34 protein-coding genes and 1 pseudogene are annotated in these 41,813 nt (G+C 63.9%); 14 read left to right on the top strand and 21 right to left on the bottom strand.

Features of this window, described 5'->3' with window-relative positions; translation table 11 throughout:
* The first annotated feature begins 162 nt into the window (after nucleotides 1-162).
* A complete protein-coding gene (locus tag NQ034_RS13835) occupies nucleotides 163-2,079 on the top strand; it encodes an IlvD/Edd family dehydratase (RefSeq protein ID WP_306428323.1) in 1,917 nt (638 codons plus the stop codon).
* Nucleotides 2,080-2,151: 72 nt separating this feature from the next.
* Nucleotides 2,152-3,333, top strand: a complete 1,182-nt coding sequence (locus tag NQ034_RS13840; protein ID WP_257049547.1) for an aminotransferase class V-fold PLP-dependent enzyme — start codon at nucleotides 2,152-2,154, stop codon at nucleotides 3,331-3,333.
* A gap of 91 nt (nucleotides 3,334-3,424) precedes the next feature.
* Here the strand turns inward: NQ034_RS13840 and nhaC are convergent, their stop codons facing one another.
* Nucleotides 3,425-4,969, bottom strand: a complete 1,545-nt coding sequence (gene nhaC / locus NQ034_RS13845) for a Na+/H+ antiporter NhaC (protein ID WP_257049548.1) — start codon at nucleotides 4,967-4,969, stop codon at nucleotides 3,425-3,427.
* The gene (locus tag NQ034_RS13850; protein ID WP_257049549.1) at nucleotides 4,966-6,429 is read right to left on the bottom strand and encodes an alpha-L-fucosidase; all 1,464 of its coding nucleotides are present in this window, start codon (nucleotides 6,427-6,429) and stop codon (nucleotides 4,966-4,968) included. Before NQ034_RS13850 ends, nhaC begins: the two co-directional genes overlap by 4 nt.
* 169 nt (nucleotides 6,430-6,598) lie before the next feature.
* Between NQ034_RS13850 and NQ034_RS13855 the strand changes: the two genes are divergently transcribed.
* The 3 genes from NQ034_RS13855 (at nucleotide 6,599) to NQ034_RS13865 (ending at nucleotide 8,545) form a co-directional block, all read left to right on the top strand.
* Nucleotides 6,599-7,279 carry a FadR/GntR family transcriptional regulator gene (locus NQ034_RS13855; protein ID WP_257049550.1) on the top strand — a complete coding sequence of 227 codons (681 nt, stop codon included), beginning with the start codon at nucleotides 6,599-6,601 and terminating at the stop codon, nucleotides 7,277-7,279.
* 87 nt (nucleotides 7,280-7,366) lie between these two features.
* Complete coding sequence (locus NQ034_RS13860) at nucleotides 7,367-8,044, top strand: cyclase family protein (protein ID WP_257049586.1); 678 nt, start codon at nucleotides 7,367-7,369, stop codon at nucleotides 8,042-8,044.
* A 93-nt stretch (nucleotides 8,045-8,137) separates the two neighbouring features.
* Nucleotides 8,138-8,545: a carboxymuconolactone decarboxylase family protein gene (locus NQ034_RS13865; protein ID WP_257049551.1), complete on the top strand. Its 408-nt coding sequence runs from the start codon at nucleotides 8,138-8,140 to the stop codon at nucleotides 8,543-8,545.
* A gap of 34 nt (nucleotides 8,546-8,579) precedes the next feature.
* Here the strand turns inward: NQ034_RS13865 and NQ034_RS13870 are convergent, their stop codons facing one another.
* From NQ034_RS13870 to NQ034_RS13940, 15 genes are all read right to left on the bottom strand, one after another.
* Nucleotides 8,580-9,269: a GntR family transcriptional regulator gene (locus NQ034_RS13870; RefSeq protein WP_257049552.1), complete on the bottom strand. Its 690-nt coding sequence runs from the start codon at nucleotides 9,267-9,269 to the stop codon at nucleotides 8,580-8,582.
* A complete protein-coding gene (locus NQ034_RS13875) occupies nucleotides 9,262-10,905 on the bottom strand; it encodes a dipeptide ABC transporter ATP-binding protein (RefSeq protein ID WP_306428324.1) in 1,644 nt (547 codons plus the stop codon). The genes NQ034_RS13870 and NQ034_RS13875 overlap by 8 nt, the downstream gene beginning before the upstream one ends.
* A gap of 5 nt (nucleotides 10,906-10,910) precedes the next feature.
* A complete protein-coding gene (locus tag NQ034_RS13880) occupies nucleotides 10,911-12,782 on the bottom strand; it encodes a gamma-glutamyltransferase family protein (protein WP_257049555.1) in 1,872 nt (623 codons plus the stop codon).
* Nucleotides 12,779-13,636 (bottom strand): ABC transporter permease, encoded by an 858-nt coding sequence (locus NQ034_RS13885; RefSeq protein ID WP_257049556.1) that lies wholly within the window; start codon nucleotides 13,634-13,636, stop codon nucleotides 12,779-12,781. The genes NQ034_RS13880 and NQ034_RS13885 overlap by 4 nt, the downstream gene beginning before the upstream one ends.
* Complete coding sequence (locus NQ034_RS13890; protein ID WP_257049557.1) at nucleotides 13,636-14,589, bottom strand: ABC transporter permease; 954 nt, start codon at nucleotides 14,587-14,589, stop codon at nucleotides 13,636-13,638. The genes NQ034_RS13885 and NQ034_RS13890 overlap by 1 nt, the downstream gene beginning before the upstream one ends.
* The gene (locus NQ034_RS13895; protein WP_257049558.1) at nucleotides 14,586-16,211 is read right to left on the bottom strand and encodes an ABC transporter substrate-binding protein; all 1,626 of its coding nucleotides are present in this window, start codon (nucleotides 16,209-16,211) and stop codon (nucleotides 14,586-14,588) included. Before NQ034_RS13895 ends, NQ034_RS13890 begins: the two co-directional genes overlap by 4 nt.
* Nucleotides 16,212-16,308: 97 nt before the next feature.
* Nucleotides 16,309-17,067, bottom strand: a complete 759-nt coding sequence (locus tag NQ034_RS13900; RefSeq protein ID WP_257049559.1) for a YoaK family protein — start codon at nucleotides 17,065-17,067, stop codon at nucleotides 16,309-16,311.
* A 124-nt stretch (nucleotides 17,068-17,191) separates the two neighbouring features.
* A complete protein-coding gene (locus tag NQ034_RS13905; RefSeq protein ID WP_257049560.1) occupies nucleotides 17,192-18,871 on the bottom strand; it encodes an N-acyl-D-amino-acid deacylase family protein in 1,680 nt (559 codons plus the stop codon).
* Between the two features lie 5 nt (nucleotides 18,872-18,876).
* The gene (locus NQ034_RS13910) at nucleotides 18,877-20,475 is read right to left on the bottom strand and encodes a Na+/H+ antiporter NhaC family protein (RefSeq protein WP_257049561.1); all 1,599 of its coding nucleotides are present in this window, start codon (nucleotides 20,473-20,475) and stop codon (nucleotides 18,877-18,879) included.
* Nucleotides 20,476-20,568: 93 nt separating this feature from the next.
* Nucleotides 20,569-22,116 carry an ABC transporter substrate-binding protein gene (locus NQ034_RS13915; RefSeq protein WP_257049562.1) on the bottom strand — a complete coding sequence of 516 codons (1,548 nt, stop codon included), beginning with the start codon at nucleotides 22,114-22,116 and terminating at the stop codon, nucleotides 20,569-20,571.
* A 12-nt stretch (nucleotides 22,117-22,128) separates the two neighbouring features.
* Nucleotides 22,129-23,607, bottom strand: a complete 1,479-nt coding sequence (locus NQ034_RS13920) for an amidase (protein WP_257049563.1) — start codon at nucleotides 23,605-23,607, stop codon at nucleotides 22,129-22,131.
* A 2-nt stretch (nucleotides 23,608-23,609) separates the two neighbouring features.
* The gene (locus NQ034_RS13925) at nucleotides 23,610-24,464 is read right to left on the bottom strand and encodes an ATP-binding cassette domain-containing protein (protein WP_257049564.1); all 855 of its coding nucleotides are present in this window, start codon (nucleotides 24,462-24,464) and stop codon (nucleotides 23,610-23,612) included.
* A complete protein-coding gene (locus tag NQ034_RS13930) occupies nucleotides 24,461-25,474 on the bottom strand; it encodes an ABC transporter ATP-binding protein (RefSeq protein ID WP_257049565.1) in 1,014 nt (337 codons plus the stop codon). Before NQ034_RS13930 ends, NQ034_RS13925 begins: the two co-directional genes overlap by 4 nt.
* 3 nt (nucleotides 25,475-25,477) lie before the next feature.
* Complete coding sequence (locus NQ034_RS13935) at nucleotides 25,478-26,368, bottom strand: ABC transporter permease (RefSeq protein ID WP_257049566.1); 891 nt, start codon at nucleotides 26,366-26,368, stop codon at nucleotides 25,478-25,480.
* 9 nt (nucleotides 26,369-26,377) lie between these two features.
* The gene (locus NQ034_RS13940) at nucleotides 26,378-27,322 is read right to left on the bottom strand and encodes an ABC transporter permease (RefSeq protein ID WP_257049569.1); all 945 of its coding nucleotides are present in this window, start codon (nucleotides 27,320-27,322) and stop codon (nucleotides 26,378-26,380) included.
* Between the two features lie 219 nt (nucleotides 27,323-27,541).
* On the opposite strand from NQ034_RS13940, the gene NQ034_RS16475 reads away from it, so the two are divergent.
* Entirely contained in the window at nucleotides 27,542-28,495 is a 954-nt protein-coding gene (locus NQ034_RS16475; protein WP_257049571.1) for an Lrp/AsnC family transcriptional regulator, read from the top strand.
* Nucleotides 28,496-28,522: 27 nt separating this feature from the next.
* Here NQ034_RS16475 and NQ034_RS13950 read toward each other — a convergent pair whose 3' ends face one another.
* Nucleotides 28,523-29,557, bottom strand: coding sequence for an Lrp/AsnC family transcriptional regulator (locus NQ034_RS13950; RefSeq protein ID WP_257049574.1), 1,035 nt, complete (start codon nucleotides 29,555-29,557; stop codon nucleotides 28,523-28,525).
* Nucleotides 29,558-29,697: 140 nt separating this feature from the next.
* Between NQ034_RS13950 and NQ034_RS13955 the strand changes: the two genes are divergently transcribed.
* The 8 genes and pseudogenes from NQ034_RS13955 (at nucleotide 29,698) to NQ034_RS13985 (ending at nucleotide 38,511) form a co-directional block, all read left to right on the top strand.
* A complete protein-coding gene (locus NQ034_RS13955) occupies nucleotides 29,698-31,008 on the top strand; it encodes an MFS transporter (protein WP_257049575.1) in 1,311 nt (436 codons plus the stop codon).
* Between the two features lie 81 nt (nucleotides 31,009-31,089).
* Nucleotides 31,090-32,676, top strand: coding sequence for an N-acyl-D-amino-acid deacylase family protein (locus tag NQ034_RS13960; protein ID WP_257049576.1), 1,587 nt, complete (start codon nucleotides 31,090-31,092; stop codon nucleotides 32,674-32,676).
* A gap of 547 nt (nucleotides 32,677-33,223) precedes the next feature.
* Nucleotides 33,224-33,400, top strand: a pseudogene (locus NQ034_RS16480) (AsnC family transcriptional regulator); the annotation flags it as partial.
* A 63-nt stretch (nucleotides 33,401-33,463) separates the two neighbouring features.
* Nucleotides 33,464-34,273 carry an Lrp/AsnC family transcriptional regulator gene (locus NQ034_RS13965; protein WP_257049577.1) on the top strand — a complete coding sequence of 270 codons (810 nt, stop codon included), beginning with the start codon at nucleotides 33,464-33,466 and terminating at the stop codon, nucleotides 34,271-34,273.
* Nucleotides 34,274-34,314: 41 nt separating this feature from the next.
* A complete protein-coding gene (locus NQ034_RS13970) occupies nucleotides 34,315-35,250 on the top strand; it encodes a polysaccharide deacetylase family protein (RefSeq protein WP_257049578.1) in 936 nt (311 codons plus the stop codon).
* Between the two features lie 41 nt (nucleotides 35,251-35,291).
* Nucleotides 35,292-36,608 carry an MFS transporter gene (locus NQ034_RS13975; protein ID WP_257049579.1) on the top strand — a complete coding sequence of 439 codons (1,317 nt, stop codon included), beginning with the start codon at nucleotides 35,292-35,294 and terminating at the stop codon, nucleotides 36,606-36,608.
* On the top strand, nucleotides 36,605-37,501 hold the full coding sequence (locus NQ034_RS13980; protein ID WP_257049580.1) for an SDR family NAD(P)-dependent oxidoreductase: 897 nt from the start codon (nucleotides 36,605-36,607) through the stop codon (nucleotides 37,499-37,501). The genes NQ034_RS13975 and NQ034_RS13980 overlap by 4 nt, the downstream gene beginning before the upstream one ends.
* Nucleotides 37,498-38,511, top strand: a complete 1,014-nt coding sequence (locus tag NQ034_RS13985; RefSeq protein ID WP_257049581.1) for a ketopantoate reductase family protein — start codon at nucleotides 37,498-37,500, stop codon at nucleotides 38,509-38,511. Before NQ034_RS13980 ends, NQ034_RS13985 begins: the two co-directional genes overlap by 4 nt.
* Before the next feature lie 73 nt (nucleotides 38,512-38,584).
* Here NQ034_RS13985 and NQ034_RS13990 read toward each other — a convergent pair whose 3' ends face one another.
* The 3 genes from NQ034_RS13990 to NQ034_RS14000 are packed head-to-tail and all read right to left on the bottom strand — an operon-like array spanning nucleotide 38,585 to nucleotide 41,809.
* Nucleotides 38,585-40,069, bottom strand: a complete 1,485-nt coding sequence (locus NQ034_RS13990) for a serine hydrolase domain-containing protein (protein WP_257049583.1) — start codon at nucleotides 40,067-40,069, stop codon at nucleotides 38,585-38,587.
* Nucleotides 40,066-40,941 (bottom strand): ATP-binding cassette domain-containing protein, encoded by an 876-nt coding sequence (locus tag NQ034_RS13995; protein WP_257049584.1) that lies wholly within the window; start codon nucleotides 40,939-40,941, stop codon nucleotides 40,066-40,068. Before NQ034_RS13995 ends, NQ034_RS13990 begins: the two co-directional genes overlap by 4 nt.
* Nucleotides 40,928-41,809 (bottom strand): ABC transporter ATP-binding protein, encoded by an 882-nt coding sequence (locus tag NQ034_RS14000; RefSeq protein ID WP_257049587.1) that lies wholly within the window; start codon nucleotides 41,807-41,809, stop codon nucleotides 40,928-40,930. The genes NQ034_RS13995 and NQ034_RS14000 overlap by 14 nt, the downstream gene beginning before the upstream one ends.
* Nucleotides 41,810-41,813 lie beyond the last annotated feature (4 nt).

Genomic DNA, 41,813 nt, shown 5'->3' on the forward strand with positions numbered 1-41,813 from the left:
CGTCCGGTCGGGACACTCGATGATTCCCTGGTGGGTGGACAGATCACGGCAAAGGCACACACTGTGGTGGCCAGTCAGTGCCTGGGTCACACCCTGGATGGAAACCATCCCTACAAGTATCAACGTCCGTGCTATCTGTTAGCGTGATTCTCATTACTCACGATGACCAGCCTGTCATGGAAGGGCGATGATTTCAGCATGGACACCGGCGACGCGCAAAGACGCGCAGACGCACCAACCGGCACGGATGAGCGCACGGGGATCACGGAGGCGGACCTGCACAGGCGCAATCCGAAGCTGCGGCTGCGCAGTCAGGAATGGTTCGACAATCCGGACGATCCGAACTCGACCATCACCTCGCTGGAGCGCTATCTGAACTACGGGCTGTCGGCCGACGAACTGCAAAGCGGCAAGCCGATCATCGGCATCGCGCAGTCCGGCAGCGATCTCAGCCCCTGCAACCGCCACCACCTGGACCTGGCCAAGCGCGTGCGGGAGGGCATCAGGGAGGCCGGCGGCATCTGCTTCGAGTTCCCCGTCCACCCGATCCAGGAAACGGGCCGGCGCCCCACCGCGGCGCTCGACCGGAATCTGGCCTATCTGGGCCTGGTGGAGACCCTGCACGGCTATCCGATCGACGGCGTGGTGCTGACCACCGGCTGCGATAAGACCACGCCCTCGCAGCTGATGGCGGCCGCGACCATGAACATCCCGGCGATCGTGCTCTCCGGCGGGCCCATGCTCAACGGCTGGCACAAGGGCCGGCGGATGGGCTCTGGCACGATCCTGTGGGAGGCCAGGGCGCAGTACGCCGCCGGCCAGATCTCCAAGGCGGAATACCAGACGATGGTGACGTCCTCGGCGCCCTCGATCGGGCACTGCAATACGATGGGCACCGCCTCGACGATGAACGCGGTGGCCGAGGCCCTTGGCATGAGCCTGCCGGGGTGTTCGGCGATTCCCGCGCCCTACCAGCAGCGGCCCACGATCGCCTATGAGACGGGCAAGCGGATCGTGGAGATGGTGCTGGCGGACCGGAAGCCATCGGACATCATGACGCGCGAGGCCTTCATCAACGCCATCCGCGTGACCAGTGCGATCGGCGGGTCGACGAACGCCCCCTGGCATCTGATCGCGATCGCCAAGCACGTGGGCGTGGATCTGACGCTCGAGGACTGGCAGCACTACGGGCGCGACATCCCCTGCATCGTCGACATGCAGCCGGCGGGGCGCTTCCTGGGCGAGGAGTTCTTCCGCGCCGGCGGCGTGCCGGCCGTGGTCAATGAACTCATGGCCGCGGGCCTGATCCACGAGGACGCACCCACGGTCAACGGCCAGAGCATCGGCCAGAATTGCCGGGATGCGCAGGTGATCGACCGCGAGGTCATCCGCACGGTGGCCGACCCGCTGGTGCCCGCGGCCGGTTTCCAGGTGATGACGGGCAATATGTTCGACAATGCGGTGATGAAACTGTCCGTCGCCTCGGAGGAATTCACCCAGCGCTATCTGCGCAATCCGGACGATCCCGATGCCTTCGAGGGCAGTGCCGTGGTCTTCGACGGGCCAGAGGACTACGAGGCCCGGATCGACGATGAGGACCTTGACATCGACGAGCACTCGATCCTCATCATGCGCGGCACGGGCGCGATCGGCTATCCGGGCGCGGCCGAGGTCGTCAACATGCATCCGCCGGCCCGGCTCATCAACGCCGGTATCAATGTACTGCCGTGCATCGGCGACGGCCGGCAGTCGGGGACTTCGGCCTCGCCGTCGATCCTGAACTGTTCGCCCGAGGCCGCGGCCCCCGGGGCGACTCTGGCCGTGGTCCGCACGGGCGACCGGCTGCGCGTGGATGTGGGCGCCGGCCGGGTCGACCTGCTGGTCGACGCCGCCGAACTACGCGAGCGCAAGGTCCTACTCGATGCCGCCGGCGGATACTCCTATCCGGCCAGCCAGACCCCATGGCAGGAGATCCAGCGTTCCATGGTGTCCCAGTTGGGTGATGGAATGGTCTTGGAGCCGGCGGTGAAGTACCAGCGGCTGGCTCAGACAGGGCCGGTCCCACGGCAGAACCACTGAGTCCGAAACGGCCCCGGGCACACCGGTCCGAGTACGCGCACGTCCTTAGAGCAGTCCACGAAGGTAGAGGAAATGACAGACAACGCACCAGCACAGCCCACCCGCCTGCCGCACGATGATGTGGATCCGGGCGGTCTACTGGAGTATTCGGTGGTGTTCACCGATCGCTCGCTCAACCACATGTCCAAGCGCTTCACCGGCGTCATGCAGGACATCATCCGGATCCTGAAGTCCGCCTATGACGCGGATGCCGCGGCGATCGTACCCGGTGGCGGCAGCTATGCGATGGAGGCCGTTGCCCGACAGCTGATGACGGACAAGAAGGTGCTGATCCAGCGCAATGGGTTGTTCTCCTTCCGCTGGAGCCAGATCCTGGAAGCCGGGAAGATCGCCGCTGCGACCGAGGTCCTCAAGGCCGCCCCGGTGTCCGATGACCCACACGCAGGCTGGGCGCCCACCCCGGTCGACCAGGTCGTCGCCGCGATCGAGGCCGGCCGCCCCGACGTCGTGATCGCCACGCATGTGGAAACCGCTGCGGGCATCATCCTGCCCGATGACTACATCCGCGCATTGGCCCAGGCGGCCCACGCGGCGGGTGGCCTGTTCGTGCTGGACTGTGTGGCATCGGGTGCCACGTGGGCCTCGATGCGCGAACTGGGCGTGGACGTGCTCATCAGCGCGCCGCAGAAGGGCTGGTCCGGTTCGCCCTGCGCCGGCTACGTCATGCTCAGTGAGGCAGGGCGCGCTGCCGTGGAATCAAGCGAGTCGAGCAGCTTCGCCATCGATCTGAAGAAGTGGCTGTCGATCGCCGACTCCTATGTCTCCGGTGGCACGCCGTACCATGCGACGATGCCCACGGATTCTCTGGCGCACAATGCCGAACTCATGCTGGAGGCCGAGCGCTTCGGCCTGGACAAGCTCGCCGCGGCGCAGGCGGAGCTGGGCGAACGGGTGCGCGGCGTGTGCAAGGCGCGCGGGATCGATTCCGTCGCGGCCGATGACTTCGCGGCTCCCAGCGTGGTCGTCGCCTATGCTTCGGGCCTGCCGGTGGACGCTGCCGAGGTCCAGTCCGGTGCGGCGTTCAAGAAGGTGGGTCTGCAGATCGCCTCGGGCGTGCCGCTGCAGTGCGATGAGGGGCCCGACTTCGCCAGCTTCCGGCTGGGCCTGTTCGGCCTGGACAAGCTGGGCGACGTCGACGGCACCGTCCGCCGCCTGGAGGACGCGCTGGACGGCCTGGGACTGACTGCTTCCTGACCCCACTCCCAAACACGTCGTTCCCCCGGAAACACACTGCTATAGAAGCGTGTCTCCGGGGGAACGACGTGTTTTCATGGCTGCAGCAGGCTTAGCTGCGCGCCAGCACCTTCTGGTACTCCTCCCAGTCATCGCTCTTCTCAGTGATCTTGGAGACGAACCAGCCGGTGAAGCCCCAGAGCAGGGCGAAGAACACGCCGGAATAACACAGGATCGCCCACGGCGCGTACTGCAGGGTCGGCACACCCAGGGCGGACGCCATGTACACACCGGCCAGGGTCCACGGGATGATCGGCTCGACCACCGTGACCGAATCCTCCATGGTCCGTCCCAGGTTCCTGGCCTCCAGACCCCGCTTGATGTACTCCTGGCGCAGCATCCCGCCCAGGATCAGGAAGGACACGGTGGAGGTCCCGGTCGCCGCGATCAGCACGATCCCGCCGATCACCGTGACCAGGATGAGCTGGCCGTTGGTGTGCACGATCTTCATGAGCGCCGCCATCACCACGTCCAGGGCCCCGGAAACGGTCAGGGCCGCGACGAACCCGAAGGCACAGACGACGACCATGAAGATATTCGTCATCGACTCCATTCCGCCGCGCTCCAACAGGGTGGGGATCGCCTCGACCAGCTTCGAGGTGTCCACCGAGGTGTTGCCCGATGAGGCGAACATGTCCAGCGTGAATCCGGACATCAGGGCCTCGATCGTGTCCTGCAGCTTGAAGCCCTGCACCGTCACCGCCAGCACTGCGGCGGATGCGGCCGAGACCAGCATGACCGGCACCGTTGGCAGGCGCATGACGGAGCCGACCACGATGATCGCCACGGGCACCAGCAGCAACAGCGCCACCGGCATGCTCATATGGAACAGGCCCTGCAGCTGACCCAGGAATTCGCCCATGTCCCCGGCGTTCGCCGGTGCGTTGCCGGCCGACCAGAAGCCCGCGATCGTGTAGACGATGATGCACACGATGGCGCCGGGGCCGGTGGTCAGCATCAGGTGCTGGATGTGCTTGTACAGGTTGACCCCCGCGGCGACCGCGGACAGGTTGGTGCTGTCGGACAGCGGCGACATCTTATCGCCGAAGTACGCGCCGGATACCAGGGCTCCGGCCACGGCCGGCAGCGGCGCGCCCATCGCCACGGCCACGCCCATGAAGGCGGCGCCCACCGTGCCGACGGAACCCCAGGAGGTGCCGGTTGCCACCGACAGGATGAGCGTGACCAGGAAGGCGGTGACGATGATGAACTTGGGGCTGATGACGGTGATACCGAAGTAGACCAGCAGCGGGATCGTGCCGCTGACCACCCAGGACCCGATTACCACGCCCACGCACAGGACGATGAGGATCGCGGGGAAGGCCTTGGAGAACTTCACCACCCATTCGTCCTGGATCTCCTGCCATTTGTGCCCCAGGCACAGGGCCAGGACCGTGGCGTAGGCCGCCGCTATCAGCAGCAGCACCTCGACCCGCAGGTCCAACCAGACCACGCCGCCGACGATCACCGCGAACATGACGAGCAGCGGGGACAGCGCGAGCAGCAGCCCCGGCGTCTTGACTGTGCGTGCGGCGTCCTGCCCCGGTTCCGGCTGAGGGCCCGGCGCGGCGTCCACTTGGTTAGGCTTCCCCGTCATGCTTCATCCACCTCCAGTTCGATTACCAGCGGCATCGGCTCGCTGGCCGAGGCCGTCCACCGGGCGGCGGGGCTCAGCCGGATGGTCACGCTGCCCTTCTCCCCCGTCGCCTGGTCGACCCGCACGTCGAGCAGTTGCTGCGCGGCATCCGGTTCGGCTCCCAGCAGTTTCCAGCCGGTGACCGAGGTCCCCGGCTCCACCGTCAGCGCGACCTCGGCCGGCCGGCCGGGCACAATTGCATAGCGGTTGCCGGCCGCTGCGGTGACGAAGACCTCTCCCCGGGCCGAGGCCTCGGCCCCGGCACCCTCGACACCCGTCCCGGGTGCCGCGTGAACGTCTGGGCTCGGCTGCGAATCGTAGATCGCGGCCCCGGCCGTCTCCAACCAGGCGCCCAGCTGGAGCAGCCGTTCCTGCTGGACGTTGTCGATCCGGCCGTCGGCTGTGGGGCCCACATTGAGCAGGAAATTGCCGCCGCCGGCCACAGTGCGCGCCAGCATCGTCGCCAGCTCCGCGGCACAGGCGTAGTCTTCGATGTTCTCCGCGCGGTTGAAGCCGTAGGAGCCGCCGATCCCGCGGGACTCCTCCCAGGGGTGGGTCTGCCCGAAGCCCTCGACATCCTGGTACTCGGTGGAGTAGATGTCGCCGTGGATACCGGGCATGCCCACGTGGATACGGTCGTTGACGACGACCTCGTCCTTATTGGGCGCCTGCGTGTAGAGCCAGGTGAGCATCCTGCGGGTGTCGGTGTATTCCTCCGGGAAGTCCCATTCTCCGCCGTCGGTGTAGATGACAGAGGGTGCGTAGCGCTCATTGAACTCGACCCACTGCTGGTGCAGGATCTCACGCGGGTAGTCGGCCTCGGGAATACCGTAGCGCTCGGCGTCGGCCTTGGGGATGAAGTGCTCGCCATTCATCCGGTGCGAGGTGTTCGTCTCCCATTCGGGGATCGAATAGTACAGCCCCATCTTCAGGCCCGCCTCGCGCACCGCCTCACTCAGATCACCCACCAGATCCCGCTTGGGGCCGATGGCGCCGGCGTTCCATTCGGTCTTGTGCCGGTTAGCGGTGGGCCACAGGCAGAAGCCGTCGTGGTGCTTCGAGGTCAGCACCACATAACGGGCGCCGGCCCGGCGGAAGAGCTCCGCCCAGGAATGTGGGTCGAACAGTTCGGCGCCGAAGCCCTCGGCCAGATCGTGATAGTCCCGGCCGGGGAACATGGCGTCGTGGAAGCCCGTGTCCGCATTTCGGTACTTGCCGTAGACGCTGGCGTAGTACCACTCGGCGTAGGACCCGAACTGTTCATTCTTCAGCGTCCGCCAGGCCGGCACGGAGAATACGCCCCAGTGGATGAAGATGCCGAACTTCGCCCCTGGATACCAGCCGGGCAGCGGGCGGGCATCGATGTCGGCCCAGCTCTGCGGCAGTACCGCGTCGAAACCGGCCAAGTTGTCGTCGGTCATTAACTCCCCAATACATCCTATGTCTCTGTTAGGTACACCACGGAAAACTACGCCAGTGTGAGGGTTATCGCAAATTGATCGTTCGAATTCATCTGATGACTCACCGGAATATGCTGGTTCAGTCCCCCATTCCGGCGAGCACAGAGCCGATCAAAGGTAACCTTGAAGTATGACCCAGTCATCCCCCGTCATCGACTACTTCCGCTCGGAGATCTCCCTGGGCAGACTGTCTCCCGGGCAGAAGCTGCCGGCCGAACCGCGCCTGTGCGAACAGCTGAGTGTGTCCCGTGGCGTGCTACGCGAGGCCCTGCGCGAACTCCAGGGGTACGGGCTGATCGAGGTCAAACACGGTTCCGGTACCTATGTGTCGAGCCTGCAGCCCAGTGAGCTGCTCAAGGGCCTGGCCTTCACCGTCGACGTCGTGCCGCTGGACGGGCTGATCGAGTTGTTGGAGATCCGCAAGGCGCTCGAGGCGCAGGCCGCAGCCCAGGCGGCCACACTGGCCGATGAGGAGCTCGTGTTCCGGCTGCGCGGCCTGTTGGCCGAAATGGAGGTCCCCGCGAGCGCGGACAGGGAACACAAGCAGGATCTGGACGAGGAGTTCCACGCGCTCATCTGCGATGCCGCGGGAAACAAATCGGCCGCGACGATCGCCCAGGTGATCCGGTCGCGCAGCCGCCACTACAACATGATCGCGAATGCCGATGCCGCATTGGAGAGCCTGATCGGGCACCGCGCGATCGTGCGCGCGATCGTCGAGCACGATGCGCTGGGCGCGATGTCGGCCATGCACAGTCATGTCGATTCGACATCGCTGTGGCTGCGCACGATCAAGCCCGAACCGAACTGATCGGAACCACTCCGGACGAACGCCAACGGCCGCGCGGCCCGCGACGCCGCCTTCGCGAACTTCACCCACGGTTTCCACCTAGTCGACCTGACCGAGGCCCTTGGTCCGGATTCCGTCATCTGGCCCGGCGCGCCGGCCGTGGAATTCACCGACGCCGTCCACCATGACACCGACGGCTACCATGCCCGCCTGGTGACCACGTTCGAACATGCGGGCACCCACTTCGATGCACCGGAGCACTTCGTCCCAGGCGGGGCGGACACCTCGACCATCGGCATCGACGAACTGGTCCTGGCCGCTGCAGTCATCGACATCCGCGACAAGGCCGAGGAGAACCCGAACGCCATCGTCGAACCCGCCGACATCGCCGCCTTCGAGGAAGCCAACGGCCCGATCCAGCCCGGCACCGCCGTCCTGATCGAATCCGGGTGGGCCAGGCACAATGCGGACAAACTCAAGTACGCGGGATCGGAGACCACCGATGATCTGAAGTTCCCCGGCTTCGGCATCGAGGCCTCCCGGATCCTGGTGGAGCGGGGCGTCGTGGGCCTGGGCGTCGACACACTGGGGATCGACCCCGGCGATATGCCGCACTTCCCCGTGCACCGCGAGGTCACCCACCCGGCCGGGCTGTGGCATCTGGAGAACCTGATCAACGTCGACCAGCTGCCGGCCACCGGTGCCGTCATCGCGGTGGGAGTGCCGCGAATCGTCGGCGGCACCGACTTCCCGACCCGTGTCTTCGCCTTCGTGCCCAACAGCTGAAGCGCCCGGCCCCAGCCGCCGGACTGCAGTACCGTTGGACTGGGCCGCACTTTGGACCCGACTACCCATTCCCGTGTGACGAAGGAGCCCTCGATGGAACAGTATTCACCCATTCTCCCGCTGCTCGACGATGCCGACCTTGACCCGCGCGCCAGGGCCGTCTTCGACGATATCCGTGCTACCCGCAACACCGACTTCATCAACAACTTCTGGCGCGTCTTGGCCAACGACCCGGCGAACCTGGAGCGCACCTGGGGCGAACTCAAGGAGCTCATGGGCCCCGGCACCAGCCTCGACCCCCTGGTCAAGGAACTGATCTACGTCGCGGTCTCCAGCACGAACAACTGCACCTACTGCGTCCGGTCCCATACCGCCGCCGCCCAGTCCAAGGGCGCGACGAACGAACAGCTCGCAGAACTCCAGGCGATCGTCGCGGCCGCGAACAAGACGAACCGTTTGGCGATCGGCCTGCAGGTGCCCGTCGACGAGGCCTTCTGCTGAGGGAGTCTCGGCGGAGGGAGTCGCTCCGTCCCGGTCATTCGTGGTCCATTGCGCTCCCCTGGGCCACCAGTGTCAGATAGGAATCGCGCGAGCGCTGCACATGTTCGCCCAGTGCTGCACCCGCCTCTCCAGCCTGGCCGGCATCGATCATCGCCAGAATCGGCCGATGCTCCTCCCAAGAGGAGATCCCGCGATGTTCAACCGTCAGGGCGTAAAGCCATTCCAATTTGCCCGATATCTGTCGCAGCAGAGCCGTCAGGGTCTCCCTGCCGCTGAGTTCGGCGATCAGGAGGTGGAAGCGCATATTCAGCTCGGCCAACCTCCGATAGTCGTGTTCCGCAATGGCCGTGTCACCTGCTTGCAGCACCTCGGCCAACTGTTTTCGGATGTCGAACCAGCCGACTTCCGGCGCGCCGTTCGCCGACTGCCGCGCGGCGCGTTCGGCTGCGCGCCGCGCGGTCGTCGATTCCAGCACGATCCTCACTGCGAACAGATCCTCCGCTTCATCGGCCGGCGGGCGGCTCACGGTGGATCCGGCATAAGCCCGCGATTCCACGAACCCGTCCGCAGTCAGCGTGCGCAGACTCTCCCGGATCGGCACCCGGGAAACGCCGAAGCGTTCCCCCAGGGCCTTCTCCGTCAGACGGGTTCCCGGCTGCAGTTCACCCGATATGATGGCACGCCGCAACTGTTCGGTCAGTTGTTCGGCAAGAGAATCACGCATGGGTGAATTCTTCACCGGGCACGGCTTCGATCAAACGCCGGGTGTATTCCTCGGCCGGATGCGCGATCACCTGCGCGGTTTCGCCCGTTTCGATCAGTTTTCCGTGCTGCAATACGACGACGTGCTGAGCGAAGTTCGCGACGACTGCCAGGTCATGTGTGATGAACAGGCAGGACAGCCCGAGTTCCGCCTGCAGGTTCTGCAGCAGGTCCAGAATCTGTTCCTGTACCAGGACGTCCAGCGCCGACACCGCCTCATCGCAGATCAACAGTTCCGGCTGCGAGGAGATCGCACGGGCGATCGCGACACGTTGCCGCTGACCTCCGGACAATTCGGAGGGGTGCCGTTCGATGGTGTCTGCCGGCAGGGCCACCTGGTCCAAGAGCTCGGCGACTCGCCGTTTCCTCTCCGCTTTGGTTCCGATGCCGAACACGTTCAGCGGCTCGGCCACGATCGCCCCGATCGACCATGCTGGATTGAGCGAGGAATACGGGTCCTGGAATACCGGCTGGGCGAAGCGTTTGAGCACGCGCCGTTCGCTGCGGCTCTTAGTCCGGACCGGGTGCCCGCCCAGGAAAACCTCACCCGAAGTCGCTTCTTCCAGACCCAACAGGATCTTCGCAATAGTCGACTTTCCGGACCCGGATTCGCCGATGATCGCCGTGGTCTGGCCACGGTCGGCGGTAAAGGACACGTGGTCCACCGCGGTCACCGAGCCGGCGGCTCCCCGCAGCCGATAGATCTTCGTCAGATCTTCGACCGCGACGACTGGTTCCACAGCAGCGGCCGAGGCCGCGTCCGCTGCGGAGCCGGCGTCCGCTGCCGCGGCATCGACCCGAGTCGACTCCCCCGTCAGGGGCGTGAGTTTGGGTGCCGCTGCGACCAGCTGTTGGGTGTAGTCGTCCTCGGGCTGGAGGAGGACTTGCCGTGGAGTCCCCCGTTCCACCACTCGACCGTTGTGCATGACGAGGATCGTATCGGTCCGGTCCCCGGCCACGCCCAGATCATGGGTGATGAACAGCAAGGAGGTACCGCGTTCGCTCACCAGTTTCTGCAGATGGTCGAGGATCTGCTTCTGCACTGTCACGTCAAGGGCGGACGTCGGTTCGTCCGCCACCAGCAAGTCGGGTTCACCCGACAAGGCGATCGCGATCAGAATGCGCTGCCGCATGCCTCCGGAGAACTCGTGCGGGTACTGCTTCCGGCGCCGCTCGGCGTCTGGGATCCCCGCCTCGGTCATCAGCCGGACCACGGATCGCTCGATCTCCGCTCGATCACTCATCCCATAGGCACGCAGCGCATCGGCGATCTGTTCGCCGACGCGCATCGTCGGATTGAGATTCGACATCGGATCCTGGGGGACCAGGGCGATGCGCGTCCCGCGCAACGGCCGCATCGCCTTATCCGGCGCATTCGTAATGTCCTCGCCGGCGAAGCGGATCCGCCCCTGGGTGATCCGGCCATTACCGGCCAGCAAGCCCAGCACCGCGCTAACAGTGGTCGACTTCCCCGATCCGGACTGGCCGACGATGCCCAGACGTTCCCCTGGTGCCAGGGTGAAGCTGACGTCGTGCAGCACAGGGGTCGATCCGTAGGAGACTTCGAGGTTCTCGACCTCGAGTACGTATTCGCTCATCGCTTTCATCGCCCCGCCGCGTATCCCTGGGCGCCCCGTGGGTTCGCTCCGGCCAGATACACCCCGGTGGCCGGGTCGATGCCCACGCAGGACAGTCGGCCGAGGGCCCAGTCCCCTGCGCGATGTACCGCATGACCGCGAGCGGCGAGCCCCGCGATGACGTCCTCGCCCAGCCGGTCCTCGACCTCGGCCCCGGCCGGCGTCCAGATACGGGGATAGAACGATCCGGGCATCGCAGAGGTGTTGATCATCGGAGCATCGATCGCCTGCTGCGGTTCGTAACCGCCAACCAGCAGGCGCAGGATCAGGGACAGCTGCCACTGGTCCTGCTGATCGCCACCGGGTGAACCCAGCGCGTAGACGGGCACCCCGTCCTTGAGGATCAGAGTGGGGGTCAGCGTAGTCCGGGGACGGTCCCCCGGAACCAGCGCCGAGGGCGATTCGGGATCCAGCCAGGTCATCTGCAGCCGGGTTCCCAGGCAGAAGCCCAGCCCGGGAATCTCCGGCGAGGACTGCAGCCATCCACCGGACGGGGTCGCAGAGATCATATTGCCCCAACGATCGACGACGTCCAGATGGCAGGTGTCGCCGCGATGTTCTCCGTTCGGATCCGTCACGCCCTCAGCGGCTCCGCCGGCCGAGGTCGTGGCACGTTCGACCGTTGGCTCGCCGACTCCCGCGGTTGCCGCACGGCCGGCGTCCGAGGCCGCCCATTCCTCCGCAGTCACCAATGGCGGCATGAACACAGGAGTGCGGCCACCGGGGTTACCCGGACGGAATTCGGCACTGGCGGTGTCGGTGATGAGGTTGCGACGCTCGGCCGCGTACTCATCGGACAGCAGATCTGCCAGAAGCTGCGGATCACGTGCGGCCGCCTCGCCATAGTAGACATCGCGGTCCGCCAAGGCGAGCTTGAGGGCTTCGAGAATGGTGTGGGCACCGAGTTCGGTCGACGGATCCAACCTCTCATCGTCGAATCCCTCGAGGATCTTCAATGCTTGCAGCAGCATGGGGCCCTGGCCCCACGGACCGGTCTTGGCAATGGTGTAACCGCGGAAGGTCGCAGTGGCAGCGGGTTCGAACTCCGCGTGGCCGTCCACCAGATCCTGGTAGGTGATGACACCGGGGTGGTCCTTGCCATCTGCGTGCCGGTGCGGAACCGTGACGAATTCGGCGATCGCGTGAGCGACGCGTCCGCTCCGCCATTCGGCACGTGCCGCGGCTATCCGCTCCTCCCTGGTCGCTGCGGCCGACCCCGCCCCCACCAGGCCGCGCAACACATCCGCATACTCCTGATTGCGCATCACGGTGCCCGGCTCGGGCACTTCGCCGGCGGGTAGCCAGTGCGCGGCAGAACTCGGCCAGTGTTCGGCGAACAGTTCCTTGACCGAGGCGATCGTGCTGGACACCCGGGAGACGATCGGATGGCCGGCCTCAGCGTAGTGGATGGCGTACGACAGCACATCGGACAGTTCCCAGGTACCGTGCTCTTCCAGCAACTTCAGCCATGCGTCCACCGCTGCGGGCACTGCGGCCGCCAGAGCGCCGGCTCCCGGCACCAGGGTCACACCCATAGCGGTGTAGGATTCGATGCTCGCAGCGGCCGGTGCTGGCCCCTGCCCGTTCATGACCACTGGCTCGGACGGCGCCTCGGCGGTAACGAAGACGCCGGTCATATCCCCACCCGGACCATTGAGATGTGGTTCTACCACGTGGAGGACGAAGGCGGCTGCGACCGCGGCGTCGAAGGCGTTGCCCCCGCGCTCCAACACCGCCTGGCTGCTGGCCGTAGCCAGCCAGTGCGTCGACGCGGACATGCCGAAACTGCCCTTGAGAGTGGGGCGGGTGGTGAACTCATCGGGCATTGTGTAGGTCATTTGGCTTCCTTTCGCGCATTCGGATCCAGCGCATCGCGCAGAGCATCGCCGAAGAGGTTGAAGGCCAGGCAGATGAAGACGATTGCCAGGCCAGGGAACACCGCTGCAAACGGCGCTCGGTAGATGTACTGCTGGGCATCGGAGAGCATGATGCCCAGGCTGGGGTCGGGCGGCTGGATCCCCAACCCCAGGAACGACAGCATCGCCTCGCCGATTACCGCCGTGGGCAGGATGACGGTCGCCTGGACGATGATCGCGCTGGCGCAGTTGGGCAGGATGTGGGTGAACATGATCTTCAGCGGCGAGGCATCGGTGGCGACCGCCGCGGAAACGAAGTTCATCTGCTTGATCCGCAGGGTTTCACCACGGACCACGCGGACGATAGTCGGAATCTGCGCAATCCCCAGGGCCATAGCCGCATTCTGCAGGCTGGCGCCGGCAATGGCGGCGAAGGCGACCGCGATGATCAGGAAGGGGAAGGCCAGCGCCACATCGGTGAATCGGGCGATGACCGCATCCGCCTTGGGCCAGTATCCCGACAACAGGCCCAATGGAGTGCCGATGACCACGGCCATTGCCACAGCCAGGATGCCGACTTCCAAGGAAGCTCGCACCCCGTAGAACAGGCGCGAGGCGATGTCGCGACCCAGGTCGTCCGTGCCCAGGGGATACCCCTGGGTGAACGGAATCTGGAAGGGTACGCTGAAGTTCGTCTGCGCGAAACCATGTGGCGCCAGCAGAGGCGCGAGCACTGCCACGATCACGACGATGAGGACCATCACCGCGCCGATCGAGCCCAGCGGATTGCCCAACAGCTTGCGCAGGAAGCTCCTCTTGGTCTTCGTAGTGCTCATCAACGACCGCCTCCCACGCGGATCTGCGGATTGATAACGGAGTACAGCAGGTCGACTGCCAGGTTAATCACGATGTAGAAGATCGTGATGACCAGGACGACTGCCTGAATCACCGGATAGTCACGGCTGAATACCGCGTCAAGGGTGAGCTTGCCGATTCCCGGCAGTGCGAATATCCGTTCGGTCACCACGGCTCCGGAAATCAGCCCACCCAATTGCAGTCCGATGATCGTCACCAACACGGTCAAGGAGTTCCGCAGCCCATAACGGAAGAGGATCCGTGCCGGGTGCAGCCCCTTGGCCCGGGCCGTGCGCACATAGTCCGTGGACATCGTCTCGATCATCGACGCCCGAGTCTGACGGGTGACGACTGCGGCCAGGGTGACGCCCAGGATGACCGCCGGCAAAGTCAGGTAGTAGATGCACTTAAGCGGATTCTCCGTCATCGCGACATACCCGGATGCGGGGAACCAGTTCAAAGTGACGGCCAGGAGGAGAATGGCCAGGAGGCCCAACCAGAAATTCGGGATCGACAGGCCCAAAAGGGCTGCCACGTTGGCGACTCCCTCAGGCCAGCGGCCGCGGAACCGCTCCGCGATCATGCCCAGGGCGATGCCGACGACGACTGCGACGATCACCGCATAGGCCGCCAACCACAGAGTCACCGGCAGGGTCGTGGAGATCATATGCACGACGGTCTGCCCGGTCCTGGTCGAGGTCCCCAGGTCTCCGGTGAAGATATTGCCCATGAAGTGGAAGAACTGAATCACCATTGGCTGGTCCAGGCCCAGATCGGCCCGAATCTGGGCAAGCTGATCCGGGGTGGCGTCTTCTCCTGCCATCACCAATGCGGGATCGCCGGGTAGAGCCCTGACCCCGGCGAAGATGAGGACCGCGGAGATGATGAAGGTTATGAGTGATTGAAGAACCTTGGTGGCGATGAATCGGATCATGCTTCATCCTCCACAAAGGCCGCATTCGACAGATGGACGACGCCGTCGGAGTACACGTCGATGCCCGCGACATCATTCGTATAAGCGGTGAGGTTGCGCTGGCGGTACAGGTAGACCGTCGGGAGAACTCTGTTGAGACGCTCTACGATCTGCCCGTAGGTGGCCGAACGCTGCTTGTCTTCCCCCTGCGAGGCCGCCCGATCGAAAAGTTCATCGAGTTTCCCATCGGACACCCCGGCGTAGTTGTTTCCGCCCCCGGTCTGGAAGAACTTGGCACTGTTGTCGTTCGGGTCGATCCGGCCCGACCAGCCCAAGTAGATGAGGTCGAAATCGCCTTTGTCCTGGGCGTCCAAGAGCGCGGTGTACTCCATTGGAGTCACCTTGAGGTCGAATCCGGCATCCTTGACCTGGGCTTGCAGCGCCTGCGCATATCGGAGGGTGTCCTGCGCGTTCGAGACCTTGATCTCGATCTTCATCGGCAGGGAGACACCCGCTTCCTTCAACAGCTTCTTCGCGCCCTCGGGATCGTGCCCGACACACTGCTGTGCCTCCGGGGAGCTGAAGGGCGAGTTCGCGGGCATGAACGAACAAGCCGGCTCATACCAGCCGTTGAACACCGCGTTGGTCAACGCGGGACGATCAATGGCTTTGGCGAACGCCTGTCTGACGCGCACGTCCTTGGCCATCGGCGAGTCGATTTGCTTCGCGGGTTGGCCGACTCCGTCCTGGTTACCGATATTCACGGTCACACCCTGGTACCCCAGAGAACCGACCTGCAGAGTGCCGATACCCTCCTTCTGCAGAGCGTCGATGTCCTGCGGGGAGATCGTATCCGCCACCTGCACGTCTTTCGAACGGATATTGGCTGCTCGAATGTTCGCATCGGTCATGATCTGGTAGGTCACCGAATCCAGGTGAACGTGCCGCGCATCGTAATACAACGGATCGCGCACGACCTTGATGGAAGTCTGCGGAATCCGCTCGGCGAATTTGAAGGGGCCGACGCACACGGGGTTGTTGCTGAAGTCCTCCCCCTGATCGGCCAGCGCTTTGGGCGACATGATCATGCCGGCGCGATCCGCCAGAGCGGCGGCGAATGGCGCATAGGGCTTTTCGAAATCGATCACGACCGCGTCAGGGGAAGCGGTGATCTTGGAAATGGGCCCGAGCTCCGACTTCCGCTTCGAGCTCTTCAGATTGATACCACGTTCCAGGGTGGTCTTGACCGCCTGCCCGTTGAACGCGGTACCGTCTGCGAACTTCGCGTCGGTGCGCACCGGAATGGTCACTCGTTTACCGCCGTCCTCGGACTTCGGCAGAGCCGTGGCCAGCTGTGGAACGAGCTCACCGCGGGCGTCGATATCGTAGAGCTTCTGACACATCGTCTGCATGACATAGCGGGTGTAGAGCGATGACGAGGTCGTCGGGTCGAGCTTGTCCGGCTCGCTGGACAACGCCATCTTCAGGTCGCCGCCCTCTTTGATCTTCTTGCCGTCGAGGGTCACCGAGGTGACGTCTGGACGGTCCGGCGGGTCCTGCATGGGCTGGACGGGAACACAGCCGGTGAGCATGACCATCACCGTTCCCACTGCCACACCTGCAGTGATGAGTCGTTTTATCACAGTTTCCTCCTAGGAACATATACAATCAGAGGTTTGTTTCCTGTTTGTATACACTTCCACCATATGAGACTGCGTCTCAAAGTCCTCTGCTCTTAAACTATGCCGCGGCCCGCTTCACCAGCGCATGGCCCGTGCAGATCAGCACCAGGATGACCAGGCCCGCCACCAACAGGGCCAGGCCCACACCGGCTTTGACCAGCAGAGCTCCCAGAGCTGCGCCCACCAGGATCGCGACGACTGCCAGCAGGCGGCGGGGCCATTTGTTCCCGTCTCCGCCGGCCAGGCGCGAATCCGCTGCCAGCCCGGTGATCGTCGAGGTCACCACGACGGTAGTGACATCCGCGACGCCCAGCCGGCGGGCGGTCGCCGCCTGCACCCCCATGAACAGGGCCAGCAGACCGGTGACGATGAAGCCCCAGACCGTGTAGGCGACCGGGGCGAATGGAATGGCCGCAGCCCCCAGCAGGGTTACGCCGATCCCAGTGGTCAGGAACATGGCGGTGGTCGTACTGCTCCAGCCCTTGGCCGAACTGCGGTTGATGCGCCCGGCCATGACGGCCCCGATCATGAAGGCGAACAGGGCGATCGTCGGGCCCAGGACGGGCAGGCCGGAGCCGTCGGAGACCTCGCGCCCGCCCACCAGGCCCATGCCCAGGATGACGACGTTGCCCGTCATATTCGCGGTGAAGACCTTGTCCAGGCCCAGGTAGCCGATCGCATCGACCATCCCGGTGGTGAACGTCAGGCTCAGCATGAGCACCAGGTGGAGGTTCGTCTCCACCCGCAGGAATCGCGGTTGTGCGGGCTCCACCGCTTGGGACTGTGGGTGGGACTTCGTGGACTGGGTATCGGCCATGGGTATCCGTTCGACGTAGGGAATGACTCGGCGGCCGCCTGAAGACGGCCGCCGAGGGCATTCTATATTTCGCTGCTACCGCAGCCCGCGGTCCGCTCACCAGCGGCCGGGGCCTCGCCGCCGTTCACCCGTTCTTGCGCAGGGCCTGACCGAAGCGCTCGGGCACGACCCTGCCCGCGTCGACCGCCACGTTGCCACCCACCAGCACGGTGGACACACCGGTCGCCAACTGCCACGGCTCATCGTAGGTGGCGTTCTGCCGTACCGTATCCGGATCGAACACCGCCACATCGGCGACCCGGCCCACCTCCAACACGCCACGGTCGACAAGCCCCATCCGCGCCGCCGGCGCACTGGTCATCTTGCGCACGGCCTCTTCAAGGGTCAGCAGTCCTGTTTCACGCACATAGTGGCCCAGCACAGTCACGAAGGTACCGAAGGAACGCGGGTGGGGCTTGCCCACCCGCTCGGTGTTCATCGTCCAGCCATCACTGGCCACCGACACCAGGGGGTGGGCCAGCACGCGGGCGACATCTGCCGGGTCCATCGCGTGGTTGACGATCCCGACGGCGGCATCGTGGGCCTGCAGCACGCGCATGGCCGCTTCCTGCGGCGAGCAGCCGTCGCGCTGCCCGATCTGTTCGAGCGACAGACCGACCGTCCACTCATAGGATCCGACGCCCGACTGCGGGCCCACCGAGGCGATGACGACGCCGGCCGGGTCGATGTCCCGTCCGAAGCGCTCGGCCATGCCGGCTGCGATCCGGGCCCTGACCTCGGATTCGGCCAGGCGTTCGAGCAGCGCGTCCTTCCCACCGTCCATCGCGAAGCCCGGCAGCCGGGAAGTCAGGCGCGTCGACGAGGCCGTGTACGGGTACACATCGGCCGTCACGTCCACACCGCGTGCCCGGGCCGCCTCGATCAGCTCGAGTGCGGCGGCCGGCTTGCCGTAATTCTCCGGTCCCATCGCCTTCAGGTGCGAGATCTCCAGCCGGGCGCCACCGGCCTCGGCTGCGGCGATCGCCTCGCGCACCGAGTCGAGTAGAGAGTGCGACTCATTGCGCATATGGGTCGAGTACAGCAGGTCGTGCGATGCCGCCTCGGCGACCAGGGCTGCAACCTCCGGCGGGGTCGAGTACGACCCCGGCGCATAGATCAAACCCGAGGAGAAGCCGTGGACTCCGGCCTCGGCCGCCTTGGCGACCTCGCGGCGCATCGCGGCCAACTGGGCGTCGTCGGGCGCCACGTCGCCGGGGCCCAGGATGTAGGAGCGAATGGACGACAGGCCCACCTGCACCGCGATGTTCATCCCCGGCTGCGTCTCGTCCAAAGCTGCGAAGAACCCGGCGGCATCCGTCCACTCGCCGGTGAAGCCCGCGTCCAGGTGGGCGTTGTCGCGCCGGATGTCCTCCAGCGAGCGCGCCGGGAAGGTCGAGGATCCGCAGTTGCCCGTCAGCGCCGTCGTCACTCCCTGAACCAGCTGGGTCACGGCGGCCGGCGAGGCCTGGATGGAGAAGTCCGCGTGCGAGTGCAGGTCGATGAACCCGGGGCTGACCACGTGGCCGGCAGCGTCGATGACGCGGACTGCTTGCGGGGAGCCCGCCGGGGCACCAGCGCCGGCGGTGTCCCCTCGCCCGGCCGAGGCCTCGGCCGCCCGGGTGCCCGTGGCGGGCTGATCCGCCCCGGCCGGCCCCGTGGCCCGCAGGTACGCGATCCGGCCGTCCTTGACGCCGAGCTCGCCCGGATAGCGCCCGGACCCGGTGCCGTCGACGATCTGTGCGTTGACGATGAGGATGTCGAGCATATGTGTCACCTGGTTTCGAAGAAGAGGATGATGCCGTACATGATGCAGGCCGGGACCAACAGCATCCAGCCCGTGAGCATCATGTTCTTCAGGTTGGTGGAGCGGGCCAGGCCCATCACACCCACCATATTGCCGTTGGGGAACGGACCGTAGGTGTCGGCCTTCGAAGCGAACAGCAGCACGATGGTCCAGCTACTGGCGGTCACGCCCAGGGCCGTGCCGACGTCGCCGAAGACCTTGTCCAGCAGGACCACCTGCGCGGCGGTCGCGCCGGGCACGCCAACCCAGCCCAGCAGGGCGATGATGATGGAGAAGACGAAGGGCGAGGCCGACTGCAGCTGCGGGCCGAAGATGTCGAGGATGACCTGGAACGGGGCCAGTTCGTCGATCACCTTGAACAGGGCCGCCAGCAGCCAGAACAGGATGAAGATGCTGACCACGGCCGCGCAGCCGCGGTAAACGGCCGTGACGATCGTGGAGATGCTCATCCGGGCCGCCAGCCCTGTGGCCACGCCCAGGACGGGCAGGGCGATGAGCGGGAACTGCGTACCGGCCGAGGTCATGGTGGCGAAGACGACCGAGGCGAGCAGGATGACCAGGAAGACCGTGGTGGCGCGGCCCGATCCGGGCACGTGCGCGGTGTCCTCCGCACCGACCTCGTCCGCGGTGTAGTAGTCCTCGACGTCACCGCCGGTGCGCTTCTGCATCCAGGCGACCACGGGCAGGCCCAGGGCCAGCGACAGGATCGCCAGGGGGCCGGCGCCGTAGAGCAGGTACTGGCCGTAGTTGACGCCGGCGGCCTCCATGATCGCGACGTTGGAGCCGGCGAACGGCGCCAGGGCCAGGCCCGCACAGCCGCCGATGAACAGCATCGCCGCGGTGGCGGATTTCGTGTACTTCAGGCGGGCGGTGATCGGCAGCAGGATGGGGGCGGCGATCGCGATGGCCCCGGCGAGGGTGCCAAGGGCCGCGACCAGGATGAGGCAGGAGATCATCACGCCCATCACCACGGCCTGGCGTCCCCACTTGCCGAAGACCCGCATGACCCCGGTGACGATTCGCTGCGCGACGCCGGTGATCTTGAGGATCTCGCCCACGCCGGATCCCAGCATGATGATCAGACCGATCATGGTGATCTGGTCGGACAGAGAATCGCCCATGATCTTGCCGACGTCGATCAGGTCGATCTTGCCGATGATGAAACCGGAGACGATCGCGATGACGGTGGCCACCACGATGTCCATGCCCAGGATCGCCAGGACCGCGTACAGCACGATCGGCAGCAGGCCCCACAGGGTCGGTCCGTTGGTGAAGAACGCCGCCACGACCGAGGCGATGACGCCCAGGGCGCTGAGCGTCCAGACCGTGATCCGCCGGCCCTTGGACAGGGTCACCTCGTAGGTGTTGTGGGATTCGGCGTCCTGCGCCTGCCCGCTGATGTCGGCGGCGGTGCCGCCTGCCTTCCGCGTGGCCGTCGCGGTCGTCAGATCACCGTGGTCCGCGGCGGCCTGGGCCTCCCGGCCCCTGGCGCTGCGGTGGTGGGCGGGGTGCTTCGGGTCGTCCTGGCCCGAGGCCCCGGGTCCGGTGGGCGGCGTGTTCGCCATGAGTACGTCTCTCCCTGTTTCCTTGGTTTGTGTTCCAGATCAAACGGAGTTGAACCTATCACAGGGTCATCGGACGACTCGTGGGAACACCGGCTATTTCCGCTGCATGTTGTAGATCAGATCGCCGGAGACGGCCGAGAACCGATAACCGGTGAACTCATTGCTGAAGGCGACGATACCGGTCTTCTTCCCGAATTTGACGATCGGCAGATAGTCGTAGAAGGCCTTCTGCAATTCGTCCTTGTGGGTCAGAGCATCCTTTTCGCTGGCCGCCGTCAGGATCTTGTCCGACACGGTATCCAGAGCCTTGCTGTCCGTCCAGCCGGGCCAGGTCTTATTGAAATACACGGCGGTCAGCGGATTCGTCGGCGCATTCGAACCCGTGATGAAGATTTCGAAGGCCTTCGGATCCGTGCGGTTCTGCAGGACCGTCGCCCAGTCGGTGACGACCAGCTGCGACTTGATCCCGGCATTGATCAGCTGCTGGTTGAGCACCACTGCGTTGTTGTAGTGGTCCTCGTACTCACGCGAGGTCAGGATTCGGACGGGCTCGCCCTTGTAACCGGCTTCGTCCAACAGCTTCTTGACGTCCCCGGGGTTCTTCTCGTTGTAGCGCTCCAGGAACTTCTCGCTGTTCCAGGGCGAATAGGACGGAGCGAGCGCACCATCGGTGTCGTAGAACTTGCGGTCGGAGAACGCGGCCTTCTGAATGTCCTCGGTATTCACTGCTGCCAGCACAGCCTGGCGCATCTTCGGATTGGCCATCAGCCCGGTCTTCTTGTTGAACACCGCGGCGTTGAAGCCCAGGTCCGTGACGTTGACCGTCAGGTCCTTGTTGCCGTCCAGCATTCCGAAATTGTCCGGGGGCAGGTTGTTCGCGGCATCGTATTCGCCGGTCTGCAAACCCGACATGCGCGTGGACTGGTCTGTCACGAAGTAGTAGAAGATGTTGTCGAAGTGTGCTTCCTTCTTACCGGCGGCGTCGTCTGCCTCCCCCTCGGGAGACACATAGTCGTCGAACTTCGACAGGCGCACGAACTGGTCCGTCTGCCAGTCCTCGAACTTATAGGGGCCAGTACCCGTATAGTCGGTGACCGCTTTGTCACCGGCGGCCTCCATCACCTCTTTGGGCTGGATCACCGGACCCTGCAGCATATCGGCGAACAGAGTCGGCGCGACGGCCAGCGGTTCGGGCAGGTTCAGCCGCAGCGTGTCGGCGCCCGTCTTCTCCACTGTCGCCTTGGAGAAGAACTGTTTGCCGGTGCCGGTCTTGTCCAACCACGCCTGGACCGAGGCGACCGCGTCGTCGACGTCCATGGTGTCGCCGTTGTGGAACTTCACCCCGTGTCGCAGGGTGAAGTTCAAGGTCCGGTTGTCCTTCGACATAGAGAATTTCGAGGCCAGCACCGGTTTGACCTTGCCGCTATCGGTCGCAGCGATCAGCGGTTCCAGGAAGTTCCGGGAGATGTCGCGAGTCGCCGTGGCCGTGGACATCATCGGGTCGAGCGTGGTGGGCTGTGCGTTGAAGGCGAAGGTGAAGTCGTTGGGGCCAGACCCCTTGGAGTCCCCCAATCCACCGCCCATGCATCCGGTAAGCAGCAGCGAAGCACTCACACAGACCGCAGCAATCAGTCGTTTCATGTCGTTTGCCCCTCAGCGAATCGTCGGAAAGCGGTCGTGCACCATGGACAGATCTGCGGTCGGTCCGACGTGCCCGGAGCCCACCACCGCCTCCACCACCTGTGCCATTGCCAACAGCGTCCGGTCGTCCCGGTACCGGCCCACGACCTGCAGGCCCACCGGCAGCCCGGATTCGGTGAATCCCGCCGGGATGGAGATCGCGGGGTGCCCTGTCAACGTGATGATGCTGGGCAGGGTCATCCATTCGAGGTAGTCGTCGAGGACCCGGCCGTCGATGCTGCGCGGGTAGCGCTCGTGCACGTCGAATGGCGCGACCTGGCAGGTGGGTGTGAGCAGGATGTCCACGTCGCCGAGGAATTCCGCCATCCGCTGGAACACCCGTGACTGCGTGGCCATGGCCTCAGAGGCCTGGGCTCCCGTGACCTCCTGCCCGACCTGGGCGTTCCACAGGGCGTCCTCTTTCATCTGATCGGCATGGTCGCGGGCCAGGGGCGCCAGGTTGTTGAACATCTGCAGGCCGCGTAGGGTGCGGAAGGCCTCACGGGCCCCGCCCAGATCGGGATGGCCCGATTCCATCCGGAAGCCGGCAGCGGCCAGCCGGTCGATCGCAGGAGACAGGACGGACAGGACCTCGGCGGAGACGCTGATCTCTCCCCCGAAATCGGGAGTCCACGCTGCACGGATTCCCATGCCGCGCTCCGGCGACCAGACTGCGGCCGGACCCGCGCCCTCTGGCCCGGGCAGGGTGTCGGCGGACAGCGGATCGAGCGGGTGTCGGCCCGCTATTACGTCGAACAGCAGGCGCACATCGGCCACGCACCTTGCCATTGGCCCCTTGACCGATAGCGTTCCGAATCCGTACCCGCTCGGATGGTTGGGAACCGCACCGAGGGAAGGACGCATCCCCACCACGTTGTTGAACGATGCGGGGTTGCGCAGTGATCCTCCCGTGTCGCTGCCGTCGGCGATGGGCAGCATGCCCGAGGCCAATGCGGCGGCCGCACCGCCGGACGATCCGCCTGCCGTCTTGGCCAGGTCGTAGGGATTGCGGGTGACACCGGTGACCGAGTTGAAGGTGTGGGATCCCAGGCCGAACTCCGGGGTGTTGCTCTTGCCCACGATGACCGCGCCCGCCGCGCGCATGCGCTCGACCACCACGTGGTCGCTCGAGGCCACCCGGTCGGCGAAGATCGGGGAGCCCTGGGTGTAGCGGAAGCCACGGGCAGGGATCAGGTCCTTCACCGCGACGGGCAGACCGGCCAACGGCAGCCTGCTGCGGACCTCGGGCGGCATCGCGTCGATGGCCGCGGCCTGGGCCAGAGCCGTGTCCGGTTGAACGTCCAACAGCGCGTTGACGGCCGGATTCACCTGGGCGATCCGGTCCAGGTGCGCGGTGACCACCTCGTGAGCACTGCGTTCACCGGTACGAACCGAGGCGGCCGTATCGATGGCCCGGGCGCCGATGATGGAATCTGTCTCCTGCTGTGCCATGATCATCCTTCCTGCCGTCTGATCGGTACGCGCCTCATACTGGGGTGGGTGATGGGAACGGATTTCAGCAGTTTCTTGGTGTATTCGTGTTGCGGATCGCCGAAGATCTGCTCCGGGGTGCCCTCTTCGACCAGCTCGCCCTTGTACATGACGCCGATTCGGTGGGCCATATAGCGGACCACGCTCATATCGTGCGAGATGAAGAAGTAGGTCAGGCCGGTGTCCCGCTGCAGCCGACGCAGCAGGTTGAGGACCTGGGCCTGGATCGACACGTCCAGCGCCGACACCGGTTCGTCCAGGATCAGCAGGCGGGGGTCGACCATGAGCGCGCGGGCGATGCCGATGCGCTGGCGCTGCCCGCCGGAGAATTCGTGGGGGAACCGTCGCGCGTGCTCCTCGCCGAAGCCCACCTGTTCCAGACTCTCCAGCACCCGGGCGCGGATCACCTCCGGCGACCGCTCACCGACGATCTTGAGGGCCTCCGCCAGAATGGTCCCAATCCGCCGCCGTGGATTGAGCGAGGAGTACGGGTCCTGGAACACGGTCTGGATCTGGCGGCGTTCGGCGATCGACCTGGACTTGCCCAGGTCGATTTCCCTGCCGTCGAAGACGACCGTCCCGCCCGTGCGTTCTTCCAGCCCCTGGATCATCCGGCCCGTCGTCGACTTCCCCGAACCGGACTCCCCTACCAGCGCATAGGTCGTCCCCGTGGGAATGTCGAAGCTGATGCTGTTGACTGCGTGATTGTCCCTGCGCTTCGATGAGAACGGGTTGTGCGAGGCATAGACCTTGTCCAGGTTCTTCACCTGCAGCAGCGGGGCGGTCACAGTCGCCGGACTCACGGTGGATTCTGTCATTGCGCCGTTTCCTTCCCTGCGTCCTGGCCGTCCATCGCGGCTATCTCCTCTGCCCGGATGCAGCGCACCCGATGGTCCGGTGCGATCTCCCGCAACTCGGGAACGGCGGACCGGCAGGCATCGGTCGCAAAGGGGCAGCGCTGCGCGAACCGGCACCCGGCCGGCACATTGTTCAGGGTGGGCACCGTACCGGGGATGACCGGAAGGTCTACCTCGGGGTCCGTGTCCAGTGCAGGGGTCGAGCGCATCAGTCCCTGCGTGTAGGGATGGGCGGGCTTGTCGAACAGGGTCATCACATCGGTGTCCTCGATGACCTGGCCCAGATACATGACGATGACCCGATCACAGACTTCGGCGACGACGCCAAGGTCGTGGGTGATGAACACCGTGCCGGCCTCGTAGTCCTCGCGCAACTTCAGAATCAGGTCCAGGATCTGTTCCTGCGTGGTGACGTCCAGGGCCGTGGTCGGCTCATCGGCGATGAGCAGCTCCGGATTGCAGGCCAGAGCCATGGCGATGACGACGCGCTGCCGCTGGCCGCCGGACAACTGGTGCGGATACTGTCCCAGCCGTTCGGCCGGTTCCGGAATGCCGGTCCGCTCCAGCAGTTCCAAAGCACGGGCCATGGCCTGCTTCTTCGTGACGTCCTCATGCGCCAGGATGGTCTCCGCCAGCTGATTGCCGATGGTGAACACCGGATTGAGCGAGCTCATCGGATCCTGGAACACCATGGAGATCCGGCCACCACGGTACTTGCGCATCTGGGCCTCGGAGACCTCCAGCAGGTTCTGCCCCTTGAAGCTCACACTTCCCGAGTATTCGGTGGTATCGGGGTCCTGCAGCCGCATCAACGATTCCGCGGTCACCGACTTGCCGCAACCGGATTCTCCGACCAGCCCGACGATCTCCCCCGCGCGGACTTTGAACGAGACCCCGTCGACAGCAGTGACCTGTCCGGTCTCGGTCGTGAACCGGGTACGCAGGTCGTCTACTTCGAGTACGAATGCCATCGGTCACTTCCTCGTCTTGTTGTGTGTCGGATCCAGCAGATCTCGCAGGCTGTCACCCAGCAGGTTGACGGCCAGAATGGTGATCATGATGAAGGCTCCGGGGAACACGGTCATCCACCAGGAGTTGAAGATCAGGGTCTTCCCGTCCAGCAGCATGTTGCCCCAGGACGCTGCGGGCGGCGGCACTCCGGCGCCCAGGAAGCTCAGTGCGGCCTCGGTGATGAGGGCATCGGCGAAGATGAAGGTCATCTGGACGACCAGCGGGGACAGGACGTTCGGGGCGATGTTGATGCAGATGATGCGGAACAACGATGCGCCTTGGGCCTTCAACGCCTCGACGAAGGTCTGCTCCTTCACCACCAGCGCAGTCGAACGCACGATGCGCGCCACATAGGGTGTGAAGACGATGCTCAATGCGATGACCACGTTGGACGTCTTCGCTCCCAGGGCCGCCATGATGGCGATCGCCAGCAGGATCGCGGGGAAGGCCATGAGCCCGTCGCAGATGCGCATGATGATGGCGTCGGCAACCCTGTTGTAGGCGGCGATCAGGCCCAGCAGCCCACCGATGACACCGGTGATCAGGGCGGTGATGATGCCGACCAGCAGGGATACCCGGGCTCCGGCGATGACACGGGAGAGGACATCGCGGCCGTAGTTGTCGGTGCCGAACCAGTTCTCGAAGCTGGGCGCGGCAAGACGATTGATCGGATCGATCGCCATGGGATCCTTGGCGAACAGGGGGCCGAACAGCGCCAGCAGCACCATGAAGACGAAGATCGCGGCGCCGGCCAGGGCCATCTTGTTCTTGCCGAACTTCTTCACCAGCAGGGAGCGCCTGCTGCGGGAGCGATTGAGCCGGTGTGCGGAACCGGTGGTCATTTCGGTAGTCACTGAGTCACCTCACGCCATCCGGACCCGGGGGTCCAATATGCTGTACAGGACGTCGACGATGAAGTTGATGACCACGTAGACGACCGCGATCAGCAGCACGACTCCCTGGATGACCACGATGTCGCGGCGTTCGATCGAATTGACGATGAGCTGCCCGATTCCGGGGATGCTGAACACCGTTTCAACCACGGCGGCTCCGGCGAGCAGGGTGCCCAGGGTCTGTCCGATGGTTGTGATAATCGGCAGCGAGGCGTTCTTCAACGCGTGTTTGTACACGATCTTGTTGCCGGCCAGGCCTTTGGCCTTCGCGGTCTTCATATAGTTCTTCGACAGGGTCTCCAGCATGGATGTGCGGGTCATCCGGGCGATGAGCGCGGCCTGCATGAGTCCCAGTGCCACGGCCGGCAGCACCAGGTACCGCAGGGTGTCCATGGGCCCGTCCTCCAGTGCTCGGTAGCCGGCCACCGGGAACCACCCCAGGAGCACGGAGAAGATCAGCATGAGTAGCAGACCGGTGAGGAAGCTGGGCATGGAGATGCCGATCATCGCCCCGGTCATGAAGGACTTGTCGCGGGCCGAACCGGCATGGCGGGCCGCCATGATGCCGGCCGGCACGCCGACGATGATCGCGATGATCTCCGCCAGCAGGGCCAGATTGACCGTCGGGGCCAGCGCGGTGGCGAGGATTTCGGCCACTGGGCGGTGGATGAAGACGGACTCGCCCAGGTCGCCGGTCAGGATATTGCCCAACCAGGCGAAGAACTGCACCACCAACGGCTGGTCCAGGCCGAGGCTGGTGCGCAGCTGCGCAACCTGTTCCTCGGTTGCATTGGGGCCGAGCATGACCGCGGCGGCATCGCCGGGCATCATGTGGATGAGCGTGAAGGTGACGATGGCGACGACCAATAAAACAGGTATCAGCGCCAGCAATCGCCGTATCAGGAATCGTGCCATTGGTCCTCCGTCTGCCACGGGTGTCCGCACCGTCCACACACGGGCGTTGTGTGAGCGGCGTTCGCCCCGTGGTCGAACCACGGAGTCGCCCCACCGCACGCAATCTGTCGAATAGATCACAACCCTAGGGAAACCTGCATGGATTCTGCCAACTTTTGACAGGAGATGTAGATTAGCGACAGCGACAGGCGCTGGAATCGAGATCAGGGGAGGGTGCCAGTGGCGGAATCCGGCTCACGCACCGATCAAAAGATCATAGAATCCTTGCATATCGATGCCCGCGCTTCCTGGCAGAAGATCGCAACCGCCCTGGGCCTGCACGAACGCTCCGTCGCGCGCCGCGCCCAGGCCCTGTTGGCCTCCGGCGCACTGCGCATCCGCGCCATCACCATTCCCGCCCGCGGGGCCATCGTGCTGGGCAACTGCGGACTGGGACAGGCCCGAATGGCCAGCAAGGCCCTGTGTGCCCGACCGGAGACGATGTGGGCACACATCACCACGGGCACCTACGATCTGATCGCGGACGTCGCGATCTCACCGGAACAGGAAGTCGACTTCTACCTCGATGAGATCCCGGCGCTGGCCGGCCTGGCCCAGGCCCAGACCCTGCCAGTGCTCGAATACCTGCGCACTGCCCGCAACTGGCGCCCGGGGATCCTCAGCACTGCTGAACGCTCCCGGATGCTGGTGGGGGTGCCCGCACCGGTGGACCTGCACGTGGGCCCAGGCGTTGATCTGGACCAGCGCGATCTGGCACTGCTCGCAGCACTCCGCGAGGACGGCAGGCGCACTTTCGAGGAACTGGGGCGCATCATCGGGATCTCCGACGTCACCGCCCGGCGGCGCGTCGAGGCCCTGCGGGCCTCTGGCATCCTGCAATTGCGTGCGGTCTTCGACCCCGGCCTGATCGGCAAGGACGCCGAATACATATTGGTGTGCAGGACCCACCCCAGTCAGGTCGCGGCGCTGAGCGCAGAACTGCGAGCCGATGACTCGATCAAGTACGCCGTACGAATCGCCGGGCCCTGGCAGTTCCTCATCAAGGTCGACCTGGCGCACCGCAACAGCCTCGATGAGTTCTTAGCAGCAGCACCCTGGGCCGGCCGGATCACCGATGGCGATACCTTCATCGCGATCCACACGGACAAGCGCAACGCCGTCTTGCTCAGCTGATCCCGCCGCGCCGGGCCCGGGTGCCGGCTAGGCCATCGCCCAGGGATCGACGGGGGTACAGCGGGCGGCTCGGCCCAACCCGTCCAGATGCCAGCCGTAGACCTTCGTGTTCCCGGTGACGATCCGGGCATCCACGACTCGGGCCCCGGCATCCACCCGGGCCAGTTTGTTGAGGAACCTGTCGCTATCCGGCAGATCGCGCAGACCGGCGACCACGATGATGTTCGCCGCCGAGGTGGTAGCGGTACAGAATCGCGTCTCGATCCAGCCGCCCACAGCCTCGGCGACAGCGGCCGACCGCAGCACCGGCACCTGCAACAACACCAGGATGCCCACCTGGTAGTCGAAGTCGGGGCGGGCCACATCGCACCGGAAGATGACGCTGTCGTGCTCGGTCAGCCCGGCCAACTGCCGGCTCACAATGCCGGGCGTCGTATCCAGGCGGCGGGCCAGTTCGCGCACGGGAACGCGGGCATCCCCGGCCAGCTCCAAGAAGAGGGGACGCAGGTCGACAGTGGGGACCGCGACTTTCCGCGGTTCCCTGTCCCCGGGTGGGGTCCCTGCGACCAGGGCCTCGGCCGTGGGCACCTTGAGCAGGCCCTGCCGCCAGCTGACGCCACCCGATATTCGGTGGAACAGACTGACCCGTACCCGGTCGGCCAGATCGAGTTCCGGCAGGTTCTGGTAGACGCGGCGCAGAACTGCGGGCAGATCGATGCCCAGGATGATCACGAAGATGTTGAAGTCCCCCGTGGTCAGTCCGATCGTGATGACATCGGGGTGTTCCGCCAACGCCCCTATCAGGGTGGCGTGGTCGTCCGACCAGCAGCGGATCTCCAAGAAGGCACCCATCGACACCGCAGGGTGCAGGGCCACGCCCGACCACGCCAGGCCCGAGCTCCGCAACCGGTGCCAGCGCCGCGAGACCGTCGCCTCGGAAACACCAACGCGTTCGGCGATGACCGACCAGGGAGCCCGCGGGTGGAGCTGGATCGCATCGACGATGTCGAGGTCGACCGGGTCCGTCGCCCCTGACTCACTGTCTTGGCTTTCATGGATCATTCCTGCATCACCTCGTATTCCAGCGTGTTTTTCATGCAGTGTTTTGGCATATTATCAACCTTCTTGCACATTATGCACTGCATCACTTCCACCGTTAGAGTTAGTCCGGTTCCCCGCCCAACTTCAATCCTGGAGGCCCTATGAGCACGCCTGTGGCGAAGCAGCAAATCGCCGAGACGCCGGCGGAGAAGGCCGTCTACCGCAAGGTGACACTGCGCCTGCTGCCGTTCCTGATGATCTGTTATCTGTTCGCATACCTGGACCGGACCAACATCGGGTTCGCCAAGCTGCAGATGCAACAGGAGATGCCGTTCCTAACGGAAGCCGTGTTCGGCCTGGGTGCAGGCATCTTCTTCCTGGCATATGCGTGCCTGGAGATCCCCAGTAATATGCTCATGCACCGGATCGGCGCCAGGAAAACGATCACCCGCATCATGCTGCTGTGGGGCCTGGTGTCCGCCGCAATGCTGTTCGTGAACAATGAGGTCTCGTTCTACATCATCCGGGCACTGTTGGGCATCTTCGAGGCCGGCTTCGCCCCTGGCGTCATCCTCTTCTTCACCTATTGGTTCCCCGCCAAGCGGATGGGCCGAGTCGTGGGACTGTTCGCCATGGCGGGTCCCCTGGGCTCGATCCTCGGATCGTCGACCTCCGGCCTCATCATCGAACTGACCCACAACGCCTGGGGCCTGTCCGGCTGGCAGTGGATGTTCCTCATCCAGGGCCTGCCCGCCGTACTGCTGGGCGCCCTGTTCTGGTTCCTCATCCCGGACAACCCACTGCAGGCGAAGTGGCTGAACGCCGATGAGAAGAAACTCATCACCACCAAGCTCGAGGAGACGAAGGAGCGCCACCACGATTCCAAGTTCACCGACGCACTGAAGAACCCGGCCGTCTACGTCATGGCGCTGGCCTACTTCGGCATCATGTGCGGCATCTACGCCGTGAGCTTCTGGCTGCCGACCATCCTGCACAACGGCGGACTGACCAACAACATCACCCTGGGCTTCGCCACGGCACTGCCCTACCTCCTCGTCCTTCCGGTCCTGTGGTTCCTCACCAAGGGCTCCGACCGCACGGGCGACCGCTTCTGGCGCTCCCTCATTCCCACGGTCGTAGGGGCGCTGGCCCTGGTCGTCGCGGCCTACGCGTCCTCGATCTTCGCCCTGTCCTATATCGCGCTGTGCATTGCGGTCTGCGGCGTCTGGGCCGCGTACACGATCTTCTGGGCAGTCCCGACGACCACGCTGGGCGGAACCGCGGCAGCCGGCGGCATCGCCTTCATCAACACCTTCGGCATCCTGGGCGGCTTCGTCGCCCCCACCATCATGGGATTCGTCCAGGATGCCACGGGCTCGGCCCAGGGCGGCCTGATGACGATGGTGGTCCTGCTGGTGATCTCCGCAGTGGCCATCATCATCCTGCCCAAGGTCATGAAGAAGCCGATGTAGCCGCCCGGCCGAGGTCCCGCGCCCGACTGGCCGGGACCTCGGCCGCGGACGGAAATCCCACTGCGTAAAGGAGAGCATCACGTGAAAACCCTCATCACCGCGGCCCGCGTCATCGACGGCACTGGACGCGCACCCTTCGTAGCCGACGTGCTGATCGACGGCCAGAAGATCGAGGCCATCCGCGAACCCGGCACCTTCGCCGGCCTGGCCGACGTCAAAACGGTATCCGCCGACGGACTGGTGCTCTCACCCGGCTTCATCGACACCCATGCCCATGCCGACAACAGCCCACTGCTGGCCGAGGACGACACCTCGAAGATCATGCAGGGGTGCACGACCGAGGTCAACGGCAACTGCGGATTCTCCCTGGCGCCGATCGACCCTTTGCACGAAGACGGCTTCTACACACTCGTCACTCGGATCTTCCCCGCCGCCAAGTACGGCTGGCGGTCCTTCGCCGAATACAAGGCGGCGATGAACCAACACGAATACGTCACGAACTTCGCCACCCTGATCGGGCACAATACCGTCAGGGTGGCCGCAATGGGCGATGAGATGCGTGCCCCGGACAAGACCGAGATGCGCACCATGCAGCACCTGGTCGACGATGCGATCGAAAACGGCGCCGGCGGGCTGTCCTCCGGCCTGATCTACCCGCCCGGAGTGTTCTCCGAACCATCCGAACTCGTGACCCTGGCGTCGAATCTGCCGCCCACCGCGATCTACGCCAGCCACATGCGTTCGGAGAGCCATCACCTGATGGACAGTCTGCGGGAGACAGTGCACGTGGCACAGAACGCCGGCATCCGCTGCCATATCTCGCATCTGAAGTTCGCCGATCGGCAGTCCTCGTCCCAGATGGCGACCGCGCTGGAATACCTGGACGCACAGCGCACGGCCGGGCTGCCTGTCACCCAGGACATGTACCCGTATTCCGCCGCCAGCACGATGATGACCGCGCTGTTGCCACCGTGGATGCACGACGGCGGGGCCCAGAAGCTGTTGGAGCGTTTGAAGTCCCGCGAATTGGTCCGGCGCGCCGGCGATCAGATCGCCAGTTCCGAGGCCGCCTTCGAGAACTATGCGCGTACTGCGGGCTGGGACGGGGTGATCGTCGCAAGCACGGGCTCGCATCGTTATGAAGGCGAATCCGTTGCGCAGATAGCGGCGACGATGGGTGTCGAACCGATCGAGGCCGTCGCGCGCATGCTCATCGACGAACAGCTGCACATCACCGTCATCCTCTGGGCCATGCGCGAGGAGGATGTGACCCTGGGCCTGCAGCACCCCTTCACGATGATCGGCACGGACGGGCTGCCGGTGGGCACCGGCGGCAAACCTCACCCGCGCGGCTACGGTTCCTTCGCCCGGATGCTCGACCACTACGTCCGCCGGACCAAGGCCGTCGACCTGGTCGACGCCATCCGCAGGATGACATCCCTACCGGCACAGACCTTCGGCCTGGAGGGCCGCGGAGTGGTGGCCGAGGGCGCCTTCGCCGATCTGGTGCTGTTCGACCCGGACACCCTGACCGACAATGCGACCTTCGCCCACCCGACTGACGCCCCTGCCGGACTGTTCGACGTATTCGTCGCAGGTGAGCACGTCGTGGACCGAGGCGCCTGGACCGGACGGCGGGCCGGCAAGTTCCTGGCGGCGCGGCACTGAGGGGCTGAAGGCTCTCTACTTCTTTGGACTGTCTATTTCAGATTCCACTGTTCAAACAGTGGAATCTGAAATAGACAGTCCAATCTTCTATACGACCGGGAGCCGGTGAGCCACCGGCGCTAACCCATCTCGAACTTTCCACGCAGGAAGTCGGCGAGCTCGGCATGGGTGCCGACCCAGACGTCTTCCCTGCCCAGGGCACCGAAGTCGGCGGCGGTACCTCCGGCCTTCCGAGTGGCATCCGCAGTCGTCAGAACACCTTGGTCCCCGTGGCCTGGGTCCCTGGCGCTCAGGTGATGAGCCCAGGGCTGTGATGCACCCCAATCACCGAGGCGACCCGGTCGGCCAATGCATCAGGTAATAGGGCACATGCTGGGACCTCGCTCCTAAGTCGACTGTTGGCCGGTTACCCAGCCTTAAAACTGCGCAGGCCTGGATTACGTTGTGACGTTACCAAACGGCATGCCGCAGATTCCGAACACTGAAAATTTCAAATTTGCGCACATCCATCATTGATCCGCACCCATCTGAAGCATATGATCATTATGTGATTACAAGCACGGTATCGACTTCCAGTCCCACCCCATCTTCCCTGGACGGACTCGACCGAGGCATCATCGACGCCCTACACAAAGACGGCCGCGCATCCTGGGCGAGGATAGCCGCCGGACTCGATGTTTCCGCACCCACAGTTCAGCGCCGTTACAATGCACTTCATTCAGCAGGCTTGATCCGCGTGGTGGCCGCCACCGAAGTGACCAGGTTAGGCCTAGGACATCCGTTCTTCATGCGCATCTCCCATGCACAGGGCATGTTGGAGCCATTGATCCTACGACTACAGGAACGGCGCGAGGTCCGTTTTATCACTACGATTGTCGGGTCCTCCGATCTGGCCGTCGAGATGGTGCTCCCCAAGGGCACACATTTCGGGCCTTTCATTGAGGAGGTTCTAGATGGCACAGGAGCGCAGACCAATACAGCGTTCATCACCCACGCCTTCACCTCAGGACACTTCTGGAAACCGCAGAGCTCTGTAGACAGTCCCCGCTGCCTTGACCTGCCCGATGACTCGAAGACCCCGCCAGTATCTTTGTCCCAGTCCGAGGCCAAGGTGCTCGGCCTGCTCATGCATGACGGCCGGACACCACTGTCCCGGCTGGCCGAGGCGATCGGAAAGTCCGAGTCCACAGCCTCGCGCATTATCGATTCTCTGTCCCGGGCTGGGGTTCTCGAATACCGCATCCTGGTGGAGCCGGCCAACCTAGGTTACAACGCCGAACTCATGCTCTTTGCCCAGGTCGAACCCTCATCCCTGCACCAGGCCGCCGTGACATTGGCCGCGCAAGACGAAACCAAATATCTGGCGACTACTACCGGTGAGCACAATCTGCTGGGCCAGGTGGCATTGACCGACTACACAGATGTCTACAACTACTCGACCAGAACCCTGGGCGCCGTCCCGGGGATCAGGAGCTTCGAGCTGGCCCTGCAAGTCGATACCCGCAAACGGGTATGGACCTCGATCAGCAATGGGCGGTTCGAGTCCTCAGGCCGGCCATTGGATCTACTGGAATATCTGGCACCGGGTGGGGAATAACAGGAGCACATACCAGTGGAACGACTATCAAAGGAGCAATCATGAACACCGATCCGATCAAGGACCTCGAACCCTGGCAGTGGGATGAACCCACCTGGCGGTCCGAGGTTGAACGCGTCCGCGCAGGCAAGGCCCTGGTCGATCCGGACCCGGCCCAGCGCTGGCCTGGTGGAGCGAAGTGTGCCGTCATGATCACATATGATGCAGACCACGAAACCCCCTATCTGCGTGATAACCAGACTTCCCCAGGCTCCCTGGCAATGGGCGAGTATGGGTCCCGAGTAGCAGTACCTCGAGTGCTGAAAATGCTGGAACGCAATCATGTGAAGGCTACCTTCTACGTGCCGGGCGTTTCCGCGCTGCTGCACCCACAGGACATCGAGGCCTTCGCAGCTGGAGACCACGAAGTTGCCGTCCATGGCTGGATCCACGAACGGAATACACTTCTGCCCTATGAAGCCGAACTGGACCTGATCGGACGGGCCACGGACACCCTGGAGCAACTCAGCGGCACCAGGCCCGTGGGGATTCGGACACCGTCCTGGGACTTCTCGCATTCGACCCTGCAGGTTATCCGGGAGATGGGCTTCATCTACGATGCCTCACTCATGGCCGATGAGGAACCCTACGAGATTCTGGCAGCAGGCACGCCCACTGGCATCGTCGAGATCCCGTGTGAATGGATCCGCGATGATGCACCGTACTTCATGATGGACCGGTTCGGCGGCCTGCGCCCGCACACCGCCCCGCGCGATGTCGAACAGATCTGGAGAGACGAATTCGACATGGCTTATGCAGAGGGCGGGGTCTTCGAACTGACCCTGCACCCGCACATCAGCGGCCACCGCTCACGCATCTCCATGGTCGAACGGGTCATCCAGTACGCACAGGGACACCCTGACATCTGGGTCGGCACCCATGCGGAATTCGCCGAATTCCTGCACACCAAGTTCACCCTAGGAAGCACCGCTAGCTGACATCCGCATCACTTCATTACAGAACACACAAGGAAACGATGATGACTGATACTCCGGCCACCACCGAGCCACACGGCACGAAGCTCAGCAAAAAGGGTAGGAAAGCGCTGATCGCGGGTGCTATCGGCAATACCGTCGAATGGGTCGACTGGGCCGTCTACACGACTTTCTCCTCGGTCTTCGCGGTGCACTTCTTCCCATCGGATAATCCCGCAGCCGCCTTGCTATCCACCCTAGCCGTCTTCGCCGTCGGCTTCATCATGCGGCCCATCGGCGCTGCCGTACTTGGCCACTTCGCCGATAAGCATGGACGGAAGAAAGGCCTGACCCTGACCATCAGCTTGATGGCGGGCGCAGCATTCCTGATCGCGATTACGCCAGACTTCTCAGTCATCGGCATCTTCGCCCCCATCATCCTGGTCATTGCTCGGATGGTGCAGGGGTTCTCAGCCGGTGGCGAGTTCGGAGCATCGTCAGCGTTCATGGTCGAATCCGCAGCTCCGAGGCGCCGTGCGTTCGCCGGCTCTTGGCAACAGGTATCCGTTGGTGCCGGTAGCCTTATTGCAGCAGGCATGGGTGCACTCATTACATCTACCTTGGATTCAGAATCGCTAAACTCCTGGGGGTGGCGAATCGCCTTCGCCGTCGGCGGCCTCCTGGGCCTTGTCGGTCTCTGGCTGCGGACCAGCGTAGAGGAGACCGACTCCTTCGAATCGGCAAAAGAGCAGGCTCAACAAGGTGCTCAGACGACACATAAGATTTCCTACTTGGCGATCTTCACACAGCATCCCGGTGCTGTAGCCCGCGTATTCGGCATCACCATCGCAGGCACTTTACTCTACTACCTCTGGGTTTCCTACCTACCCACATATGTTCACGTTTCTACAGGGATGCCACTCGGACAGGCTTTGACGGTTAACTTCATCGGCCTGGCCTATTTCATCTGCATGCTCCCGTTTGCGGGGATCTTGTCGGACGTAATCGGGCGCAAGCCTACAATGTCAATCTTCGCCGGCGGTTTCCTTGTACTTTCATTCCCGATGCTTCATTTCCTGGGAAACAGTTTCGCAGGATTCTTAGTCATCGAGCTCATCGGACTCACTCTCCTTCTGGGCTATTCGGCCAACTGTGCAGCAATCATGGCCGAACAGTTCCCACCCGAAGTCCGCGCCACCGGTATCGGATTCCCCTATGCCCTGGCGGTTGCGATCTTCGGTGGTACAGCTCCCTACATCATCACGTGGATGAACGGCGCAGGACACGGATCTCTCGTCTGGCTTTACTGCTCCATTGCAGCTGCCATTGGCCTGGTCGTTTACCTGACGATGCCGGAGACGAAGGGAAAGAAACTGCAATGACGGACATGAACCCGGCAATGTCGGCCGCCGCCGGCTTCCGTCCCAAGGTCATCGTGACCGGGGCTGCCAGCGGAATCGGCAAGGAAATCGCCCGCGAGTTCGCAGAACAGGGGGCAGACCTCGTTCTGATCGACTTCGATGCGGATCGCCTTGCTGAGGCAGCAGCCGGCCTACCGAACACAGCAGCCGACGCCCCGGGCACTGTCGAGACGATTGACGCGGACCTGCGCGACGCCTCTGCGATTCCGCAGATGATGGAACGGGTCTTCGCCAGGGGGGCTGCACACGTGCTGGTCAATGCGGCCGGAGTCTACCCGGCGGCTCCGCTGTTGGAGCTGACTGCCGACCTTTGGGATGCAGTGCAGGCGATCAATGTGCGTGCACCACTGCTGCTGACCGTGGCCTTCGCCCGCCAAGTGCTGGCAGCCGGCATCGAAGCCCCCGCAGGCTACCCCTGTGTAGTCAACATCTCTTCGGGAGCAGCTCTGCGCGCGCGCCCCGGGGCTGCGCACTATACGACCTCGAAGGCTGCACTGGAAATGGTGACACGAGCATCGGCGCTTGAACTAGGGCCCCAAGGGATACGTGTCAATGCGGTGGCGCCGGGCTTTGTCGTGGTCGACAGCACTCTCAACCTGTCGAGTGCGGACTACATCTCCAAGGTCTCGGAAACTCCGTTGGGACGCAAGGGCCGGCCTGACGATATCGCCCGAGCTGTGCTATGGATGGCGTCGCCAGCTGCTGAGTGGGTCACCGGTGAGGTGCTGCGGGTCGACGGTGGATCCAGTACCGGAGCGATGAACCTGCCCGTGCACTGGGCCAAGCCCCGCACCGAGGTCTCCGATGCCCACGATGGAGCGGCTGCCAAACAACAGGAAGGAAAAGCAGAATGAGCACCGATGCCACCTATACAGTTGTTGGCGCCGGAGCTATAGGCGGAACACTGGCCGCGCACCTGAGTATTGGAGGTGCGACTGTACAGATCGTCGATGCCGATGCACAACACGTCGAGGCGATCCGGGCCAAAGGCATCATCATCGAGAGCCCCGACGAACGCCTGGTTATCGACATCCCGGCATTCACCCTCGACGACGCACCAGGTGACCTGGGCCCGGTGATCCTGGCGGTGAAGTCCCAGGCGACCCGCCCGGCGATGAAGTGGATCGCGCCGCGGCTGCGCTCCGACGGCTATGTGGCCTCCCTGCAGAATGGCTTGAACGAGGACCTGATCGCGGACTTCGTGGGGCCACAGCGCACGGTCAAGGCCTTCGTCGATCTCTTTGCCGATGTCATCGCCCCCGGTGTGGTCAAAGACGGTGGCTTCGGCACGATAGCGCTAGGCGAATATGCGGGTGGCCTCAGCAGTCGGCTGGAACGCCTTGCCACTGATCTACACCACTGGGGCACACCGATCCTCAGTGAGAACGTCGACGGCTTCCTCTGGTCAAAGATCGCGTTCGGCGCGATGCTGACCGCATCCGCGTTCATCGATGACGATATGGCTCAAGTTATCGACGACAATCGCGATGTCATGCTCGAACTGGCCAGGGAATCCTTCGCCGTGTCTGATTCCCTGAACATTGAGCTCGAAGGATTCGATGCCTTCGCGCCCGATGATTTCAGGGCAACTGCTAGCGAGGACGCGGTGAATAAGGCCTTCTCCGACCTAGTAAGTTGGCTGGCTGGTCAGACGAAAACACGGTCCGGGATCTGGCGCGACATCAATGTGCGTAAACGCCCTACCGAGGTACCTGCACACTATGTACCAGTGCTTGAGACAGCAAAGAAGTTCGGCATCGGGGTGCCGCTGCTGTGCGAAATGCTCACTATCATCGGCGAGTTGGAGACAGGTACCGTGACCATGGGTCCCGAACTGTTCGCCCGAATGAGATCGGCAGAGTAAGTCCGCAAGCAAAAGAAGGGCCCTGCCCGTGACTACATGTCACGGGCAGGGCCCTTCCTCGTTCTCCGACTCCTCAGTCCGTGCGCGGATGGACTCGCTTCGAGGTGAACAGCGAGACCGCTTGGTCGGTCGCATCGCATTCGAAGACGAACGAAGCACCGGCCGGCGAGACGAATGCCGCGTTACGAACGTGCGACGATTCGACTGGCGTCAGTTCAAGAGGCGTTGGTGAACCGTTGGCCCTCACAACGAGTACGCCTTCATCGACGCCGACATCGAACTCGTTGAGCTCGCCCGATTCGTAGTGGCCTTGAAGCAGGTCCAGATCCACAGTGTGTCCGCCCGTATCCGAAGAGGCGAAATCACGAGAGCCGGCTTCTTCTTTGCCCAGCAAGTAGTTGGCCAGGCGATCGGTCAGCCCCGCTGCGGGCGCACCCGATGCGTTGATCAGACACACCAAGACCCATCCGGTCTCCGGGTAACAGCGATAATTCGTTGACACTCCTTTGATCGAACCGCCATGACCGAACCATTTCTGTCCGGACGCCTCCCCTACTTCAGTGCCCAGGGCATAGAATCCACCGTCTGGCAGGACGGCCTGAACCTCGGTCAGCAGTTCCCGGATCCGGGTGTCAAAGGGCGAGCCGATCCGCCCAGTCTCCGCCGAGCCAGGCTCCATGCCGGTGCCGCTGTCAGCAGACTCGTCGAACCCGCACAGCGCCTCCAGCACCCGCAGGAGCGCGGCGCTGGAGATCTTGAGCGATCCATTCGAGTAGATATCGCCCACGTCCCACCACGCCGGTGACGGCGAATAGGCCTCCACCGCTTCGCGCATGGGCGCGAACAACTGCGCGATATCGCCCTTGGCCACCAAGTCCGCCGCTGTGAAGCCGAAGCGCTCAATGCCCAGGGGTGCGAAGATCGCACCGCTCAGATAGTCGATGTACGGCATCCCCACGGCGGCCTCGATCACGGCCTGCAGCAGTCCGAAGCCCTCATTCGAGTAGTTGAAGACTGCGCCGGGCGCGCCGAGCAGCTCGTATTCGCAGCGGCTCAGCGCGGCAACCAGATCATTGGTGGTACGGATCCAAGCCCAGTCACTGGCGATGGGCGCGCGGTCGCGCAGCCTGTCATGGTCCGGATCGGCCAGAATTCCCGGCGTTCGCGCACCGTGGATATACGGCAGCCCCGGCAGGCCAGAGGTGTGGCTGGCCAGGTGCCGGATCCGCACCTCGGACTCGGCTCCGCCGGGCAGCCGCAGGGCCGGAATCCAGCGAGACACAGGGTCGTCAAGGGACAGTCGACCGGCCTGGTCCAAGAGCACCGTGGCAAGGGTAGTGAACGACTTGGTCACCGAGGCAACCCCGAACAGCGTGTTGTCCGTGACGGGCAGCACGGGCTCGTCGCCGCGTTTGCCCTGCTGATACGAGAACACGCTGCCGTCGGGACGGCGGACACCCACCGTGATGCCGGGTAGCTCGGCCTCGGCGCACCAGGCGTCAAGGAGGACTCGCAGGGCATCGTCCCCGGAACCCACGGAAGTCTGCTCCTCCATCATGCTGCACTCCTCCTCCGCTCGCTGCCAGTAGGGATGGCAGAGATCAGCTTCTTCGTGTACTCGTGTTGTGGATTGTCGATCACATCGCCCACTGCGCCCTGTTCAACGACCTGGCCCTTGTGCATCACGATGACGTCATCAGCAATGAATCGGACCACGCCAATGTCATGGGTGATGAATAAATAGGTCAAGTCCTCAGCAACCTGCAGATCCTTGAGGAGATTGAGAATCTGTGCCTGTACCGACACATCGAGTGCGGACACGGCCTCATCGCAGACCAACATTTCCGGATCGCTGATAAGCGCCCGCGCTATGCCCACACGCTGTCGCTGACCGCCTGAGAGCTCATGCGGATAGCGGAATGCGAACTCAGCGGGCAAACCCATCCGTTCCAGCATCGCCAGCATCAGGTCCTGGCGGCCGGACGGATCACCAATGTTATGCACCGACAATGGTTCGGACACCGCATCCCCGATGGTCTGCCGGGGGTTCAACGAAGAATATGGATCCTGATACACCATCTGCACCCGTCGACGGAATGCTTTGAGATCTACATTGTTCATTGCGGAGACTTCCTCCCCGTCGAAATGCACAGTGCCAGAGGTCGGCTCTTCAAGGCGCAGGATGCAGCGGGCCAAGGTCGACTTGCCGCTTCCTGATTCGCCGACGATGCCCAGGGAACGGCCGCGGAAGACTTCGACAGATACTCCGCCCACTGCGTGAACGGTCTCCCGCCGGGCCAGTGCCCCTGCCCGCCGAGTCACTTTGAAGTCCTTCTTCAAGTTGGAAACTTGCAACAATGGTCTGGGGTCGGTCGCGCCCCCTCCAACCATTTCACCAGTCATGTCCTTAACCTTTTCAGAGCGCGCCATCGGAAACCTCCTTCGGATCGTCCTTCATAGTGACTCGATCACCGTATTCGTCGAGGTTCGCCGGAATCGTCTCCAGTTTCTGCGGCAAAGCACCGTGCAACGGTGGAATACAGGCGATGAGACCCTGTGTGTAAGCCCGCTCGGGATGATCGAATATCTCGGCCACCGTCCCCTGTTCTACAATCCGGCCGTGGTACATGACCGCCACGCGGTCACTGATATCCGCGACCAAGTTCAGATCGTGGGAGATGAACAACACCGCCATGCCACGGTCCCGGGACAGCCCCAGAAGTAGGTCGATGATTTGTTTCTGCGTCGTCACATCCAGCGCAGTTGTCGGCTCATCGGCAATGAGCAGCTTGGGCCCACACGCCACCGCAATCGCGATGACCACGCGCTGACGCATACCGCCGGACAACTGGTGCGGGTAGTTGCTGAATCCGTCCTCCGGCTCCGGATAACCTACAGCCTGCAGGGCATCGATGGCTCTCCACTTCGCTTCCGCCTTGGTCACGCGCTGGTGGGAGCGCACTGCTTCCATTACCTGTTCCCCGATCGGATAGACGGGGTTCAGCGCGCTCATCGGGTCTTGGAAGACCATAGCTATGTCGTTGCCGCGCACAGAGCGCATCTGCCGATCCGACAAACGCAGCAAGTCTCGTCCTGCAAACCTGATTGAACCAGAGTAGGCAGTGGAACCATCCTCCGCTAGCCTGGGTTTTTCATGGTGTGGGGTGTCCGGGGTGTGGATGAATAGGTGAAGGTGACCTCTGACCTGGGAAAATAGGACTTGTCTAGAGTTCAATTCCCGCAGAAGAAAGATCACCTTCGAAGTGAAGTCTACCGGCCTGTACCCGCACCCGCACATCGAC

The sequence above is a fragment of the Brevibacterium moorei genome, assembly GCF_024580735.1.
GTDB lineage: Bacteria > Actinomycetota > Actinomycetes > Actinomycetales > Brevibacteriaceae > Brevibacterium > Brevibacterium moorei.

Excerpts from the sequence above, each read along its gene's own strand:
- NQ034_RS13835 (WP_306428323.1), top strand. The coding sequence starts at position 163 with ATGACCAGCCTGTCATGGAAGGGCGATGATTTCAGCATGGACACCGGC.
- NQ034_RS13840 (WP_257049547.1), top strand. The coding sequence starts at position 2,152 with ATGACAGACAACGCACCAGCACAGCCCACCCGCCTGCCGCACGATGAT.
- nhaC (WP_257049548.1), bottom strand. The coding sequence starts at position 4,969 with ATGACGGGGAAGCCTAACCAAGTGGACGCCGCGCCGGGCCCTCAGCCG.
- NQ034_RS13850 (WP_257049549.1), bottom strand. The coding sequence starts at position 6,429 with ATGACCGACGACAACTTGGCCGGTTTCGACGCGGTACTGCCGCAGAGC.
- NQ034_RS13855 (WP_257049550.1), top strand. The coding sequence starts at position 6,599 with ATGACCCAGTCATCCCCCGTCATCGACTACTTCCGCTCGGAGATCTCC.
- NQ034_RS13865 (WP_257049551.1), top strand. The coding sequence starts at position 8,138 with ATGGAACAGTATTCACCCATTCTCCCGCTGCTCGACGATGCCGACCTT.
- NQ034_RS13870 (WP_257049552.1), bottom strand. The coding sequence starts at position 9,269 with ATGCGTGATTCTCTTGCCGAACAACTGACCGAACAGTTGCGGCGTGCC.
- NQ034_RS13875 (WP_306428324.1), bottom strand. The coding sequence starts at position 10,905 with ATGAGCGAATACGTACTCGAGGTCGAGAACCTCGAAGTCTCCTACGGA.
- NQ034_RS13880 (WP_257049555.1), bottom strand. The coding sequence starts at position 12,782 with ATGACCTACACAATGCCCGATGAGTTCACCACCCGCCCCACTCTCAAG.
- NQ034_RS13885 (WP_257049556.1), bottom strand. The coding sequence starts at position 13,636 with ATGAGCACTACGAAGACCAAGAGGAGCTTCCTGCGCAAGCTGTTGGGC.
- NQ034_RS13890 (WP_257049557.1), bottom strand. The coding sequence starts at position 14,589 with ATGATCCGATTCATCGCCACCAAGGTTCTTCAATCACTCATAACCTTC.
- NQ034_RS13900 (WP_257049559.1), bottom strand. The coding sequence starts at position 17,067 with ATGGCCGATACCCAGTCCACGAAGTCCCACCCACAGTCCCAAGCGGTG.
- NQ034_RS13905 (WP_257049560.1), bottom strand. The coding sequence starts at position 18,871 with ATGCTCGACATCCTCATCGTCAACGCACAGATCGTCGACGGCACCGGG.
- NQ034_RS13910 (WP_257049561.1), bottom strand. The coding sequence starts at position 20,475 with ATGGCGAACACGCCGCCCACCGGACCCGGGGCCTCGGGCCAGGACGAC.
- NQ034_RS13915 (WP_257049562.1), bottom strand. The coding sequence starts at position 22,116 with ATGAAACGACTGATTGCTGCGGTCTGTGTGAGTGCTTCGCTGCTGCTT.
- NQ034_RS13920 (WP_257049563.1), bottom strand. The coding sequence starts at position 23,607 with ATGGCACAGCAGGAGACAGATTCCATCATCGGCGCCCGGGCCATCGAT.
- NQ034_RS13925 (WP_257049564.1), bottom strand. The coding sequence starts at position 24,464 with ATGACAGAATCCACCGTGAGTCCGGCGACTGTGACCGCCCCGCTGCTG.
- NQ034_RS13930 (WP_257049565.1), bottom strand. The coding sequence starts at position 25,474 with ATGGCATTCGTACTCGAAGTAGACGACCTGCGTACCCGGTTCACGACC.
- NQ034_RS13940 (WP_257049569.1), bottom strand. The coding sequence starts at position 27,322 with ATGGCACGATTCCTGATACGGCGATTGCTGGCGCTGATACCTGTTTTA.
- NQ034_RS13950 (WP_257049574.1), bottom strand. The coding sequence starts at position 29,557 with ATGATCCATGAAAGCCAAGACAGTGAGTCAGGGGCGACGGACCCGGTC.
- NQ034_RS13955 (WP_257049575.1), top strand. The coding sequence starts at position 29,698 with ATGAGCACGCCTGTGGCGAAGCAGCAAATCGCCGAGACGCCGGCGGAG.
- NQ034_RS13965 (WP_257049577.1), top strand. The coding sequence starts at position 33,464 with ATGCGCATCTCCCATGCACAGGGCATGTTGGAGCCATTGATCCTACGA.
- NQ034_RS13970 (WP_257049578.1), top strand. The coding sequence starts at position 34,315 with ATGAACACCGATCCGATCAAGGACCTCGAACCCTGGCAGTGGGATGAA.
- NQ034_RS13975 (WP_257049579.1), top strand. The coding sequence starts at position 35,292 with ATGACTGATACTCCGGCCACCACCGAGCCACACGGCACGAAGCTCAGC.
- NQ034_RS13980 (WP_257049580.1), top strand. The coding sequence starts at position 36,605 with ATGACGGACATGAACCCGGCAATGTCGGCCGCCGCCGGCTTCCGTCCC.
- NQ034_RS13985 (WP_257049581.1), top strand. The coding sequence starts at position 37,498 with ATGAGCACCGATGCCACCTATACAGTTGTTGGCGCCGGAGCTATAGGC.
- NQ034_RS13990 (WP_257049583.1), bottom strand. The coding sequence starts at position 40,069 with ATGATGGAGGAGCAGACTTCCGTGGGTTCCGGGGACGATGCCCTGCGA.
- NQ034_RS13995 (WP_257049584.1), bottom strand. The coding sequence starts at position 40,941 with ATGGCGCGCTCTGAAAAGGTTAAGGACATGACTGGTGAAATGGTTGGA.
- NQ034_RS14000 (WP_257049587.1), bottom strand. The coding sequence starts at position 41,809 with ATGTGCGGGTGCGGGTACAGGCCGGTAGACTTCACTTCGAAGGTGATC.